Origin of the sequence: Streptomyces botrytidirepellens (assembly GCF_003721215.1) — a bacterium.
Taxonomy (GTDB): domain Bacteria; phylum Actinomycetota; class Actinomycetes; order Streptomycetales; family Streptomycetaceae; genus Streptomyces; species Streptomyces himastatinicus.
In genome coordinates this window covers 1-43114 of record NZ_RIBZ01000227.1, presented here as the reverse complement: position 1 = coordinate 43114, position 43114 = coordinate 1, and the positions used below count along the sequence as shown (strand labels likewise).

At 71.3% G+C, this 43114-nt stretch carries 38 protein-coding genes and 4 pseudogenes; 25 read left to right on the top strand and 17 right to left on the bottom strand.

Annotated elements, in window-relative coordinates; all coding sequences use genetic code 11:
* Window positions 1-150 precede the first annotated feature (150 nt).
* Window positions 151-702, top strand: a complete 552-nt coding sequence (locus EEJ42_RS17210) for a DUF6328 family protein (RefSeq protein WP_123100796.1) — start codon at window positions 151-153, stop codon at window positions 700-702.
* Between the two features lie 20 nt (window positions 703-722).
* On the opposite strand, the pseudogene EEJ42_RS17205 reads toward EEJ42_RS17210, so the two are convergent.
* A pseudogene (locus EEJ42_RS17205) lies at window positions 723-1068 on the bottom strand (virulence activator alpha C-terminal domain-containing protein); the annotation flags it as partial.
* Between EEJ42_RS17205 and EEJ42_RS17200 the strand changes: the two are divergent.
* Window positions 1067-1406: pseudogene (locus EEJ42_RS17200) on the top strand (nuclear transport factor 2 family protein); the annotation flags it as partial. The pseudogenes EEJ42_RS17205 and EEJ42_RS17200 sit on opposite strands and share 2 nt — an antisense overlap.
* A gap of 39 nt (window positions 1407-1445) precedes the next feature.
* Here EEJ42_RS17200 and EEJ42_RS17195 read toward each other — a convergent pair.
* Window positions 1446-2081, bottom strand: a complete 636-nt coding sequence (locus EEJ42_RS17195; protein ID WP_123100795.1) for an RraA family protein — start codon at window positions 2079-2081, stop codon at window positions 1446-1448.
* 569 nt (window positions 2082-2650) lie between these two features.
* Between EEJ42_RS17195 and EEJ42_RS17190 the strand changes: the two genes are divergently transcribed.
* The 7 genes from EEJ42_RS17190 to EEJ42_RS17160 are packed head-to-tail and all read left to right on the top strand — an operon-like array spanning window position 2651 to window position 9285.
* Window positions 2651-4027 (top strand): MFS transporter, encoded by a 1377-nt coding sequence (locus tag EEJ42_RS17190; protein WP_123100794.1) that lies wholly within the window; start codon window positions 2651-2653, stop codon window positions 4025-4027.
* Window positions 4028-4045: 18 nt separating this feature from the next.
* A complete protein-coding gene (locus EEJ42_RS17185; protein WP_009720598.1) occupies window positions 4046-4852 on the top strand; it encodes a 5-oxoprolinase subunit PxpA in 807 nt (268 codons plus the stop codon).
* A 20-nt stretch (window positions 4853-4872) separates the two neighbouring features.
* Window positions 4873-5610 (top strand): 5-oxoprolinase subunit B family protein, encoded by a 738-nt coding sequence (locus EEJ42_RS17180; protein ID WP_123100793.1) that lies wholly within the window; start codon window positions 4873-4875, stop codon window positions 5608-5610.
* The gene (locus EEJ42_RS17175; RefSeq protein ID WP_123100792.1) at window positions 5607-6620 is read left to right on the top strand and encodes a 5-oxoprolinase subunit C family protein; all 1014 of its coding nucleotides are present in this window, start codon (window positions 5607-5609) and stop codon (window positions 6618-6620) included. Before EEJ42_RS17180 ends, EEJ42_RS17175 begins: the two co-directional genes overlap by 4 nt.
* A gap of 53 nt (window positions 6621-6673) precedes the next feature.
* On the top strand, window positions 6674-7471 hold the full coding sequence (locus EEJ42_RS17170) for an SDR family oxidoreductase (RefSeq protein ID WP_123100791.1): 798 nt from the start codon (window positions 6674-6676) through the stop codon (window positions 7469-7471).
* A gap of 24 nt (window positions 7472-7495) precedes the next feature.
* On the top strand, window positions 7496-8665 hold the full coding sequence (locus tag EEJ42_RS17165; RefSeq protein ID WP_123100790.1) for a pyridoxal phosphate-dependent aminotransferase: 1170 nt from the start codon (window positions 7496-7498) through the stop codon (window positions 8663-8665).
* A gap of 32 nt (window positions 8666-8697) precedes the next feature.
* Window positions 8698-9285, top strand: a complete 588-nt coding sequence (locus EEJ42_RS17160) for a TetR/AcrR family transcriptional regulator (RefSeq protein ID WP_123100789.1) — start codon at window positions 8698-8700, stop codon at window positions 9283-9285.
* 38 nt (window positions 9286-9323) lie between these two features.
* Here EEJ42_RS17160 and EEJ42_RS17155 read toward each other — a convergent pair whose 3' ends face one another.
* Window positions 9324-10334 carry a LacI family DNA-binding transcriptional regulator gene (locus tag EEJ42_RS17155; protein WP_123100788.1) on the bottom strand — a complete coding sequence of 337 codons (1011 nt, stop codon included), beginning with the start codon at window positions 10332-10334 and terminating at the stop codon, window positions 9324-9326.
* Between the two features lie 110 nt (window positions 10335-10444).
* On the opposite strand from EEJ42_RS17155, the gene EEJ42_RS17150 reads away from it, so the two are divergent.
* From EEJ42_RS17150 to EEJ42_RS17130, 5 genes are all read left to right on the top strand, one after another.
* Complete coding sequence (locus tag EEJ42_RS17150; protein WP_123100787.1) at window positions 10445-11599, top strand: Gfo/Idh/MocA family protein; 1155 nt, start codon at window positions 10445-10447, stop codon at window positions 11597-11599.
* Complete coding sequence (locus EEJ42_RS17145; protein WP_123100786.1) at window positions 11596-12594, top strand: Gfo/Idh/MocA family oxidoreductase; 999 nt, start codon at window positions 11596-11598, stop codon at window positions 12592-12594. Before EEJ42_RS17150 ends, EEJ42_RS17145 begins: the two co-directional genes overlap by 4 nt.
* Before the next feature lie 3 nt (window positions 12595-12597).
* A complete protein-coding gene (locus EEJ42_RS17140; protein WP_123100785.1) occupies window positions 12598-13641 on the top strand; it encodes a Gfo/Idh/MocA family protein in 1044 nt (347 codons plus the stop codon).
* A 104-nt stretch (window positions 13642-13745) separates the two neighbouring features.
* Entirely contained in the window at window positions 13746-14114 is a 369-nt protein-coding gene (locus EEJ42_RS17135; protein WP_123100784.1) for a CU044_2847 family protein, read from the top strand.
* The gene (locus EEJ42_RS17130) at window positions 14104-18456 is read left to right on the top strand and encodes a serine protease (protein WP_123100783.1); all 4353 of its coding nucleotides are present in this window, start codon (window positions 14104-14106) and stop codon (window positions 18454-18456) included. The genes EEJ42_RS17135 and EEJ42_RS17130 overlap by 11 nt, the downstream gene beginning before the upstream one ends.
* Window positions 18457-18495: 39 nt before the next feature.
* Here EEJ42_RS17130 and EEJ42_RS17125 read toward each other — a convergent pair whose 3' ends face one another.
* Entirely contained in the window at window positions 18496-19053 is a 558-nt protein-coding gene (locus tag EEJ42_RS17125) for an NAD(P)H-dependent oxidoreductase (RefSeq protein ID WP_123100782.1), read from the bottom strand.
* A 99-nt stretch (window positions 19054-19152) separates the two neighbouring features.
* Here EEJ42_RS17125 and EEJ42_RS17120 point away from each other — a divergent pair, with 99 nt between their 5' ends.
* A complete protein-coding gene (locus EEJ42_RS17120) occupies window positions 19153-19830 on the top strand; it encodes a TetR/AcrR family transcriptional regulator (RefSeq protein ID WP_184503134.1) in 678 nt (225 codons plus the stop codon).
* Window positions 19831-19858: 28 nt separating this feature from the next.
* On the opposite strand, the gene EEJ42_RS17115 is transcribed toward EEJ42_RS17120, so the two are convergent.
* Window positions 19859-21112, bottom strand: a complete 1254-nt coding sequence (locus EEJ42_RS17115) for an MFS transporter (protein WP_123100801.1) — start codon at window positions 21110-21112, stop codon at window positions 19859-19861.
* A 135-nt stretch (window positions 21113-21247) separates the two neighbouring features.
* Here EEJ42_RS17115 and EEJ42_RS17110 point away from each other — a divergent pair, with 135 nt between their 5' ends.
* The 3 genes from EEJ42_RS17110 to EEJ42_RS17100 all read left to right on the top strand — a co-directional run bounded on the left by EEJ42_RS17110 (window position 21248) and on the right by EEJ42_RS17100 (window position 25696).
* Window positions 21248-22177, top strand: a complete 930-nt coding sequence (locus EEJ42_RS17110) for a LysR family transcriptional regulator (protein ID WP_184503133.1) — start codon at window positions 21248-21250, stop codon at window positions 22175-22177.
* Window positions 22178-22269: 92 nt separating this feature from the next.
* Window positions 22270-23256 (top strand): formylglycine-generating enzyme family protein, encoded by a 987-nt coding sequence (locus EEJ42_RS17105; RefSeq protein ID WP_123100780.1) that lies wholly within the window; start codon window positions 22270-22272, stop codon window positions 23254-23256.
* Window positions 23257-23428: 172 nt separating this feature from the next.
* Window positions 23429-25696 carry an arylsulfatase gene (locus EEJ42_RS17100; RefSeq protein WP_123100779.1) on the top strand — a complete coding sequence of 756 codons (2268 nt, stop codon included), beginning with the start codon at window positions 23429-23431 and terminating at the stop codon, window positions 25694-25696.
* An 88-nt stretch (window positions 25697-25784) separates the two neighbouring features.
* Here EEJ42_RS17100 and EEJ42_RS17095 read toward each other — a convergent pair whose 3' ends face one another.
* From EEJ42_RS17095 to EEJ42_RS17060, 8 genes are read right to left on the bottom strand one after another with little or no spacing between them, the layout of a single operon-like run.
* On the bottom strand, window positions 25785-26582 hold the full coding sequence (locus EEJ42_RS17095) for an SDR family NAD(P)-dependent oxidoreductase (protein WP_123100778.1): 798 nt from the start codon (window positions 26580-26582) through the stop codon (window positions 25785-25787).
* Window positions 26583-26587: 5 nt separating this feature from the next.
* Complete coding sequence (locus EEJ42_RS17090; RefSeq protein ID WP_221179382.1) at window positions 26588-28081, bottom strand: aldehyde dehydrogenase family protein; 1494 nt, start codon at window positions 28079-28081, stop codon at window positions 26588-26590.
* The gene (locus EEJ42_RS17085; RefSeq protein WP_123100777.1) at window positions 28078-28959 is read right to left on the bottom strand and encodes an ATP-binding cassette domain-containing protein; all 882 of its coding nucleotides are present in this window, start codon (window positions 28957-28959) and stop codon (window positions 28078-28080) included. The genes EEJ42_RS17090 and EEJ42_RS17085 overlap by 4 nt, the downstream gene beginning before the upstream one ends.
* Window positions 28952-30022, bottom strand: coding sequence for an ABC transporter ATP-binding protein (locus tag EEJ42_RS17080; RefSeq protein ID WP_123100776.1), 1071 nt, complete (start codon window positions 30020-30022; stop codon window positions 28952-28954). Before EEJ42_RS17080 ends, EEJ42_RS17085 begins: the two co-directional genes overlap by 8 nt.
* Complete coding sequence (locus EEJ42_RS17075) at window positions 30019-30900, bottom strand: ABC transporter permease (RefSeq protein ID WP_184503132.1); 882 nt, start codon at window positions 30898-30900, stop codon at window positions 30019-30021. The genes EEJ42_RS17080 and EEJ42_RS17075 overlap by 4 nt, the downstream gene beginning before the upstream one ends.
* On the bottom strand, window positions 30897-31847 hold the full coding sequence (locus EEJ42_RS17070) for an ABC transporter permease (RefSeq protein ID WP_123100775.1): 951 nt from the start codon (window positions 31845-31847) through the stop codon (window positions 30897-30899). The genes EEJ42_RS17075 and EEJ42_RS17070 overlap by 4 nt, the downstream gene beginning before the upstream one ends.
* Window positions 31848-31863: 16 nt before the next feature.
* Window positions 31864-33378: an ABC transporter substrate-binding protein gene (locus tag EEJ42_RS17065; RefSeq protein WP_123100774.1), complete on the bottom strand. Its 1515-nt coding sequence runs from the start codon at window positions 33376-33378 to the stop codon at window positions 31864-31866.
* 5 nt (window positions 33379-33383) lie between these two features.
* The gene (locus EEJ42_RS17060) at window positions 33384-34457 is read right to left on the bottom strand and encodes an isocitrate/isopropylmalate dehydrogenase family protein (RefSeq protein ID WP_123100773.1); all 1074 of its coding nucleotides are present in this window, start codon (window positions 34455-34457) and stop codon (window positions 33384-33386) included.
* 148 nt (window positions 34458-34605) lie between these two features.
* Between EEJ42_RS17060 and EEJ42_RS17055 the strand changes: the two genes are divergently transcribed.
* A complete protein-coding gene (locus EEJ42_RS17055; protein ID WP_123100772.1) occupies window positions 34606-36069 on the top strand; it encodes an amidase in 1464 nt (487 codons plus the stop codon).
* Window positions 36066-36833 carry a FadR/GntR family transcriptional regulator gene (locus EEJ42_RS17050; RefSeq protein WP_123100771.1) on the top strand — a complete coding sequence of 256 codons (768 nt, stop codon included), beginning with the start codon at window positions 36066-36068 and terminating at the stop codon, window positions 36831-36833. The genes EEJ42_RS17055 and EEJ42_RS17050 overlap by 4 nt, the downstream gene beginning before the upstream one ends.
* Before the next feature lie 42 nt (window positions 36834-36875).
* Here EEJ42_RS17050 and EEJ42_RS17045 read toward each other — a convergent pair whose 3' ends face one another.
* On the bottom strand, window positions 36876-37337 hold the full coding sequence (locus EEJ42_RS17045; protein ID WP_123100770.1) for an Lrp/AsnC family transcriptional regulator: 462 nt from the start codon (window positions 37335-37337) through the stop codon (window positions 36876-36878).
* A 129-nt stretch (window positions 37338-37466) separates the two neighbouring features.
* On the opposite strand from EEJ42_RS17045, the gene EEJ42_RS50295 reads away from it, so the two are divergent.
* The 5 genes and pseudogenes from EEJ42_RS50295 to EEJ42_RS54665 all read left to right on the top strand — a co-directional run bounded on the left by EEJ42_RS50295 (window position 37467) and on the right by EEJ42_RS54665 (window position 41337).
* Window positions 37467-37772, top strand: a complete 306-nt coding sequence (locus EEJ42_RS50295; protein WP_148081983.1) for an ACT domain-containing protein — start codon at window positions 37467-37469, stop codon at window positions 37770-37772.
* Window positions 37769-38866: a thiamine pyrophosphate-dependent enzyme gene (locus EEJ42_RS17040; protein WP_123100769.1), complete on the top strand. Its 1098-nt coding sequence runs from the start codon at window positions 37769-37771 to the stop codon at window positions 38864-38866. The genes EEJ42_RS50295 and EEJ42_RS17040 overlap by 4 nt, the downstream gene beginning before the upstream one ends.
* On the top strand, window positions 38863-39903 hold the full coding sequence (locus EEJ42_RS17035; protein ID WP_123100768.1) for an alpha-ketoacid dehydrogenase subunit beta: 1041 nt from the start codon (window positions 38863-38865) through the stop codon (window positions 39901-39903). The genes EEJ42_RS17040 and EEJ42_RS17035 overlap by 4 nt, the downstream gene beginning before the upstream one ends.
* 31 nt (window positions 39904-39934) lie before the next feature.
* Window positions 39935-41215: pseudogene (locus EEJ42_RS17030) on the top strand (dihydrolipoamide acetyltransferase family protein); the annotation flags it as partial.
* A gap of 17 nt (window positions 41216-41232) precedes the next feature.
* Window positions 41233-41337: a 2-oxo acid dehydrogenase subunit E2 gene (locus tag EEJ42_RS54665; RefSeq protein WP_123100767.1), complete on the top strand. Its 105-nt coding sequence runs from the start codon at window positions 41233-41235 to the stop codon at window positions 41335-41337.
* Between the two features lie 84 nt (window positions 41338-41421).
* On the opposite strand, the gene EEJ42_RS17020 is transcribed toward EEJ42_RS54665, so the two are convergent.
* The 3 genes and pseudogenes from EEJ42_RS17020 to EEJ42_RS50920 form a co-directional block, all read right to left on the bottom strand.
* Window positions 41422-41973: a hypothetical protein gene (locus EEJ42_RS17020; RefSeq protein ID WP_123100766.1), complete on the bottom strand. Its 552-nt coding sequence runs from the start codon at window positions 41971-41973 to the stop codon at window positions 41422-41424.
* 118 nt (window positions 41974-42091) lie between these two features.
* Window positions 42092-42649, bottom strand: coding sequence for a DoxX family protein (locus EEJ42_RS17015; protein ID WP_246096812.1), 558 nt, complete (start codon window positions 42647-42649; stop codon window positions 42092-42094).
* 110 nt (window positions 42650-42759) lie between these two features.
* Window positions 42760-43114 (bottom strand): annotated as a pseudogene (locus tag EEJ42_RS50920) (MFS transporter); the annotation flags it as partial.

The following is a 43114-nucleotide window of genomic DNA, read 5'->3' as shown; positions in this document are numbered from 1 at the left end:
CCAGATGCACGTGTCCCGCCTGATCAACCGCACCTGCGCCCGGCTGCACGACCAGATCGAGGCCCCGGCGGCATGACGCCCGCCGCTCCGCATACCCCAGCACTCGGAAACGCAGCGGAGCGCCGGTCCCCTCGCACCGCAGGAGGAGACATGACGATTGCAGGCCCGCATCTTGCGGCAGTGCGTGACTCATCGTGCCCGTCGTGCACGAGCGCGCCGTCATCCGAAGAACACGAACGGCCGGAGACCGCGCGCGAGCGCGTCAACCGGAAATGGAACGAGATTCTCCAAGAGACGCGGGTCGCGCAGACCGGTGTGCAGATCCTCTTCGGATTCCTGCTCTCCCTCGCCTTCACACCGGCGTTCGGGGACCTGGAAGTCTTCGACCGCACGCTATATGTGGTGACGGTGGCGTTGGGAGCCTCCTCGGTGGCCGCTTTGATCGCTCCGGTGTCGATCCACCGCTTCCTCTCCGGGCTGCGCATGAAGGATGAGATTGTGGAAGCCGCCGGCCGGCTCATGGTGTGCGGAATGGTGCTGCTGGCGCTCACCATCGCTTGCACCCTGCTGCTCATCCTCAACGTCGTCACCGACAGCGTTGTCGCCGAGGTGATCGTCGGCCTGGTCATGCTCTGGTTCGCCATCTGCTGGTACGTCATCCCCTTGCGCCTCCGGCGCAAGTCCCGGCGGCGCGTCGGCTGACGTGGCGCGGGTAGCGCGGGTCATCGGCGTGGGGCATCAGCACCTTCTCTTTCCCTGAGGACGGTGGCCGTGCGCTCGCACCAGTCGAGGTTGCCTTGTTCGAAGGCCAAGCCCGCGCAAGCAGGTGAGGTAGGGGCCGATGCGCTCGCCGTGGCGCAGGAACTCCTCTTCGGTGCGGTCGCCCCGCATGCCGCGCAGGAGGTTGCCGAACAGGTCGATCTCGGCCTGGGCGAGCGCCGCGCGCTCGGTCAGCCGCGCGATCAGCGTCCGGGTGTCGACGTGATCGGCGGCCTGGACCTTGACGACCAAGTCGTCCCGCACGAAGGACGGTTTGGCGGCGGTGGCCGTGAAGTGGTCCAGTTCGGCCCCCGTGAAGTTCACCCCCTTCGAAGGCAAGCCCATGGCGCTGGGCCTCTTCGGAGTCCTGCTGCAACTTCGAGAATTTCCGCTACGTCGGCGACCACGACGGCACCGCGGAGACGAGTGCCGACGGCAGTGTCTCCTCCTCGGCGGTCCTGCTCTTCCGGGCCGTCGCGGGCGGTAAGGAGATCCACGGCATCGATCTGCTCCACTTCGACGACGACGGCCGGATCAAGGAGTTCACGGTCATGGTCCGGCCCCAGTCCGCCGTCCATGCCTTGGGCGAGGCCGTCCTCGCCGGGCTGGTCGCCGACGGACTCCTTCCGGCCTCCGCCCATCGGTAAGGGGGTGGGCGTTACGCGTCTCGGCCTCGCAGGCCGGGATCAGGCGGTCTTGCTCCGCAGGGCTTCGACCTCGGCGTCCAGCGCCGCTTCGCGGGCGACGATCTCGCGGACCGACGTGAGCGCTTCGTCGGCGCGGCGCGGCGGAATGACGATGACACCGTCCCCGTCGGCAGCGACGATGTCGCCGGGGTTCACCACGACGCCGCCGATGGCGACCGGTTCGCCGATCGTGCCCGGTCCGTTCTTGAACGGACCGGCGGGGGTGAGCCCGCGAGCGAAGATCGGGATGCCGAGTTCTTCGATGATCGCGGCGTCGCGGACGTAGCCGTCGATGATCGCGCCTGCGGCGCCGTACGCGGCGAACCGCTGGGCGAGGTTGTCGCCGATGATGGCGCGGCCGTCGTAGCCGAAGGCGTTGATGACAAGGATGTCACCGGGGCGGATGTGCTCGAGCGCCGCGATCACTGCCTTGTTGTCGCCCGCCACGGTGAGGACCGGGAGCGCTGTGCCGACGGCCCTGGCCCCGTTCCAGATGGGGGCGATGCCCCCGTCGACGATGTTCAGCCGGTCGAGGGCGTCGCCGAGGTTGGCCACGGAGTGCGTGCGGAACTGATCGAGCACATGCCCGTCGACGCGTTCCCACGCGGTGTTCACGCGCACATTGTCCTGAGTCATCGCGGGCTCCTTCGGGTGGTGGAGGCCATGGGGTCCATCCCGCCCACCTAGAAAATGCGAAAGCTTTCGCGTTTTGCGAGTGACAGTGTGCATCCATCCGTGTCGCAGGACAAGGGGTGATGCGGCCGGACGGCGCCCGTGAGGGGCCCCTCCGGCGTCAAGGCCGGCCGGGGGGTGGCGGGGGAACCCTGGCGATCCGGTAGGGAAGCGCGATCGAAGCGCAAGGTGAACGCCGGGGCAACGCGAACCCTTGACCGCTCTCAGAATGCGAATCTATTCTCATTCGCGATTCAAGTCGCAACTTTGATGTCGGCGCTGCTCTGCGGCCCCGTACCCGTGACGTCTCCTCCCGGCACCCACTCGGGCGCACAACGACGGCAGCACGGCGGTGTGCCCGGCATCGAGCCCCCGCAGGTCCTGTACGGGCGGATTCCTGAACAGCACCGAAGCCACACGACCACCCCGAGATGCCGTCACCGCGTTCCCTGCGAGACCGGAACGGTGACCACGTTCAGCGCATGATTCTCAGGACGCCGTTCCGGAGTCCGCGACACCGAAAGTGAACGCGAATGACAACGTCAGACCGGCTTGACAGAACATCGGATCGTCACGGGGCAGCGCCGGAACAGTCCGGCGCGACCGCGGTCGACGTCGCCGCCGCCAACGACAAGGTCGTCCGCAAGGCCACCGTCGCCGGCGCGATCGGCTCCTTCGTCGAGTGGTACGACTACGGCATCTACGGCCTGCTCGTCACCTATCTCGCGATCAACATCATGGGGGAGGCCGACGCCGGAAATCTCTTCCTCACCAACGTCGGCTTCCTGGTCAGCTTCATCGCCCGCCCGTTCGGCAGCGTCATCTGCGGATACCTCGGGGACAAGATCGGGCGGAAGAGCCTCCTGGCCACCCTCCTGGTGCTGATCTCCGCCGCGACCGCGGCCATCGGGCTCATCCCGTCCTCCACCGTCATCGGTGTCGCCGCACCTGTCCTTCTGGTCCTCCTCCGGGTGCTCCAGGGCTTCTCGGCGGGCGGGGAGGTGGCCGGCGCCATGTCCTTCGTAGGCGAGTACGCCCCGGACGCACGCCGCAACTACATGATGAGCTTCATCGCCGTCGGCTCGTTCATCGCCCTGATGTTCGGCAGCGCCTTCTCCGCCGTCCTCATCACGGCGCTCGGCGAGGACACCATGACCTCCTGGGCCTGGCGGGTGCCGTTCCTCCTCGCCGTCCCGCTCGGCTACGTCGGCTTCTACATCCGCAGCCGACTGGAGGAGACCCCGCACTTCAAAGTGCTGCGCGAGCAGAACACCGTCGTGCGCAACCCGCTGAGGGCCGCACTGACCTCCCCGCGCCACCTGAAGGCGATCGCGCTCACGATCTTCCTCCCCGCGCTCAACGGCCCCGGCTACTACCTGCTGTTCGTCTACATGCCCACCTACATGAAGACCTCGCTCGGCGAACACAACTTCTCGATGCTGCGGGCGCTCATGGTCACGGCGTTCAGCCTCGTCGCCATCGCGATCTGTATCCCGCTCATGGCGCGCCTCTCGGACCGGATCGGCCGCAAACCCGTCCTCGCCTACTCCGCCATCGCGATGGCCCTCGTCTCGTACCCGATGTTCCGGCTCATCACCACCGGAGAGTTCGGCCTGGCCTGCATCGGCACCATCGTTCTCGCGATCGCCTTCTCGGGCCACGCCGCCGTGGTCCACACCGTCCTCGCCGAGATGTTCCCGACCACCGTGCGCTACTCCGCCTACAGCATCGGATTCAGCATCTCCACGATCATCTTCGGAGGCAGTGCCCCGCTCCTGATGACCGAGCTGATCGAGTCGACCGGCTCCAACCTGATCCCGGCTTTCGCCTCCATCATCACCGCCCTGATCACCCTGGTCACCGTCGCCTTCCTGCGAGAGACCAAGGGCCAGCCCCTCGCATCCAGCTGAAACCCCCGGGAGAGACCAATGGGAATCAACTCCGTAGCCGTTGTCGCCGACCTCGGTGAGAGCTTCGGCAACTACACGATCGGCGACGACGGCGCTCTGCTCGGCCTCGTCACGTCGTCGAACATCGCCTGCGGCTTCCACGCCGGCGACCCGCGCATCATGGACCGGACCGTCGCCGACTGCGTCGAGCGCGGCATCGAGCTCGGCGCCCACCCCGGATACCCCGACCTCGTCGGCTTCGGCCGCCGGCTCATCGAGGCGACCGAGGAAGAGATCCGCACCGACGTCCTCTACCAGCTCGGCGCACTCGACGCCTTCGCGAGGGTGCACGGTGGCACGATCAGCCATGTGGCCCCGCACGGCCGGATGGGCTCGATCGCGCAGACCGACGCCAAGCACGCGCGGGCCATCACCGACGCCATCGCCGCGTACAACACCGACTACGTCGTCATATGCCAGCGCGGTCTGCTCGCCGAGGAGTCGCGCAAGCGCGGACTCGAGGTCGGCTACGTGTTCCTCGCCGACCGGGGATACGGCGACGACGGCATGCCCGTCTCCCGCTCCCACGAAGGCGGCTTGATCTACGACCCCGAGCTCATCGGCCGGCGCTCGGTCCAGGTCGTGCAGGAGGGCACCGTACGCTCGGTCAACGGCAACGTGGTTCCGCTCGGACACGACGCCGACGTCCTGCTCCTGCACGGTGACCACCCTTCCGTCCTCGAGAACGGCACCGCGCTGCGGAAGGCGCTCGGCGCGGCGGACATCCGCGTCGCCGGTCTGCGGGACGTCCTGGCGGAGAAGGCGGAGGTCGCGCTCGCCCGTTGAGGGCCGAGCCCACCAGCGCGATGACCACAGCACAGTACGGTGCCATCACCGTCGAGCCCTTCGGGGACTCGGCGGTGATGGTGACCATCCCCCACGCCGACCAGGCCATCCGCAAGTCCGGGATCGTCGCCTTCCGCGACCGGTTCCTGGCCCACCGCCCCCACGGCGTGCTGGACGTCGTCTCCGGTCTCGAGTCCCTGCTCATCGAGTTCGACCCGTTGCGGACCGCGCTCGAGCACGTGGAGTACGCGGCCCGACTGCTGGCGGCGTGGGCCCCGGGGCCGTCGGACGGTCCGGGCCGTCTGCGGGAGGTCCGGCAGTTCGCCGTTCCCGTCGTCTTCGACGACGAGACCGGACCCGATCTGGCGTCCGTCGCCGACGACATGGGCCTGGCCCCCGCCGAGGTCGTCGAGGCGATCGCGGAGTCCAGCTTCACGATCTCCCTCCTCGGCGCGGCGATGGCCCCGATGATGGACGGACTCAAGGTGCCCAGGCCGGTGCGCCGGCTGGCCGAGCCCCGGACCGACGTCGCCCCCGGAGCGATCATGATCGCCGGTACCCACGCGATCATCCAGCCGTTCCCCGGCCCGACCGGCTGGCGCGTGGTCGGGCGCACCCCGCGCACCATCGTCGACATCTCCCGACCGGACCCCGTCTCGTTCGGCACCGGCGACATCGTGCGCTTCGTCCCCGTCACCCGGGACGAGGCCGCGGCCCTCGGGCCCGGCTTCCTGCTGCCGGTGGGGGAGTCCGCATGAAGACCGTGGCGGTCGAGATCACCAGCACGGGATGGATCACGACGTTCCAGGACCTCGGCCGTCGCGACACGGAGCGGCGCGGTGTCCCCACCGGCGGCGCGGCCGACCAGCACTCGGCGGCCGTCGCCAACCTCCTCGTGGGCAACCCCCGAGGGGCGACCCTGATCGAGAACCTCGGCGGCGAACTGGCGATCGTGCCCGACGCCGACGTCCTGCTCGCCGTGACCGGAGCCCCCGCCCTGGTCACCGTGGGCGGCGGGCCCGTCGAGAGCTGGTCCCCGCTGGTGGTACCGGCGGGCCACGAGGTACGGGTGCACGGGGACGTGAGCCGGGGGACCCGTACCTATCTGGCCGTGAACGGCGCGCTGACCGCGGAGACCCTGCTGGGCAGCGCCGCCCCGGACGCCCGCATGGGGTTCGGGCAGGTCGTCGTCCGGGGCTCGTCCGTCCTCCTGGACACGGAATTCCGGGGCTTCAGCCGTCGGCTGTTCCAAGCGCCGTTGTTCCGGCTGCCCGTTCCGGTCCCGCGCTTCGACGCCGGGCCCTGGGACATCGATGTCGTCCCGACTCAGGGGATCCACACGATCGCCGGTATCCGTGAGGTGATCGAGGAGGCGACCTACGTCGTCACCAACCGCTCCAACCACGTCGGGCTGCGGCTCGACGGGCCGGTGCTCCACCCGGACACCGACACCGAGATCGTGTCGCACGGGGTGCCCGTCGGCGCACTGCAAATCCCGCACGCGGACGAGCTGATCGTGCTCGGCCGCTACCGGAGCCTGACCGCGGGCTACCCGATCGTCGGTGTCGCCTCGCGGGCGTCCCTGTCCCTGCTCGGGCAGGCCGGGCCGGGGCGGGAACTGCGGTTCCACTGGACCGACCGCGAGAGCGCGCTGCGCCGGTTCGCGCGGCGCGAAGCGGAGGTGCGCGCACTGGAACACGCGGCCACGGAGGCGTTCGGTGCTCTCGGCTTCACGGCGCCCTCGGCACCCTTGTCCGGAACTATATGAGAATGTATTCTCACTTGAAAAGTTCATCTCAGATCAGTCATGGAGGACGAACGGTGACGACGTCGGCCGGCAGGACCGCGCTCATCACGGGAGCGGGCAGCGGGATGGGGCTCGAGACCGCACGGCTGCTGGCCCGGGACGGCACCGCCGTGGTGCTTCTCGGCCGCAGGCAGGAGGCACTCGACGACGTCGCGGCCACGATCCGCGCCGAGGGCGGGACCGCCCTCGCCATCGCCGCGGACGTCACCCGCGAGGACGACGTCACCCGAGTCCTCGACCGTGTCCGCTCCGAACTCGGGCCGGTCGACGTCCTCGTCAACAACGCGGGCAGCGCCTCGTCGGTGCTCAACCCGCAATGGCTCCCGCACGACGAGTGGCGCCAGGTCCTCGACGTGAACCTCACGGCGGTCTTCCAGCTCACCCAGGCCGTGCTGCCCGACATGCTCGGCCGCGGCACCGGGACCATCGTCACCGTGTCCTCGCTCGCCGCCGTCAACCCCAACCTGCTCGGCGGCGCCGCCTACGGCGCGGCCAAGGCCGGGGTGCGCAACTTCATGACGTTCCTGCACAACACCTTCCGCAACCAGGGGCTGCGGGCGATCACCGTGCTGCCCGGCGAGGCGGACACCCCCATCCTCGACAACCGCGCCCGGCCCCCGGCGCCGGAGGAACGCGCCGGCATGGTGCAGCCCGAGGACGTGGCCGAGGCCATCCGCCTCGCCGTCACCCTTCCCCAGCGCGTCGTCCTCCAGGAGATCGTCGTCGCCCCCACGCGCCAGCGCGACACCTCCGCCGACCTCGAGATCAGCCGTTGGGCGGGCGCACCCGCCGACGCCGCACCGCAGGCCTGACCAACCCGCCACCAGGAGGAGCGCATGCCGCCCACCATCACCACGCAGCCGCCCCTGTTCGCCACCGCGGAGGCCGCCGCCCGGATCGCCGCCGCCTCCCGCCGGACGCAGCAACCGCAGTCGCGGGGCGACCTCGTCTCCCTCGCCATGGGCGAACCCGACTTCGACACCCCCCACGTGGTGACCGAGGCGGCCCACGCCTCGCTGCGCACCGGACGCACCCACTACTCACCGCTGCTCGGCGAACCCGCCTTGCGCGAAGCGCTCGCCGAAAAGCTCACCGGCATCGCCGGGGCACCGGCCTCCGCCTCCGACATCCTGATCACCCAGGGCGGAACGGCCGGGCTCGCCGCCTCGATCCTCGGCATCGTCGACCCCGGTGACAAGGTGGTCATCCCCGACCCCACCTACTCCCTCTACGCGGACCTGGTCAGCATGGCCGGTGGCACGGTCGTACCCGTCCCCCTCGCGCCGGACCTGCACTGGGACCTCGACCGGCTTGCCGACGCCCTCACGGACGCCAAGCTCTTCGTCTTCTGCAACCCCAGCAACCCGACCGGGATCGTGCACAGCCGCGACGAACTCGACGCGCTCGCCGAGTTGCTCGACGGCACCTCCACGATCGTCATCTCCGACGAGGCGTACTCCGACCTCGACTACACCGGCAGGCCCTTCAGCTCGACGATCTCGATCGACGGCCTGCGCGACCGCACCGTCTACTGCCAGACCTTCTCCAAGAGCTACGCGATGACCGGCTGGCGCGTCGGCTACCTCTGGGGACCGGCGCCGCTCATCCAGGCGTCCGCCCGCATCCACAACACCTTCAACGGCTCCGTGAACACCTTCGTCCAGGACGCCGCCCTCGCCGCGGTACAGAGCTGCGACGAGGACGTCGCCCGCATGCGCGCCGCGTACGAGCGGCGCGGCGAGATCATGCGCACGGAACTGGCCGCGATCCCCGGCCTCACCCTCAGCGCGCCGGAAGGAGCCTTCTACCAGTTCCCGCGCTACGACCTCGACATGCCCTCCGTGGAGGTCGTCGCGGCGCTGCGCACGCACGGCGTCGCCGTGCGGCCCGGAAGCGAGTTCGGAGCCCGGGGCGAGGGGCACCTCCGGCTGTCGTACGCGGCCGGCCCGGAAGCCATCACCGAGGGCGTCCGCCGGCTGGCCCGTGGCCTCTCGGCTCTTCGGTGACCGCCGTCTCGCAGCCAACGGGGGCTCGACCCATGCGCAGTGACACCGAACGCAACCGCAGGTACCTCATCAAGGCCGCCGCGCGGCTGTTCGAGAACTCGCCGACGCCGGTCAGCCTGGCCGAGATCGCCAAGCACGCCGAGGTGTCCACCGCGACGGCCTACCGGCACTTCTCCTCCGTCGAGGAGATCCTGCACACCTTCCGCGCCGAAGTGGGCTCCGAACTGTGTGACTTCAGCGCACAGCAGACCACGCGGGGTATGGCGAGACTCGAGGCGGTATCGCGCTGCTGGGTTTCCCTCGTCCTCGAACACGGCGGCGCGATGGCGCAGATGCGTTCGCACCGCGGCTACCTGGAGCGGCTCCGCGAAGGGACCGGCTACCTCGCCCCGCAGGCCGAGGCGCTCGCCGAACCACTGCGGCAGACCACCGAGGAACTCGGCCTCGGAGACCTCGGGGACGAAGCCCTGTACCTGTGGAACGCGTTGTTCGACCCACGCGACATCCTCGACCTCATCAAGAGCGGACGTACCGAGGAGGAGGCCGCCACACGCCTGGTGGCCGCGCTGCGCGGCGCCCTGACCGGCTGGTCCACGACGGAGCCGCGATCGGGAGAGTGAGAGACGCCCGCATGCCATCCCGCCCGCGGCCGAAGACCTCAGCCCGCGTCGGTCGCGGGTGGCGCCGTGGTGCCCCGTACTTCGAGGGTCGGCGGCGAGAGGACGGTCTCTGCCGGACGTGCCGGGTCCGCGATCCGGTCCAGGAGGTGCTGCGCGGCGCGGCGGCCGACGTCGTGGCTGGCGTTGTCCACCGTGGTCAGCCACAGGTGCCGCAGGCGTGAGAGGTAGGTGTTGTCGTACCCGACGAGGGAGAGGTCCCGCGGGACCTGGAGGCCCGACTCCTCGGCTGCCGACAGGGCGCCGACGCAGGCGATGTCGTTGAAGGCGAAAACCGCACTCGGCCGCGGCGTGGAACTGAGCAGCCGGACCATGGCCCGGTAGCCGCCCTCTTCGGTCAGGTCGCCCTGCTCGACGAGCGCGGTGTCGGCCAGGCCGTGCTCGCGCATGACCGTCTCGAAGCTGCGCCGTCGCAGCTCGCCGACGACGCCCTGGCCCGCGATGTGGGCGATGCGGCGGTGGCCGAGTCCGATGAGGTGCTCGGTGGCCAGGCGCGCACCGTGCTCGTCGTCGTTGGCGACGACGTCGACGCGGGGGAGCACCGGTTCGCGGGCGCCCGCCACCACGGTGGGGATGTGGGTGGCCGCGGCGCGCAGCACGTTCGAGGGGGGCAGGGTGCCCACGGCTATCAGCCCGTCGACGCGCAGTTCGGTGAAGGTGCGGGTGAGGTCCTCGCCGAGCCGTCGGTTGAGGTGGCCGTCGGCGAGCAGCATGTGCAGGCCGCTGTCGTGGAGACGGGAGTTCATGCCGTCCAGCAGCTCCACGAACCAGGGGTTGCGCATGTCGTTCAGCAGCACGCCGACCGACCGGGTGCGGCGCTCGCTCAGACTGCGCGCGGCGGCGTTGGGCCGGTAGCCGAGATCCTCGACGGCGGCCAGCACGGCCTGCCGCTTCTCGGGGCTCACCTGCTCGGAGCCGCGCAGCACCAGGGAGACCAGCGATTTCGACACGCCGACCCGTTCGGCCACGTCACGGATCGTCGGGGGTCTCATGGATGGACCGTTCCACAGGCCGGTGGCGGGTGTCAAAGGCATTGACACGAGGGAGGACGGGATTCAGGGTGTGATGGAGCAAGAATGGAACGGTCCAATGAAGGGCAGTCATGGCAAGCACGCTCGGCGTCGCCGTCGTGGGATTCGGGTGGATGGGCCGGGTGCACACCCAGGCGTACGCCCGTGTCCCGCACCACTTCCCGCACGTGGGCGCACGCCCGCAGCTGATCTCGGTGGCGGAGGCGGTGCCCGGCCGGGCCGAGGAGGCCGCGGCGCAGTTCGGGTTCGCCTCGGCCACCCGTGACTGGCGAGAGGTGGCGCAGGACCCGCGGGTGCAGGCCGTCAGCATCACCGCGCCGAACTTCCTGCACCGCGAGATCGGCGTCGCGATGGCCGAGGCCGGGAAGCACATCTGGATCGAGAAGCCGGTCGGTCTGACCACCGACGACGCCCGCGCGGTGGCCGATGCCGTCGCCGCGGCAGGTGTGCAGGGAGCGGTCGGCTTCAACTACCGCAACGCGCCCGCCGTCGAGGCGGCCCGCGAGCTCATCGCGTCCGGTGAGCTGGGTACGGTCACCCACGCCCGCGTGCGTCTCTTCAGCGACTACGCGGCCCACCCGGACGGCGCGCTGACCTGGCGGTACGAGCGGGCGCGCGGGGGCAGCGGAGTGCTGGGCGACCTGGCCTCGCACGGCGCGGACCTGGCCCGCTTCCTGCTGGGCGACATCGCGGCCCTGACCGCCGACACCGCGGTCTTCGTTCCCGAGCGGGCCCGTCCGACCGGTGCCACCGCCGGTCACACCCTGGCCACCGGCGGCGAACTCGGCCCGGTCGAGAACGAGGACTACGTCAACTGCCTGCTGCGCTTCGCCTCCGGCGCGCGCGGTGTGCTGGAGGCCAGCCGGGTCTCGGTCGGCGAGCAGAACAACTACGGCTTCGAGGTGCACGGCACCAAGGGCGCGGTGTTCTGGGACTTCCGCCGGATGAACGAGCTGGGCGTGAGCCGCGGCACGACCTACCAGGACCAGCCGGTCAGCACGGTGCACGTCGGCCCGGGCGCCGGTGAGTACGGCGCCTTCCAGCCGGGCGCGGCGACCAGCATGGGCTACGACGACCTCAAGGTGATCGAGGCGTACCGCTTCCTGCGCTCGATCGCCGAGGGCACACCGTACGGAGCCACCCTGGACGACGCCGTGCACAGCGCGGCCGTACTGGACGCCATGACGCAGTCCGTCGACAGCGGAGCGTGGGTGACCCTGGCATGAGCGGCATACGCATCGGCGTGATCGGCGCGGGAAACATGGGCGCCGACCACGTCGCCACGCTCCACCGCCACGTCTCCGGCGCCGAGGTCACGCTGGTCGCGGATATCGACAAGGAGCGTGCGGCCTCGGTCGCCGGTACCGTGCCCGGCGCCCGGGCCACGGACGATGCCTACGCGGTGATCGACGACCCGGAGGTCGACGCCGTCGTCATCGCCTCGCACGACACCACCCACGCCGACCTGTCCGTCGCCGCGGTGCGGGCCGGGAAGCCGGTGCTGTGCGAGAAGCCACTCGCCCCCACGCTCGAGGAGTGCGTGCGGGTCGTCCGGGAGGAGCGGCGGGCCGGAGGGGGACTGATCTCGCTCGGGTTCATGCGCCGCTTCGACCCCGCCCACACGCAGCTCAAGTCCGCCGTTTCGGCGGGGGAGTGCGGCAGCCCGCTGCTCGTACGCTGCGTCAGCCGGGGCGTGTCCTCCGCGCCCGGCTGCACCGACGAGCTGAGCATCACCGGGTCCGCCATCCACGAATTCGACACCGTGCCGTGGCTGCTCGACTCGCCCGTCACCGAGGTCAGCTGGCATGCGCCGCGTTCCACGGCGGCGGTGTCCGGCTTCCGGGACCCTCAGCTGATCCTGCTGCGCACCGCCGACGGCGCCCTTACCACCGTCGAGGTCTTCCTCAACGCCCGCTACGGCTACGACATCCGCTGCGAGGTGGTGGGCGAACACGGCACCGTGGCCCTCACCCATCCGGCCCGGATCGTGGCGGACTCGGCCCGGGCCCGGTCCAGCGGCTATCCCGCCGACTGGCGCCCCCGGTTCGCCGACGCCTACCGGCTCGAACTCCAGGCCTGGACCGATGCCGTGCGTTCGGGAGCCGCGTCGCCGATGGCCACGGCCCGTGACGGGCTGGTGGCGTCCGCGGTGGCCGGGGCCGTCATCGCGTCCATGGAGGACGGTGGCAAAACCATCCCCGTGCAGGTCCCGGAGGTCTGACCCATGCCCGGCACTCCCACCGCCCTGCCCACCGCCCTGCCCGCCGCCCGCACCCCGGACCCGATGGACGCCCCCGCCCTGCGCTGGGGCGTCATGGGCACCGGCTGGATCGCGGAGCGTTTCGTCCGCTCCGTCCACAGGCACACCCGCCAGCGGTTCACGGCCGTGGCCTCCCGCGACGCCGCCCGCGCCGAGGACTTCGCGGGCCGCCACGGCGTTCCCGGGTCCTACGGCTCGTACGAGGACCTCGCCGCCGCGCCCGACGTCGACGTCGTGTACATCGCCACCGAGCACACCGCCCATCTCGCCTGCGCCCGGATCGCGTTGGAGGGCGGCAAGCACATCCTCGTGGAGAAGCCGATCGGCCTGGACGCCGCCCAGGCAGCCGAGATCGCCGAACTCGCCACCGGGCAAGGGCTGTTCTGCGCCGAGGCACTGTGGACGTTCTTCCTGCCCAAGTTCGACGTCATCCGCCAGCTCCTCGACTCCGGTGCCCTCGGTGAGATTCACACCGTGCTGGCGGACCTCGGCGAGTACTTCACTGCCGAACACCGCATCCTGCGCCCCGAGCTGGCGGGCGGCCCGTTGCTGGACCTCGGCACCTACCCCGTCTCCCTGGCCACCTGGGTCCTGGGCGCACCGGCGGAGACGCTGGCCTCGGGCCAGCCGCACCCCGCGGGCGTGAACGGCCAGACGTCGGCGATCCTCCGCGGCCCGCAGGGCAGCCAGGCCGTCCTGCACACCACGTTGTTCAGCGACACCCCCACCACCGCCACCCTCGCCGGCAGCCGGGCCACCCTCAGCCTGCCGGGCCCGTTCTACCAGCCCGGCGACCTCGTCCTCACTCCGTCGGGCGGTGGCACGCAGCTGACGTACACCGAACCGCGAACCGCCCACGACGCCCTGTACTACGAGGCCGCCGAGGTGGCCCGGTGCATCGCGGCGGGCCTGCGGGAGACGCCGTTGCGGCCCCTGGAGGATTCGGTCGTCACGCTGCGGGCGATGGATGAGATCCGCAGGCTGTGCGGCATCACCTTTGACCAGTAACTCTGAGCCCCGTTTGGCTCGTTCATTTCGGTGACGTCCGGCCCGTCGGCGGATACGGTCTGGTAGGACCGCTTTTTCAGCACCACAGGACGGGTCCCAGTGCCATGACAGCCATCACCACGATCGAACTCGACGACGGCTCACTCCTGCGGGTGGAGACGACCACGCCCACCCCCTCCCGCCCGTCATCCGGCGACCCGTACGAACCCATCGGCAGGCAACGGATGGCAGACGCCGTCGGGGACGCCGCCGACACCCTGCGCAACGCGGTGGACCGGGTGCGCCCGGCCGTCCAGGACGTCGTCGACTCGCTGCGCACGATGTCGTCCCGCCCGGACCGGATCACGCTGGAGTTCGGCATGAAGGTGACCGCCGAGGCCGGTGTGGTCCTCGCCAAGACCGCCGGTGAGGCGCACTTCACCGTGGGAGTTGAATGGGGGCCCGGCGAGCGTGACCGAAGCGATGCACCCTAGTCCTCTGCCGCGCGGGGCCCGGTACGAGCGGGGCGCCGCCCGGGTGTTCGGCTCCGACGGGGTGGTCGCGGGCGCGGGCTTCCTCGTGGCCGACCGGCTCGTGTGCACCTGCGCCCACGTGGTGCGGGAGTCGGGAGGGGGCCGTCCCGAGGGACCGGTCTCCGTGGACTTTCCACTGCTCACCGGCGCCGACGCGGGAGCCCCGGTCCTCGCCGAGGTGGAATCCTGGCGGCCGGAGGACGACATCGCGGTCCTGCGCCTGGCCGACGCGGTGGACGGTACGGAGCCGTTGCCGTTCGTGGACGGTACAGGCGATGAGTGGGGCGGGGAGATCCGCGCCTTCGGCTTCCCCGAGGACGCGCCACGCGGGGTGAACGCCACCGGCGTGCTGCGCGGCCGGCAGCGTGCCGACCGGCTCCAGCTCGACTTGGCGGCGCACGGAGTGCCCATCGGGCGGGGGTTCAGCGGGGCCGCGGTCTGGGACGTGGCGGGCAGCGCCGTGGTCGGGATGCTGGTCACCCGCGGGCGGTACGGCATCAGCGGCACCGCGTATCTGATCCCGGTGGACCGGCTCCTCGGATCGGACGTGTCCCTGCCCTGCCCGTTCCGCGGTCTGGACCGGTTCGAGGAGGACGACGCCCGGTACTTCCACGGCCGGGAGAACGAGGTGCGCGAGCTGGTGGCGGCGCTGGACTCCCGGCCCCTCACCGTCCTGGTCGGCCCCTCGGGCAGCGGTAAGTCGTCCCTGCTCAGAGCCGGGCTGTTGGCGGACCTGCGGCGCCGTCGCACGCCGTCGGCCCTGCGCGTGCCCCGGCCCGCCGACGAAACCGGCGCCACGCCCGAGCACGCCGACGCCTGGGTCGCCGAGGCCGTCACCGCGGTCTGGCACGGTGCCGTGCCCGACACGAGCGCCCGCCAGGAGCGCCTCGACGCGGTGCGCGAGGCGTGTGCCGGGTCCGAGGGGGAGCGGATCGCCCTGCGGGGCCGCCTGTGCGACGAACTCGGGCCGAGGGGCGCCGTGCTCCTTCTCGACCAGTTCGAGGAGTACGCCGCCGACGCGCCGCACGGAGCGCTGCGGGCCTTCCACCTGCTGTCGGCGCTGACGCAGGCCCCCGACCCGGCACAGGGTGGCGGACTGCGTGTCGTACTGACCGCGCGGCCCGCCACCCTGGAGGCGCTCACCGCGGCCGGCACCTCGGCATCGCTGGGCCGCGCGGTGACGTTCCTCGCCCCGATGACCGAGGAGGCGCTCACCCGCGCCGTCGAGGAACCGGTCAGGACCGTGCCCGGGCTCCGCCTCGAGGACGGCCTGATCCGGCGTCTGGTGAACGACGCCGTCGGCGAGCCGGGCTGCCTGCCGCTGCTCCAGTTCACGCTCACCCAGCTGTGGCACCGCCGCGAGGCCAACGCCCTGACGCACGCCGCATACGAGGAGATCGGCGGCGTCGGGGGCGCCCTGGCCGCGTACGCCGACACCACCCTCGACCAGTGCCTCGCGCACAGCGGCACGGCCGAGGACGCCGCCCGTCGCCTCTTCCAGCAGCTCGCCCGGCCCGACGGCCGGGGAGGGTTCACCCGCCGCGCCCTGCCGACCGGCCAACTGCCCTCGGAGCAAGCGGAGTTGGCGCGCACGCTGGCCGGGCGCCGCCTCCTCGTATGGGACGTCGCGCAACGCGCCGCCGACGAGGGCTCCGGCGGCACCGTGCACGTGGTCCACGAGGCACTGCTCCGGGAATGGCCGCGCGTGGCGGGCTGGCTGCGCGACGGCGCCGACTTCCGCGAGTGGCAGGACCGCACCGCGGGGGACGCCGCCGAATGGGAGGAGCGCGGTCGGCCCGCGGGACTGCTGCCGCACGGGGTGCGCCTGGCCCAGGGCCTGGAGTGGCTGAGTGTCCGTCCCGAAGACCTCACCGACCTCGAACGGGCCTACCTGGAGGCGGGGCGACGGCGGCAGCGGCGAGGGCTGCGACGACTGTGGGGCCTCACCGGACTCGTCACCGCACTGGCGCTGGTGGCAACGGCACTCGCGGTGGACACCTACCGGGCCCGTCAACGGGACCTGCGCGAGCTGCGCACGGCCGCCGCCGCGGAGCTGAGCGAACTGTCCGGCGACACGGCGGAGCGCTCACCGGACAGCGCGTTCCGCTACGCCGCGGGCGCCTGGCAGGCGCGGCACACGCCGGAGGCGCAGCAGGCCCTGTTCGGTCAGTACGTCCGTGCGCACGACGTGGTGTCCTCGCACAGCGGGCTGTGGCGGGGCTCGGCGCAGACGATGAAGGTGACACCGGACGGCCGGACTCTCGTGGTGATCTCCCAGCCGGACGGCAAGGCCGCCTTGGATGTCACGGCCGTCACCGGTGCCCGCGAGGGCAGACCACGCGCGACACGGCTGCGCGGCGTACCCACCGACCTCGGATTGGGCGGCCTTCAGGACGCGGTCAGCGACGACGGCCGGCGCTACTCGATGGCGACGGCGGACGGGAGTGTCCTGCTCTGGGACCTGACCGATACCGTCCCCCGGCCGCACACCGTGTCCGGCCCGTTGGCCGACCGCGGGGACGTCTACGAATCATCGGTGGACTTCTCCGAGGACGGCAAGCGCCTGCTGCACTTCTTCCGCTTCGAGGAGCCGCGCCCCGAGGACGCCGGACGACGGGCGCTGGTGCGTCTGTGGGACGCGGCAACCGGCCGGAAACTGCCCATGTCCCAACGGTCCGTGGACCGGCGGGAGCCCCGGAATCCCAGCTCCGCCTGGCTGCTCGGGAACGGGGACCGGATCGCCGTGACCGCTGACCGGCAGGTGAGCGGCGGGCGGCAGCCACGCTTCGAGCGCTCTCTCGACATCCATGCCACCGATTCCGGCGAGCGCGTCCGCCGGGTCTACCGGCAGATGGACATCCTGGGAGAGCAGCAGGCCGACCGGGGGCGCGGTGTCTGGGTGACGCCGGAGGACGGCGCCGCCCGCTGGTACTCCATGGTGCCCGGAGCGAACCAGCCGAGCGGCACGCTCCCGGGGAGCATCAGGCGCGTGGACGGGACGGGAACCCACCTCGTCGACGAGAACGGCACGACGTCGGCCCAGCGGGGCGATTTCCGGCGCGTCACGATCCTCGACGCACGCGGCGGCCACCGCTATTGGACCGCCACGGTGCCGGGCAAGGCGCATTCCATGGGTGTCGCGGTCGCCGGAAGCGGTCCGGGCCCGCGCACACTGCTCACCGCCGAGGGCAATTCCCTGCTTCGGGTGCGGGCCGTACCGGCGCCCCCGCCGCTTCAGGCCCGTGACGACGACACATCGGCGACCGATGCCGCCCTCGCCGGAGAAGCCGACGGCCCGCGCACCGCACGCCTGTACCGGGGGCGGCTCGAGGTGCTGGGCCCCGGCGTCCAGCGGCGCGACACGCTTCTTCCCGAGCGCGTCCGCAAGCAGAAGGACCTCGGCCTCCGGCTGCTCTGGGTCGATCGTAAGGGTGCGGACGCGCTGCTGGTCTGGTCCGAGAAGTCCACCACCGCGCTCCTGTACGACGCCGACACCCTGCGCCCGCGCGGGAGGGTCACCTGGGACTGCGGCCGGGCGGGCAGCCCGGTCTGGAACGCGCCGCAGGACATCGTGCAGACGGCCGGCGGTGAACTGGTGGTCCTCTGCCGGGGCGGCAGCCTGGTCCGGCTCGACCCGCGCAGCGGAGTCCAGAGCGGCGGCCCCGTCCACCTGGAGCGGACCCCGCCGGAATCGGGCGCCATCCCCGAAACGGGTCAGCTCACCCCGAGGCCGGGCCGTCGGGACCAAGTGGCGGTGGTCATGGACCCATGGCGGGAGCGCGGCCGGGCCGAGGTGTGGGACGCGCGGCGCGGCACCCGCGTCGCACGGCTCGAAGGCGCTCCGCTCCGCTACAACGGGACGGACTGGCTGGCCTTCACCCCCGACGGCGACCGGCTTGCCGCGCTCGAAGAGGACCGCAGGGTGGCGTGGTGGCGGGTGGACGGCGAGCGCAGGGACGGCGACCGGACCCGTCGCCTGGAGGATGCCGAGGGGCTTCTGGGCGTGGCGGGCGACGGAACCCTCGTCGTCAGCTTCCTCGGGCACATCGGTCTGGTCTCTCCCGGGGGTGAGCTGCTCGGCCGCCTCGAAGGGCCTGCGGCGGAAAGCCCGGCCGCCTGGCGCCTCACCGGCGATACGCTGCGCCTCCTCAGCCCCCGCGACGACCTGACCCTCCGCCTTTCCCCCGGCCAATGGCACCGGACCCTGTGCTCGGCCCTGCACGGCTCCTACACCCCCGCCCAGCGCGCCGCCCCGCGCCTGGGCATGTCGCGGGACACAGAGCCGTGCCCGGGTGACGAGTGATCCATGCCCGCACGGGCACTGCCGTCGCGTCCGTATCGGTCAGGCGGCGGCCCCCGCGTGGCCGTGCAGGCGCGCGACCACCGCGGTCAGCTGCGCGGCGACCTCCGCGTCATCGGCCGGGTGGGTCTCCGCGAAGCGGGTCAGCGAACCGGGGATGGAGAGCTTGACGTCCTCCAGCACCTTGCCACCGGCGATGCCCGCGGCCTTGCGGGTCTCGTCCTGCGCCCACACACCGCCGTACTGGCCGAAGGCGGTGCCGACGACGGCGACCGGCTTTCCGCCGAACGCTCCGGCGCCGAACGGGCGGGACAGCCAGTCGATGGCGTTCTTCAGGACGGCCGGGATGGTGCCGTTGTACTCGGGCGAGACGAGCAGGAAGGCATCGGCGGACGCCGCGGCCTCGCGCAGCTTGGCGGCGGCGGTCGGGACGTCGTCCTTGACGTCGATGTCCTCGTTGTAGAACGGGATCTCGGCCAGGCCCTCGAAGATCTCCACGTCCGCGCCCTCGGGAGCGAACGTGACGGCCGCCTCGGCGAGCTGGCGGTTGTGCGAACCGGCGCGAAGGCTGCCGACGAGCGCGAGAATACGAACAGACATGCGAACTCCACGGTGCTTAAACGTTGCCACTGTCATCCGGACCGAGGTCCGTTTAATGTTGTAGCAGCTAACCGGACCACGGTCCAGTTTTCTTTTCTCATGCTTTACGCTGTTTTCATGTCCAGCGCCCTGCCCTCTTTGCCGACGCCACAACAGCCGCTCGGCGAGCCCGAGTTGCTCCAGCTCGGCCCCGCCGGGGACGAGCCGTGCCTGCGGGCCGACGCGGCGCGCAACCGCGCCCGGCTGCTGGAGGCCGCCGCCCGGCTGATCGCCGAGCACGGCGTTGCCGGGGTGACGATGGAGGCGGTGGCCGCCGCCGCCCAGGTGGGCAAGGGGACCGTCTTCCGCCGCTTCGGCGACCGCACCGGACTCCTGATGGCGCTGCTGGATCATTCCGCGAAGACGCTTCAGGCGGACTTCCTCGGCGGGCCGCCGCCGCTGGGCCCCGGAGCGCCGCCCGAGGAGCGTCTGCGGGCGTTCGGCGTGGCGCTGCTGCACCGCTCGGCGGAGCAGCTGGACCTGCAACTGGCGGCCCAGCCGGAGCCCGCTCGCCGGTTCGCCCACCCGTCGGCTCAGGCCCTCACCACGCACGTCACCGTCCTGCTGCGGCAGATCACACCGAACGCCGACTGTGATCTCCTGGCCCAGGTGCTGATGGGATATCTCGACCCTGCCCTGATCCACCACCTGACCCGGCAGCGCGGGATGCCCCTGGAGCGGCTGGAGGTGGGCTGGGCGGACCTGGTCGCCCGGGTGACGGGTACGGAGCCGCGTTGAGCCCGCGAACCCGCTGAGGCTTCCGGCCTCAGACGCGATCGACGGCTTCCTCGGCACTCGTGAGCCGGGGCCGGGGCGCGTTCTCCCGGCGCGGGAGCATCAGCGGGGTGGCCAGGAGGACGATTCCGGCGGCCGCGACCGCGATACGGGGGCTGGTGGCGGCGGCCAGCAGACCCCACAGGGCGGTCATCGCCGCGATGGCGGCGCTGCTGCTGACCGACCACGCGGTCAGGGTACGGGCGACCCGGTCGGGGCCGGTGTGGTCGAGCCGGTAGGTGGCCAGCAGGGGAGCGAACAGGCCGCAGCACGTCACCAGGCCGAGCTGGACGCCGATGACCAGGACGATCCCGGGGACACCGGGACCGACGAACGCCAGCCCCACGGGCCAGCACGCACGCAGCGCCCCGGCGGTGAGGAGCATCCTGTGCTGCCCGAACCGCGCGGCGAGCGGGCGCGCCAGGCGGGCGCCGATGAGGCCACCGAGGCAAGGGGCCGCGAACGCCAGGCCGTACTGCCAGGGGGCGAATCCGAGGTCGCCCAGCAGGAGTACGGCCAGCAGCGGCTCGGAGGCCATGATCAGACCGTTGACCACGATCGCGTTGAAGAACAGCGGCCGCAGCCCGGGGTGGGTGAGGATGTGGCGCCACCCTTCGAGCAGGTCGCCCGCGCGCAGCCGCCGGGTGCCGGTGCGCGCGGGGCGCGGTTCCGTCCCGCCGATGGCGCGGATGCCCAAGCCCGAGAGCAGATAGCTGACCGCGTCGGCCACGATGGTGGTCACCGGGCCGAACATCCCGATCGCGGCCCCGCCGAGGGGCGGTCCGACCACCGTCGCGGTCCATGTCGTGGACTCGAACCGGCTGTTCGCGACGAGCAGGTCCTCCGGCGGCAGGAGCCCTTTCAGGTACGCGCCACTGGCGGCGTTGAAGGCGATGTTGGCCGCGGCGACGGCGACGGACACGACCAGGAGTTGTGCGAAGGTGAGCCGGCCGAGCGCGAACGCGGCGGGGACGCTCATCATCGCCGCGAACCGGATCAGGTCCATCGCCACCATGACCGGCCGCTTGCGGCGGAACTCCACCCACGGCCCGAGCGGCACCGCGACCAGGGCCCCCACGGCGCGCCCCGCGGCGGCCAGCGCCGCCACCTCGGCCGGTCCGGAGTGCAGGACGAGGACCGCGACCAGGGGAAACGCGCCGAAGCCGAACCCCGTTCCGTACGCGCTGACCGCGTACGCCGCCCACAGCCACCCGAAACGACGCCCCAGCGTTCGTCTGCCCGCCATGCCGTATGCCCTCTCGCCGCCGACCCGCACCCACCACACGCTGACCGTCGGTATCCAAGCGAGGAGAGGGGCCCGGAGCAAACAACCGATCCGTCGCACGACACAACCAGCGGTTGTGCGGATATCCTGCCCGGCGTGGATCTCGACGCCGTGCGCACCTTCGTGGCCGCCGCGGAGGCGGGGCGGTTCCAGGACGCCGCCACCGACCTGGCGGTCACCCAGCAGGCCGTCTCCAAGCGCATCGCCACGCTGGAGAAGACCCTCGCGGTGCGGCTGTTCACCCGCACCGCGCGGGGAGCGAAGCTCACCATCGACGGACAGGCGTTCCTGCCCCACGCCCGCGAACTCCTCCAGGCCGAAGCGCGGGCGGTCGCCTCCGTGTCCCCCGGCCGCCGCGCGCTGCGCGTCGACGTGATCGGCCGACGGCTCGCCCCGGCCGCCGCGCTGCGCGACTTCCACCGCGCGCACCCCGAGGCCGCGCTGGACGTCGTGACCCTCGTGGACGTCGACACGGCCATCGACGCCCTCCGTTCCGGCACCATCGACGCGTCCTTCCGCGCCGTCACCATGCCCGGCCGGAAGCTCCCCGACGACATCGGCGCCACCCGGGCCTTCGACGAGCCCGTGCAATTCCTCACCGGACCGGCCCACGAACTCGCCACCGCCCGCGCGGTCATGCCCGCCGAACTCGCCGGACACCGGATCTGGATGCCCGGCCTCGTCCCCGGCACCGAGTCGACGGCCTACTACGACGACCTCGCCACCGCGTTCGGGCTGACCATCGAGATCACCGGCCCCGACTTCGGGACCGAGCCCCTGCTCGACACCGTCGCCGACTCCCGGTCCCTGGCCACCTTCGTCGGCGAACAGACCCGCCTCGTCTGGCCCGCCGAGCACGACCTGCGCCGCATCCCCCTGCGCGACCCGATTCCGGTCTACCCGCACTCCCTGCTGTGGCACCGCGACAACCCCCACCCGGCGCTCGACGCCCTCCGCCGCCACTTCGCCTCCGGCCGGTTCGACCACTCCGCCGCCGGGACCTGGACACCCGCCTGGGCACACTGAACCGCCGGGCGATCGCCGCAGGCCCCCGGCGTCTCCGGTCGTGGCGGGACGTACTCTCGAGCCCACGAACAGCAGCCGCGGTCGGAGGAACGATGTCAGGCGCATGTTGCGCCCCCAGCTCAGGGGGCGGCGACCAGGAGAACCCCGAACCGTCCACCGCGCCGACGGTCCAGGCCCCGGAGCGGGACCGGGCGCAGGGGCTGCGCGCCATGCTGCGCATCCCCGGGGGGACGTATCTGATGGGAGGCGACGACGCAGATGCGTTCCCCGAGGACGGTGAGGGCCCGGTCCGGGAGGTGCGGATGTCGCCATTCCGCATCGACGCCACCGCCGTCACCAATCGGCAGTTCGCGGCGTTCGTGCGCGGCAGCGGCTACCGGACCGACGCCGAGCGCTACGGCTGGTCCTTCGTGTTCTACGCGCTCGTCCACCCCGGCGCCCGGAACATGGTGCGCGACGGCACGGTGGCGCAGGCGCCCTGGTGGCTGGCGGTCGAAGGGGCGTGCTGGCGGGCGCCCTACGGGCCGGGGTCGTCATGGACCGAGCTGTCGAACCACCCCGTCGTCCACGTCTCCTGGCGCGACGCCTCCGCCTACGCGGCCTGGGCGGGCAAGCGCCTGCCCACGGAGGCGGAGTGGGAGATGGCGGCGCGTGGCGGTCTGGAACGCTCCCGCTTCCCCTGGGGGAATGAGCTGCTGCCCCGCGGGCACCACCGCTGCAACATCTGGCAGGGGAAGTTCCCGCAGGTCAACACGGGCGAGGACGGATATCTGGGGACCGCGCCGGTCAAGTCCTACCGCGCCAACAACTACGGCCTGTACAACACATCGGGCAACGTGTGGGAATGGTGTTCCGACTGGTGGAGCACCACATGGCACGCGGCCGACCGCCCGGAGACCCGCCACGATCCGGCCGGACCTCCCACCGGGGAGGCGAAGGTGATCCGCGGCGGCTCCTATCTGTGCCACGCGTCGTACTGCAACCGCTATCGCGTCGCCGCGCGCACGTCCAACACCCCCGACAGCAGCACCGGCCACATGGGATTCCGCTGCGCCGCGGACCTGCCCGGCACCCCCTGACGCACCGGACCCGCCGACCGCCCGCCCGGGCCCCGGACAAGGGGTGGGGGTGGTTGACACAGGCAACGGGAGCGGGTGAAACTGACGCCCAGATTACTGGTAAGGCCAGTTAACTGGAGCCCCTCTCCCGGAACCTCCAGGGGTCTGCCGGCCGCGCAAAGGAGCGTTCTGGATGACCAACGCCTCCCCGCATACGCCGTCCGCGAGCGGGACCTTCCAAGGCAAGATCGGCACCACCTACGAGGAGTCGACCCCGTGGTGGCCCGAGGAGCAGAAGCTGCCCGAGGACACGCCCAATGTCGTTGTCATCGTGCTCGACGACGTCGGTTTCTCCGACCTCGGCTGCTTCGGCTCGGACATCGACACCCCGGCCATGGACGCCCTCGCCACCGGCGGCCTGCGCTACGCGAACTTCCACACCACCACGCTGTGTTCGCCGACCCGTGCCTCGCTGCTGACCGGCCGGAACCATCACTCCGTCGGCATGCGGATGCTGTCCAACTTCGACACCGGCTTCCCCAGCGGCCGCGGCCGGATCACCACGGCCGCCGCGACCCTGCCCGAGGTGCTGCGGGACAACGGCTTCAACACCATGGCCGTGGGCAAGTGGCATCTGGCGCCGATGGAGCAGACCACCCCGTCCGGGCCGTACACGCAGTGGCCGCTGTCGCGCGGGTTCGAGCGCTACTACGGGTTCCTGGAAGCCGAGACGGACAGCTTCTATCCGGAGCTGTTCTACGACAACCACGCCGTGGATCCGCCGAAGACCCCGGAAGAGGGCTACCACCTCAGTGAGGACCTGGTCGACCGGTCGATCGAATTCGTCCGCGACCAGACGTCGGTCACTCCGGACAAGCCCTTCTTCCTGTATCTGGCGTTCGGCGCGGCCCACGCCCCGCACCAGGCCCCCCAGGAATACCTGGACAAGTACCGGGGCCGGTTCGACCACGGCTGGGACGCCGAGCGCGCCACCCGGCACGCCCGCCAGATCGAACGCGGCATCCTGCCACCCGGCACCGAACTGGCGCCGCGCAACCCCGGGGTCGTGCCCTTCGACGAGCTGTCGGACGACGAGCGGAAGCTGGCCGTACGCCTCCAGGAGGCCTATGCGGCGATGCTCGACCACACCGACCACCACATCGGGCGGCTGATGGAGTTCCTGGAGCAGATAGGCCAGATGGAGAACACCATCACCATCCTGCTCTCGGACAACGGGGCCAGCCAGGAGGGCGGGCAGAAGGGTTCCCTCAACCCCACCGCGTTCCAGAACGGCATCGCCGAGGACCTGGGGGAGATGGTCGCGCGGATCGATGACATCGGCACCACGCGCGCCCACGCCAACTACCCGTGGGGCTGGGCACAGGCGGGGAACACGCCGTTCAAGCGCTACAAGCAGAACACCCACGAGGGCGGCGTCCGCTGCCCGCTCATCGTGCAGTGGCCCCGCGGGCTGCCGCACACCGGCGAGGTCAGGCAGCAGTTCCACCACGTCAACGACATCGTCCCGACCCTCTTCGAAACGCTCGGTGTGCAGGCCCCCGAGGTCTACAACGGCATCCCGCAACTGCCGATCCACGGCGTCAGCATGGCCTACACCTTCGGCTCGCCGACCGCGCCCACGCGCAAGGAAGCCCAGTACTTCGAGATGTTCGGGCACCGCGCGATCTGGCACGACGGCTGGAAGGCGGTCGCCTTCCACCAGCGCGGCACGTCCTTCGACGAGGACCAGTGGGAGCTGTACCACCACGACACCGACTTCTCGGAGTGCAACGACCTGGCGCGGGAGCGGCCCGAGCAACTCCAGAAGATGATCGCCCGCTTCTGGGTGGAGGCGGGGAAGTACGACGTGCTGCCGCTGGACGACCAGGGGTTCGCCTACCGGGCGAAGATTCCGCGCCCCGGCTCGCCGCGCCTGCGCACCACCTTCACCTACTACCCCGGCATGGCCCATCTGCCCATCGCAGCGGTGCCACCGGTGATGAACCGCGCGCACCGCATCACCGCGCACGTCGACCGCGCCACCGCGTCGGACGAGGGCGTCCTGGTGTCCCTGGGGAACATCAGCAGCGGATACGTGCTGTACGTCAAGGACAACCGGCTGGTCTACGAGTACAACTTCCTCGGCACCCGGTACACGGTGACCTCGGAGGAAGAACTCCCCACCGGCCCGGCGGAGTTGACGTTCGAGTTCGTGAAGACCGGCGACATGCGGGGTGTCGGACACCTCTCCGTGTCGGGGAGGCCGGCCGGAAGCGCGGACATTCCGCGGGTCCTCCCGCACTTCCTGGGATGGCAGGGCCTCGACGTCGGCCGGGACACCCTGTCGCCCTCCTCGTCCAGCTACGAGGGCGAGTTCGCGTTCACGGGGACGTTCGAGAAGGTCGTCTTCACGGTCGCGCCGGACGAAGAGGGCGCGGAGCCCTTCGAGCGCATCGACTGATACGCGCACCGAGTGATACGACAGCTTGAAGGCCCCTCTTCCGGGTGAACCACCCTGGAAGAGGGGCCTTGAGCGTGCCCGGCGCCCGTCAGCTGGGCGGCGTGAAGCGACCGTCGATCGCCGTCCAGCCACCGTCCACGAAGAGCTGGCTGCCCGTGACGAACGACGACGCGTCCGACGCGAGGTAGACGACGGCACCGGCCAGCTCGTCCGGCCGGGACCAGCGGCCCAGGGCGCTCTTGGACGCGTAGGCCTCCGACCACTCCGGCACGGCCCTGATCTGCGCGGTCAGCGGTGTGTCCACGACGCCCGGGGCGACGGTGTTCACGCGCACGCCGGACGGGCCCAGCTCGGCCGCCGCCGTCCGCATCATCTGGACGAGTCCGGCCTTCGTGGCCGCGTACACCCCCTGCCCAGGCTCGACGGCCACCGCGCGGATCGAGCTGAAGCCGATGATGCTTCCCCCGCCGCGCTCGGCCATGCCCCGGCCGAACGCCCGCACCAGGTCGAACGACGCCCGCAGATTGAGCGCCACGACCCGCTCGAACTCCTCCGCCGTGTAGTCGAGCAGCGGCTTGCGCACATTGGTCGCGGCGGTGAAGACGAGCACGTCGACGGGGCCGATTTCCTCGGCGGCGCGTGCGACCGCCTCGCCGTCGAGCACGTCGAGGGCGTACGGGACGAGGCCCGGCCCCATCGACGCCGACTCCGTGGCCGCCGTCAGATCGCGGTCGGCGCACACGACGGTGGCGCCGTGCGCGGCGAGGGCCAGGGCGCACTCGCGGCCGATTCCGCTGCCCGCGCCCACCACGACGGCCTTGCGGCCATCGAGCCTGAACAGACGGGAGTACGCCTCCACCGCGTGGGTGTGGTCCTTCGTTTCCATGGTCCTCACGGCTTCGTTGTCGTCGGACGGATCACTGCCATACGGGTCACGGTGAGCTCTTCGATGGCGAACCTCGGGCCTTCCCTTCCGGCCCCGGAGTCCTTCACGCCGCCGTACGGCATGACGTCGGAACGGAATCCGGGAACCTCGTTGACGACCACTCCGCCCACCTCCAGGCGGTCGAGAGCGGTGAACGCCGTGTCCAGGGCGCTGGTGTAGACGCTCGCGTGCAACCCGTAGCGCGAGTCGTTGACCAGGTCGAACGCCGTGTCCAGATCGGGGACGGAGCGCACCGCCACCACCGGGCCGAAGACCTCCTCGTCCCAGACGGGCAGGGCGCCGTCCACGTCGAGCAGCACGGTGGGCTCGATCACCCCGTCGGTGACGCCGCCTCCGGCTACCAGGGACGCCCCCGCCGCCACCGCCTCGTCCCGCCACGCGCACACCCGCTCGGTCGACCGCTGGTCGATGAGCGCCGAGACGCGCGTCTGCGGATCGCGGGGATCGCCCACGGTCACCTGGGCCACCCGCTCCGTCAGGCGGTCCACGAACTCCTTGCGCACCGCGTCCACGACGATGACCCGCTGCACACTGATGCACGCCTGGCCCGACGCGTAGTACCCGCCGCGCACCACCGCGTCGGCGGCGGCGTCGAGGTCGGCGTCGGCGGCCACCACCAGGGCGGCGTTGGAGCCGAGTTCGAGCAGCACCTTGGTGGGTGCCGCGTCCCGGGCGATCCGGTGGCCCACGGCGGCGGAACCGGTGAAGGACACCGCCCCGATCCGGCGGTCCGTGGTCAGCGCGACGCCCACCTCCGGCCCTCCGGTCACCAGCTGCACCGCGGCCTGCGGCGCGCCGCCGGAGCGCAGGGCCTCGCGGAGGAGGTGCACCAGCCACAGGGTGGCCAGCGGCGTCTGCGGGGCGGGCTTGGCGATGACCGGGCAGCCGGCGGCCAGCGAGGGCGCGATCTTGTGCGCGGCGAGCAGCAGCGGGTAGTTGAAGCCCGAGATGCCCACCACCACGCCGATCGGCTTGCGGGTCCAGAAGCCGAGCAGCCCCTCACCCGACGGCAGCAGGTCCAACGGCACCGTCTCCCCGTGCAGCCGGGCCACCTCCTCGGCCGCCGTCAGCAGGGTCAGCAGGGTGCGGTCCACCTCGACACGGCAGTCGACCAGCGGCTTGCCGGTCTCCAGGACCAGGAGCCGCTCGAAGTCCGCGCGCCGGGAGGCGATGGCCTCGTGGGTCGCGAGCAGCGCGGCCCTGCGGGTGTGCGAGGGGAGCCGTCCGACCTGCTCGCGGAGGGCGACGGCCGCGTCGACCGCGGCGCGCGCGAGGTCGGTGTCCCCGACGGGGGCCCGGGCGACGAGCGTCCCGTCGTAGGGGAAGCGGACGTCCTCGGTGGCGGGTGCCTCGACCCAGCGGTCGCCGATGGGAAGACCCTCGGGAAACTCCAGTACCACGGGGGGTTCGCCGTCGGCGGGTTGGACGTGGGTGGTCACGGTCGGTACTCCCGGTTGAGGTCGGCCGCCGTCACCCCGGACAGTGCCTTGCCCAGGGTCGGAACGGCGGCGATCAGCCTGCGTGTGTAGGAATGTTGCGGGTCCTCGTACACCTGCTCCGTGTCCCCGGTCTCCACGATCTGTCCGGCGTGCATGACCGCGACCCGGTCGCACACATGGCGGACCACGGACAGGTCGTGGGAGACGAAGACCAGCGTCAGGGACAACTCGTCGACGAGGTCGGCGATCAGGTTGAGCACCTGGGCCCGTACGGACACGTCCAGGGCGCTCACCGGCTCATCGGCCACGATGATCTTCGGACGGGGGGCGAGGGCGCGCGCGATCGAGATGCGCTGCCGCTGGCCGCCGGAGAACTGGTGCGGATAACGGTCCGCCGCGTCGGCGCGCAGGCCGACGGCCTCCAGCAGCTCGGCCACCCGCTCCCGGCGGTTCCCGTGCCCCTGGGCGACGAGCGGCTCGGCCACGATGTCGCCCACCCGCATGCGCGGGTCCAGCGAACTCATCGGGTCCTGGAACACCAGTTGGAGCCGCTCGCGGACGAACCTCAGCCGTCGCTCCCGGAGCCCGGTGATGTCCCGGCCGTCGATCGCGACACTGCCGCTGGTGGGGCGGTCGAGCCCGGCCAGAATCCGCAGCAGGGTCGACTTGCCGCACCCCGACTCGCCCACGATGCCGAACCGCTGTCCCTGGGGGACGGCGAAGCTGACGCCGCGCAGGGCGTGCACGGGCGGGCTGGGGTGGCGCAGCGAGGTGCGCGGCCGCCGGTAGTCGCGGGTGACGTCGCGGACGTCGATGGCGTTCGCGGGGCCGGTCCGCTGCCCGGGCGCGAGAGGGACGCTGGTCGGCTGCTCAGCCACGGCCGGCCTCCTGGTTCGCGGGTGTGCCGGTCCCGGGGGCGCCGCTCTCGGGTACCGGGTGGAAGCAGGCGTAGCCGGAGTCCGGGCCGGTGGAGACCCAATCCGGCCTGGTGGCGCACTCCTCGGTCGCCTCGGTGCATCTGTTGCGGAAGACGCATCCGGCGGGGAACTGCCCGGCGGGCGGGACCGATCCGCCGATCGTGACCAGCCGCCCGCGGTCGTCGACCGCGGTCAGGTCGGACGCGCCGATCAGGCCCTGGGTGTAGCGGTGCCGGGGGCGCGTGAACACCTCCCGGACCGGGCCGGACTCGACCAGCCGCCCGCCGTACATCACCAAGACCCGCTCGCAGGCCGTGGCCACCACGGCGAGGTCGTGGGTGATGAAGAGCATGGCCGACCTGCGGTCCTGGACGCCCCGCACGATCAGGTCGAGCACCCGCGCCTGCACCGTGACGTCGAGCGCGGTGGTGGGTTCGTCGCAGACCAGGAGTGCCGGGTCGTTCGCGAGGGCGATGGCCAGTACCACCCGCTGCCGTTGGCCGCCGGAGAACTGGTGCGGGTAGGCGTCCGCGGCGGACGCGGGATCGGGAAGCCCCACCTGGGCGAGCAGTTCCACGGCGGCGGCGCGGGCGGACGCCCGGTCGGGCCGGGTCCGGTGGATCAGCAGCACCTCGGCGATCTGCCGCCCAACCTTCATGGTGGGGTTCAGGGCGGTCATGGGCTCCTGGAAGACCATGGCGATCTCCTTGCCCCGCACCCGGGACATCCGCGCCTCGTCGGCACCCACCAGGTCGTGGCCGACTCCGGCGAGCCGCACCGACCCCGTGGCCCGGAGGCCCTCGGGGAGCAGGCCCATGACGCTCAGCGCGGTCAGCGACTTGCCCGACCCCGACTCACCGATCAGCCCGACCCGCTCACCGGCGCGGATGGTGAAGTCGACGTCCTCGACGAGCGTGCGGCCGCCGACGGTGACGTCGAGGTTCCGCACGGACAGGACATCATCGGGGGAGCCCTGCCCGGAGGCCGGTCCCGTGGCGGGTGCCGTGTCAGGTACCGGGGTCATCGGTGGTCCTCCAGCTTGGGGTCGAAACGGTCGCGCAGGCCATCGCCGAGCAGGTTGAACCCGAGCACCGCCACCGCGATGGCGGCGCCGGGGAACACCGCGAGCCGGGGAGCGATCGACAGCAGCTCCTGGCTCTCCTGCAACATCCGGCCCCAGGACGGTGTGGGGGGCGGGGTGCCGAAGCCCAGGAAGGACAGCGCGGCTTCGGCGAGTACGGCGATGGCGAAACCGACCGACGCCTGCACGATGACGAGACTGCTGACGTTGGGCAGGACGTGCCGCACGGCGATCGCGAACGGCCCGCGGCCCGCCGCCCGCGCGGCGATGACGTACTCGGTCTGCATGACCTGGAGCGTGCCGCCGCGGATCAGCCGGGCGAAGTGGGGGATGGACGCGATGCCGATGGCGATCATCGCGACCAGCGTGCCGGCCCCGTACACGGCGGCGAACATGATCGCCAGCAGGAGCGCCGGGAAGGCGAGGAGCAGGTCGTTGCCGCGCATCAGCAGCTCGCCGAACCAGCGGGGCGCCATTCCGGCGACGATGCCGAGGGGGACTCCGACCAGAGCGGCGACGCCGACCGCCACGAAGCCGACGAACAACGTGGTGCGCGAGCCCAACAGGATCTGGCTGAACACGTCGCGGCCGAACTTGTCCGTGCCGAACCAGTAGTCCCACGACGGCTCCTGAAGCCGCACCGCGGGATCGACGAGGGTCGGATCGTGCGGGGTCCACACGAAGGACAGCAGCGCCATGCCGATCACGAGCGAGACGACGAGCCCGCCCACCAGGAGGCTGCCCGTGACCGGGCGGCGCCGACGGCGGGCGGCGGCGGGCGCCGCGGACGTGACGGTGGCTTCGATGTCCGGAGCACTCATGACGTGCCTCCCCTGAGTCGCGGGTCGATCAGCAGATAGACCATGTCCACCAGGAAGTTCACGAGCAGCACCGCCATTGCGATGATCATGACCACGTCCTGCACCACGATGAGGTCCCGGTTGGCGACGCTGTCCAGCAGCAGGCTGCCGAGCCCGGGGATGACGAAGACCCGTTCGATGACGACGGAGCCCACCAGCAGCGTGGCGAGCTGCAACGCCAGCACGGTGACCACGGGCACCGACGCGTTCCGCAGGCCGTGCCGCAGCAGTGCCTGCGTCGGGCGGAGTCCCTTGGCGCGAGCCGTGCGCAGATAATCCTCCCGGAGGACGTCGAGCACGGCGCTGCGGACATAGCGGGTGAGCACCGCCGCCTGCACCAGTCCGAGGGCCAGCGCGGGCATCACCAGCTGTTTGAGGAACAGGACCGGATCCTGCACCGGGGGTGTCCAGCCGTTCGCCGGCAGCCACCCGAGCCCCACCGCGAACACGGTGATCAGGAGGATGCCCGCGAGGAAGGCCGGGACGGCCACGCCGACTTGGGACAGGGCCGAGAGCACGAGCCCGGACGGCTTGCGGTGCCGCACGGCCATGAGGGTGCCCATGGGGATGGCCAGGAGACAGGCGATCACCATCCCGGTGCCGACGAGCCACAGGGTGACCTGGAGGCGGTCGGCGAGCTGCGGGCCGATCGGCGCGTGGGAGATGTAGGAGTCCCCCGGGTCGAAGGTCAGCAGCCCGTGGACCCAGTGGAGGTACTGGGACACGAGCGGCCGGTCGAGCCCGAACTGCTCGCGCAGGTGCGCCACCGCCGAGTCCGACGCGCTGGTTCCGAGGGCGACGCGGGCCGGATCCCCTGGCAGCACCGCCATGAACGCGAACACCAATACGGAGCTCACGACCAGGCTGGCCAGGAGGATCCCGATCCGCTGCACCAGACGGACTATCATCGTTTCAGACCGCCTTTCAGGACCGGCCCAGGCCGGTGAGATCCAGTGACTCGGACACGGAGTTCACGGGCAGGCCGGTGATGTCCTTGTCCGCCACCATCAGGTTCGGCAGCAGGAACAGCCAGTCGGCCGCCGCGTCCTTGGACAGCAGCCGGGCAGCCGCCCGCATATCGGTGATCTGCTGCTCCCGGCTGCCCTGGTCCGCCTTCGCCAGCAACGCCCGGAACCTGGGGTTGTCGTAGCGGATGTAGGACTTCTTGTTCCCGAACACCGTCTGCATGTCGCGGGGCTCCACATGGCCGATGATGGACATGTCGTAGTCGGCGTTCTTGAACACGGTGGTCAGCCAGGCGGCGGGGAACTCCAGCTGGTCCAGCTTGACCTTGAACCCGACCTGTTCGAGCTGGCTCTTGACCACGGTGCCGCACGCGGTGGCATACGGCAGCGTCGGAATGCGCAACCGCAGCGTACGCCCGGCTTCGCCGGACTCCTTGACGAGCCGCTTGGCCTTGTCGCGGTCGTACGGATACTGGTCGGTGAGGTTCTGGTACCACGGGTCGGTCGGCGGGACCATGCTGCCGATGAGCTTGCCGCGGCCCGCCCAGCAGGTGTCCATCAGGGCCTTGTGGTCGATGGCGTAACGAACGGCCTGGCGGGCCTTCGGATTCTTCATCGGGCCCGAGCCGTTGTTGAGCGAGAGGACCACCTCGCCGTTGGTCGTACCCTCGATGACCTTGTACTTGGAGTTGTTCTGGAACCGGTACAAGGACTCCGGGGACTGCATCTGGCCGATCACGTTGATGGTGCCCGTGAGCAGCGCGTTGTTCATGGCCGTCGGGTCCTTGAAGTACTTGAGGGTGACCGACGCGAAGTGCGGTTCGCGCCCCCAGTAGTCACCACGGCGGGCCAGGGTGATCGAGTCGCCGCGGTTCCACTTCTTCACCACGTACGGGCCGGTGCCCACCGGCTCGGTGGCCAGCTTGCGCACGCCGGTCCGGCTGAACATCGCCCCGACACGGGTGGTCATCCGGTACAGCCAGTCGTTGCTCGGCTTCTTCAAGATGACCTTGAGTTCGGTGGGCGACACCGCCCGCACCGTGTCGACGACATCCATCTGAGTCTTCTGCACCAGCGTCCAGTCGGATGTGACGCGTTCGATGGAGAACTTGGCGTCCTCGGCCGTGAACCGTGCGCCATTGCTGAACGTGGCGTTCTTCACCAGATGGAACGTGTACGTCCTGCGGTCCTTGGACAGGCGCCAGGATGTGGCCAGTTGGGGCCGGATCTTCCCGGACTGGTCCAGCTTCACCAGGTTCTCGTAGACGTTGTAGAGCAGTGCCTGCGGAATGGCGGCACCTTCGGTCTTGGTGAAGTCGAAGTTGGCCGGCTCGGCGGTGAGGCCGACGTTCAGGGAGTTCTTCCCCGCGCTGCCGGTTGCCGTGGACCCGGCCGAGCAGGATGCCAGCAGCAGGCATGCGAGCGTGGCCGCGACCGCCCGGGGGTGCCGCGCCAGCCGCTTGTGATGTTTCATGCGTCCTACCCCTGGTTTTCTATCGCGTGCAGAACGGCTGATGCGACGTCCGCCGTAGTGGCGTTGCCGCCGAGGTCGGCCGTGTGGTGCCTGGTATCTCGCACGGTGTCCGCCACCGCGTCGCGGACGCGGCGGGCCGCGCCGGTGTGTCCGAGGTCGTCGAGCAGCATCGCGCCGGAGAGCAGACAGGCCACCGGATTCGCCACGCCCTTCCCGGCGATGTCCGGCGCCGAGCCATGGACGGGTTCGTAGATGCCCGGCACCTCCGCGTCCGGCAGGACGTTGGCGCTGGGCGCCATGCCCATACCGCCCGCGAGCACCGCGGCGAGATCGGACAGGATGTCGCCGAACAGGTTGCTCGTGAGCAGCACATCGAGGGAGCGGGGAGCCTGGATCATACGGGCGGCCATCGCGTCGACCAGCACCGTTTCCAGCTGGACCTGCGGGTACTGCTCGCCGACCTCGCGCACCACCCGGTCCCACAGCGGATAGCCGTAGCGCATCGCGTTGGACTTGGTCACCAGGCACAGCCGCCCCGACCGGCGGCCCGCCAGGGCGAAGGCCTGGTGCGCCGCCCGCTCGATGACGCGGCGGGAGTGCACGGCGACCTCGATCCCGAGATCGTGTCCGCTCCCGGCGTGCGCCACCCCGCCCGCGCCGACGTACTCGCCCTCGGTGTTCTCGCGCACGATCACCAGGTCCACGCCGTCGGTGTCGCGCACCTTGGTGGGAACGCCGGGGAACGCGCGCACCGGGCGGAGGTTCACGGCGAGGTCGAGCTGCTGCCGCAGGCCGATGATCAGGCCCCAGACCAGCTCGTGCTCCGGTACGTCGGGACGCCCGACGGCGCCGAACAGCACGGCGTCCGTCTTCTTGACGAGGTCGGCCGCATCGGGCGGCATCGCCGCGCCCTGCCGGAGGAACCGCTCGCCGCCCCAGTCGAACGAGGTCACGTCGAGCCGGAGGCCGTCGGCCTCCAGCGCGGCCCGGAGCGCGGGCACGGTCGCCGCGACGACCTCCGGACCGATTCCGTCGCCCGGAATGACCGCAAGCCGTACGACTTCGGTGTCCCGCGTCATGGACGCCACCTTCCGTTATGACTGGCCTGACCAGTAAGCTCGCTTGCCAGGTACCGTGTCGACTGAAGCTGTTCCTGTCAAGGGTTCGAACGCCCCGGGAATCGCCGGGGCACCACCCAGCGGTAGCTGGGGGAGAAGGAGAGTGCGGGTGCTCACCGAACAGGCCCTGGCCGCCCTGCCGGCCGTGGAGATGGTTGCCGGATTCGCCGACCGCACGCTGTCGCCGGTCCAGGTCCACGACGCCGTCCAGTCGGTGATCGAGGCGCGGGAAGGTGTGCTCAACGCGTTCTGGGTGCGAGATCCGGACGAGTCCCGCAAGGCGGCCCAGGCCAGCGAGGCCCGATGGGCGGCGGGGGAGCCGCTCGGGCTCATCGACGGCGTGCCCGTGACCCTGAAGGAGAACGTCGCCCGCCGGGGTGTCCCCATGCCCTCCGGCAACGCGGGCACCGAGCCGGTCGTCCCGGAGTCGGACGCGCCCATCACCGCGCGGGTCCTCGAATCCGGCGGGGTGATACTCGGGTCGACGGTGATGCCGGACTGGGGCATGCTCTCCTCGGGCGTCTCCAGCAGGCACGGCATTTCGCGCAGCCCCTGGAACCCCGACTGGACCACGGGCGGCTCCAGCTCCGGTGCCGGGGCCGCGGCCGCCGGGGGGTACGGCCCGCTCCACGTGGGCACCGACATCGGGGGATCGATCCGGCTGCCGGGCACCTGGCTGGGCCTCGCCACCCTCAAGCCCAGCTACGGGAGGATCCCGCTGGACGCCCCGTACCTGGGGCGTGCCGCCGGTCCCCTGACGCGCACGGTGGCGGACGCGGCCCTGTTCATGCGCGTCCTGAGCCAACCGGATCCCCGGGACTGGACGAGCCTGCCACCGCAGGACATCGACTGGTCGGCGCTGGAGAGCGAGGTCCGCGGACTGCGGGTGGGCGTGCACCTCGACGCGGGCTGCGGGGAGGCGAGCGACGCCGAGATCCTCGCCGCGGTGAGCCGCGCCGCCGAGGTCTTCGAGGCGGCCGGGGCCGTCGTGGAGCCGGTCGAGCCGTTCATGACCCAAGAGCTCCTGGACGACCTGGACCTGTTCTGGCGGGTGCGGTCCTGGAACGACTTCCGCGCCCTGTCGCCCGAGGCCCGGCTGCGCGTCCACCCCCACATCATCCGGTGGTGCCAGGGCGGCGCGGACATACCCGGCACCAGGGTGCTCCAGTGCTACCAGCAGATCATGCGCATCCAGGCGCAGACCGTGGCGGCGACCGTCCCGTACGACCTGGTGCTCTCGCCGGTGGCCCCGGTGGCGGCGTTCTCCGCCGAGCAGCCGATGCCGTTCACGGGGGACGCGAAGACCATGGCGCACATCGGCTTCACCGCGCCGTACAACATGTCGGGCCAGCCCGCCGCGACCGTCAACTGCGGCCTGACGGCGGACGGCCGGCCCATCGGGGTGCAGATCGCGGGCCGCCGTTTCGACGATCTCGGCGTCCTGAGGGCGGCGGCATGGTACGAACGGAACCGGCCTGCCGAGGCGGTCCCGGCCTGGCCGGACCACGCCCACGGTGCGCCCACGGGGGAGAGGAAGACGACATCGACCACGCCCGAAGGGGAGAAGCCTTGAGCGACGGGGCACAGTTCCGGCAGGTTTCGCCGGTACGGCTCTACCAGCGCATCGTCGAACAGATCGAGCAGGCGATCGCGCGCGGTGACCTGAAGCCGGGGCAGCGGCTGCCGAGTGAGCGGGAGTTGGTGACACAGTTCGGGGCGAGCCGGCCCACCGTGCGGGAAGCCCTGCGCGTGCTGGAGAGCAACGGTCTCGTCCGCTCGCGCCCGGGAGACCCGAACGGCCCGGAGATCCTGCCGTTCTCGTCGGCCCGCCTGACCAAGGAGATGGCCCGGCTCGTCCAGTTCGACAACGTGTCGATCGCCGAGTTGATCTCGTTCCGCATGATCCTCGACGGGTCGGCGAGCCTGCTGGCGGCCCGGCTGCGGTCCGAGGAGGAACTGTCCGCCATGGAACGGACGCTCGCCGTCATGGCGGACGCGATCGAGACCGGGTACGAGGAGTTCAGCAAGGCGGACGTCGCGTTCCACGAGGCGGTGGCGGTGGCCAGCCGCAACTCCCTCATCGAGGTGTGCAACCAGGTGGTCCGGGGCGCCGTCCTCTCGCTGATCTCGGACAAGGTCGCCCACGCGCACAACAGCACGGCGCTGATGCGGGAGTCGCTCCAACACCACCAGGAGGTGCTGGAGGCCATCCGGCTGGGGGACGGCCCGGCGGCGGCCCGCATCTCGCGGCGCAAGCTCTACGAGTACTACGCGGGCTACGTCCCCGAGGACGAGCGGGAGCCGCTGCTGGCCCTCATGGACGACGAGGAGGACTGAGAAGCCCCCTGCCGCGCCCTGAACGCCCGTGCCCTGACCAGCTCAGGGCACGGGCGTTCCGCGCTGCCAGGAGTCGATGACGATCAGCGTCTTCGTCTGGAGCACACCGACACCCTTGCGACGCAGCCGATTGACCACCTTCTGGAGCTCGTCGACGCTGTCGACGTGCAACCGGACGAGCGCGTCCACATCGCCGGTGAGCGTCAGCACCTCGTCGACCTCCGGCAGCGTCGACGCGAACTCCACGATGTCGTGGATATCCGTGTCACCCGTGAAACGCAGCTCGGTGACCGCTTGAAGCCCCTGACCGAGCTTGGCCTGATCCGTCGTGATCGTGTAGCCGGTGATGACCCCCGACTCCTCCAGGCGTGCGATGCGCCGCCGGACCGGCGCCGGGGAAAGCTGCACCAGGCGCGCGATGTCACGAACGGTGCGCCGCCCGTCGGCTCGCAGCAACTCCAGGATCTGTAGATCGACCGAGTCGAGGTGTACGGGTGCCGACATGCCGCAAGTGTAAGCAGGGCTTCCCTCAACGATCACTCTCGACGCGACGGACTTCCCGAGAAGAGCGTACTGCGCACCGCTGCGCACACGTGTGTTGTGCACGGATCGGGCCCTTGACAACGTGTCCGCATGTCAGCCGCGACACAGTCAGCGACACGCGCTGCCCCCTCAGAAGCCCTGAAGCCCCGCACACGCCCTCGTGGTGCCGTACTGCGGATCGATGTCGTCGCCACGCCCCTGGCGGTCGCCCGGGTCGCCCTGATCTTGGCGCATCGCCAGTTCGACGTGCTCACCATGGACGTCGCCGCGCCCGTCGACGGGCTGCGGCGCATCACCATCGAGGTGGACACGACGGACGAGACCAGGGTGCGGCAGCTCGTCAAGTTCCTGAACCGGTCACTCGAAGTCGTCAAGGTCGGCTGGAGGAACGGATGAGCACACACTCCGGTGCGTCCTCCGCGGTGGCCTCCGCCGATGACGTCCTGCGGCTGGTCGATCCGGCCGGGACGCTGGACGAACAGGCGGCCGCGGACATGCTCGAGGTGACCGGCGACCTGGTCCGCGGGCTGTACCGCGACATGGTGCTCGGGCGCCGCCTCGACCAGGAGGCGTACTCCCTGCAACGCCAGGGTGAGCTGGGACTCTGGCTGATGTCCCTCGGGCAGGAAGCGGCACAGGCCGGATCGATCCGCGCCCTCCGGGCGGACGACCGGGTCTTCCCGTCCTACCGCGAACACGTGGCGGCCCTGTGCCGTGGCATCTCACCGACGGAATTGCTGTCGCAGTGGCGTGGCGCGAGCCACGGCTCATGGGACCCCGAGCGGTACCACTTCCACATCTACAGCCTGGTGCTGGCCACGCAGACACTGCACGCCGTCGGCTATGCGATGGGCGTCCGGTACGACGCCGCCGACAGCGTGGTGTTCACCTACCTCGGTGACGGCGCCTCCAGCCAGGGGGACGCCAGCGAGGCGCTCAACTGGGCGGCGGTGACATCGGCACCCGTCGTGTTCTTCTGCCAGAACAACGGATGGGCGATCTCGACACCCGCGAGCAAGCAGTACGCGAGCCCGCTGAGGGAGCGTGCGAAGGGATTCGGACTCGACGCGGTGTCCGTGGACGGCAACGACGTACTGGCCGTCCACGCCGCCACACGGAGCATGGTCGAGCGGGTCCGGGCCGGTGGCGCACCGGGGTTCATCGAGGCGCACACCTACCGCATGTCCGGACACAGCACATCGGACGACCCCAAGCGCTACCGCGACGCCGCCGAGGCGGCCCGGTGGCAGGCCCACGACCCCGTGGAGCGCGTGCGCCTGCTGCTCACGGCGCGCGGCTGGGCCGACGAGGACTACTTCGCCACGGTCGCCTCCGACGCCGAGGAGCTGGCCACGCGGACGCGCCGGGAGTGCCGTGCCCTTCCGGAGCCGTCTCTGAGCGACACCTTCCGCGCCACCTTGTGCGAGGAGCCCGAGTCCCTGCGGCGCGAACGCGAAGCCTTCGAGACGTATATGGAGTCCTTCCTGTGACCATCACCGCCGCGGCCGCCCCGGCCGGGAAGGACACCCGGGACGAGGCCGCCACGACCACGACCGCGCTCACGCTCGGGCGCTCGCTGAACGAGGGCCTGCGGCAGGCGATGCGCGACGACGAGCGGGTGGTCCTGCTCGGCGAGGACATCGCCTCCCTGGGCGGGGTGTTCCGGGTGACCGATGGCCTGGCCGCCGAGTTCGGCGACCGCGTCGTGGACACCCCGCTGGCCGAATCGGGGATCGTCGGGACGGCCATCGGCCTGGCCCTGCGCGGGTACCGACCGGTCTGCGAGATCCAGTTCGACGGTTTCGTCTACCCCGCCTTCGACCAGATCGTCAGCCAGCTGGCGAAGATGCGGGCACGCTCCCGCGGGCTGCTGCGGCTCCCCGTCACCATCCGGATCCCGGTCGGGGGCGGGATCGGCGCGGTCGAGCACCACAGCGAGTCGAACGAGGCGTACTTCTGCCACACGGCCGGGCTGCGCGTCGTGGCGTGCGGCCACCCCCAGGACGCGTACGACCTGCTCCGCGCCGCGATCGCGTGCGACGACCCCGTCATCTTCTACGAGCCCAAGCGCCGTTACTGGGACCGGGCCGAGGTCGGCCTCGGCCGCCCCGTGGACGGCGACACGCTGGGGCGCGCCCGGGTGCTGCGCGAGGGCTCCGACGCCACCGTGGTCGCGTACGGGCCCATGGTCGCGGTGGCGCTCAACGCGGCCGAGGTCGCCGCCTCCGAAGGCCGTTCGCTGGAGGTCCTCGACCTCCGCTCGCTGTCGCCGCTGGACACCGGCGCACTGTGCCGCTCGGCGTCGAAGACGGGACGCGTCGTGGTCGTCCACGAGGCGCCCGTCAACGTCGGCCTGGGCGCCGAAATCGCCGCGACGGTCATGCAGCACTGCTTCTACGACCTCGAGGCCCCCGTGGAACGGGTCGGTGGCTACAACGTCCCCTATCCGCCGGCGCGGGCGGAGGGCGATTACCTGCCGGATCTCGATCGCGTCCTCGACGCCGTCGACCGGGTGTGTGCCGGGTGAACCGTCCGGCACACCTCTTCTGGAGGACACGATGCTCGTGACCAGGCATTTCCCGCTCCCCGACGTCGGCGAGGGGCTCACCGAGGCCGAGATTCTCGAATGGCGGGTGGGCCCCGGCGACCCGGTCGGCGTGAACGACATCATCGCCGAGATCGAAACGGCGAAGGCGGTGGTGGAGCTGCCCAGCCCGTACGCCGGGACCGTCGCCGAGATCCTCCGCGCCGCGGGCGAGGCGGTGGCCGTCGGTACGCCGATCATCTCGTTCGAGGTCGAGGACGACAGCGCCCCGCAGGCGGGGCCCGAACGCGACGCCACGGACCTCGTGGATCCTCCCGCCCAGGACGGCGCCCCGAGAGAGCAGTCGCCCGCCCCCGCCCGCGAGCCCGTCCTGGTCGGCTACGGCCCGGCGCACGCGCGGACGGCGCGGCGCCCGCGAAAGCGGAAGCCCGGGCCACCGGCCGTCACACCGTCCGCCCGGAGAGCCCTCGCCACCCCGCCGGTGCGCAAGCTCGCCCGCGACCTCGGGGTCGACCTGAGCCTGGTGTCCGCCACGGGCCCGTCGGGACGCATCACCCGCGAGGACGTGCACCGCCTCGCCGAGCGGCGGGCCACCACGCCGAACGACCCGGGCCCCGCCCGTGACGACGTGGTGCGCACCCCGATTCGCGGAGTGCGCAAGCACACCGCGCAGGCCATGGTCGAGAGCGCCTTCACCGCCCCGCACGTCACGGAGTGGGTCACCGTCGACGTGACGCGGTCCCTCGAACTGCTGGAGAGGGCGCGCGCCGACAAGGCGTTCGGGGATGTGCGCCTGACACCACTGTGTCTGGTCATCAAGGCAGTGCTGACCGCCATCGCACGGCATCCCGGGATCAACGCGAAGTGGGACGCCGCTGCCGGTGAGATCGTCCAGTACTCCGACGTCAATCTCGGCATCGCCGCGGCGACACCGAGAGGGCTCATCGTCCCCAACATCGCCGCGGCCCAGCGGCTCTCCCTGCGGGAGATCGCCCTGGCGCTCACCGACCTCGTCGAGCAGGCCCGCGCGGGCAAGACGCCACCCGAGCGGATGAGGAACGGGACCTTCACGATCACCAACATCGGTGTGTTCGGCATCGACGGCGGAACGCCGATCCTCAACCCCGGCGAAGCGGCGATCCTCTGCTTCGGCCAGGTGCGGCGCATGCCGTGGGAACACGAGGGACGGATACGGCTGCGCGACATCACGACCCTCACCATGTCGTTCGACCACCGTCTGGTCGACGGCGAGCTGGGTTCGCTCGTCCTGCGCGACATCGCCCGGTTCCTCGAACGNTCACGACCCTCACCATGTCGTTCGACCACCGTCTGGTCGACGGCGAGCTGGGTTCGCTCGTCCTGCGCGACATCGCCCGGTTCCTCGAACGGCCGGACTTGATGGTTCTCCACCGCTGACCTTGCCGGGCGGTTGCCGTACGGGTGAGGGTGCCGTCCGGCGCGGACGGCACCCTCACCCGTACGGCGACTACATCGTCGTGCTCATCTCGGCATCTCGGTGGCCGTGCCGTTCAGCGACCCCGGGCCGTGCGCGCTCCCGTTCACCGGGCCGGTGGCCCGGGCGGGGCGTTCCAGGATTCCGCGGTCGGAGGGCGGCGTGTCCGCGGCGGTGGCGCCGGGCGGCGGGCCGGAGGCGTCGGCGGCGCTGTGGGAGGCGCCCTGGCCGGTGCCGCTGGGTGCGGTCCCGTTGTGGCTGCCGTTGGCGGAAGCGGCGGAACCGTTGATCTTGTCGATCGCCTGCCGCGCCTGTTCACCGGGGGAGCGGGTCGTGGACTGCGCCGTGGGGGACGGCGTGGGCGCGGGCTGGTTCCGCTCCAGCTGGGGCGGCTTGGCGTGGGCGGCGCTCATGGCCTGGGTGCGCAGCCGGTGGCTGACCGCCTCGTCCAGGCTCACCGGCCGGTGCATCTGGGCGGCCAGCCGCCCGGCCTCCTGACCCAGCGCGGAGACCACGTCCCACGGCAGATGGAGCACCAGACGGACTTCGGCATCCCCGTCCGGGAGGGCTTGGATGGGAGGAGTGAACCGTTCACTCATGAGCTGGTCCTCCGTTGGGTTCTTCGGTCCGCGCCCCGAGTGCCAGGGCGCATACAGAGCCATACGGAGAACCGCCGCGCCCCGTTCACCGTGAGCCGGTACGGATCGGGGCGCCGCGTCATGAGCGCAGCAGGATCGTGACCGTCGCCAGGATCGCCGCGAGGACGAGCGCTGCCACACCGTAGCCGATCCGCTGAGACCGCAGCCCCGGAATCAGCGCGTCGATCGCGATACGGCCCGACCCGCTCAGCGCGAGCCCGGCCGCGCATACGCCGATGAGCAGCGGAAACTCAAAGCCGCCGAGCAGGCCGAGCTTCCAGGCGGAGGCGACCGCGTTGGCCATGGTGCCCGCCACGGCGGCCCCGGCCAGCGGCGTGAGCAGCCCCACGGCGAGCCCCAGCCCGCCCAGGGTCTCGGTGAGCCCCGCGCAGACGGCCATCAACCGGGGCGCCGGATAGCCGAGGCGGGCGAAGTCCACGGCGGTCCGGGAGATCCCGGGCCCGCCCCACCAGCCGAACAGATGCTGTGCCCCGTGCGCGGCGATGATCAGCCCGACGCCGAGCCGCACCACCAGCAGGCCGGCGTCATGGGCGCGCAGCACGCCCGACGCGCTCCTGGGGGAGGCATGGGCGGGCGTGCCCATCGGGGGAGTGGTCTCATCGCCGTAGTACGCCATGGCGCCCTCGTCGGGTCGGGGTTCGGTGTGCGGCCACCTCGGTTCGCGGCCACCGAGCCGGATAAGGGATATGTGCCTTATGTTCACTTTGTCGCAACCAGGCCGCGGGTTCAATCCGTGCGCTCGGCGGAGGGGCGCAGACCCCGCCACGCCCCGGCGGCCAGCGGCAGCGCGGCGGCCAGGCAGGCCACACCGGCCGTGGTCAGGGACGCCCCGGGGGCGGGGGCACTCAGGGCCACGCCGAGGCCGCCCGCGGTCGTGATGACCGTCTTGGTCACGCCGGACGCCTCCCCCGCCCGCTCGGGGCCCGCGGCCGCCTGGGTGGCGATGAGGGCCAGGGCTCCTGCGACCCCGAGCGCCGCCCCGCAGCCCGTGGCCGCCAGCACGTAGCCCGGCAGCGACGTCGCCATCGGCGCCGCGCACAGCCCCGCCCCGCCCAGGCCCAGGCACCCCGCCATCGCCCCG

Excerpts from the sequence above, each read along its gene's own strand:
- EEJ42_RS17210 (WP_123100796.1), top strand. The coding sequence starts at position 151 with ATGACGATTGCAGGCCCGCATCTTGCGGCAGTGCGTGACTCATCGTGC.
- EEJ42_RS17195 (WP_123100795.1), bottom strand. The coding sequence starts at position 2,081 with ATGACTCAGGACAATGTGCGCGTGAACACCGCGTGGGAACGCGTCGAC.
- EEJ42_RS17190 (WP_123100794.1), top strand. The coding sequence starts at position 2,651 with ATGACAACGTCAGACCGGCTTGACAGAACATCGGATCGTCACGGGGCA.
- EEJ42_RS17185 (WP_009720598.1), top strand. The coding sequence starts at position 4,046 with ATGGGAATCAACTCCGTAGCCGTTGTCGCCGACCTCGGTGAGAGCTTC.
- EEJ42_RS17180 (WP_123100793.1), top strand. The coding sequence starts at position 4,873 with ATGACCACAGCACAGTACGGTGCCATCACCGTCGAGCCCTTCGGGGAC.
- EEJ42_RS17175 (WP_123100792.1), top strand. The coding sequence starts at position 5,607 with ATGAAGACCGTGGCGGTCGAGATCACCAGCACGGGATGGATCACGACG.
- EEJ42_RS17165 (WP_123100790.1), top strand. The coding sequence starts at position 7,496 with ATGCCGCCCACCATCACCACGCAGCCGCCCCTGTTCGCCACCGCGGAG.
- EEJ42_RS17160 (WP_123100789.1), top strand. The coding sequence starts at position 8,698 with ATGCGCAGTGACACCGAACGCAACCGCAGGTACCTCATCAAGGCCGCC.
- EEJ42_RS17155 (WP_123100788.1), bottom strand. The coding sequence starts at position 10,334 with ATGAGACCCCCGACGATCCGTGACGTGGCCGAACGGGTCGGCGTGTCG.
- EEJ42_RS17150 (WP_123100787.1), top strand. The coding sequence starts at position 10,445 with ATGGCAAGCACGCTCGGCGTCGCCGTCGTGGGATTCGGGTGGATGGGC.
- EEJ42_RS17145 (WP_123100786.1), top strand. The coding sequence starts at position 11,596 with ATGAGCGGCATACGCATCGGCGTGATCGGCGCGGGAAACATGGGCGCC.
- EEJ42_RS17140 (WP_123100785.1), top strand. The coding sequence starts at position 12,598 with ATGCCCGGCACTCCCACCGCCCTGCCCACCGCCCTGCCCGCCGCCCGC.
- EEJ42_RS17135 (WP_123100784.1), top strand. The coding sequence starts at position 13,746 with ATGACAGCCATCACCACGATCGAACTCGACGACGGCTCACTCCTGCGG.
- EEJ42_RS17130 (WP_123100783.1), top strand. The coding sequence starts at position 14,104 with ATGCACCCTAGTCCTCTGCCGCGCGGGGCCCGGTACGAGCGGGGCGCC.
- EEJ42_RS17125 (WP_123100782.1), bottom strand. The coding sequence starts at position 19,053 with ATGTCTGTTCGTATTCTCGCGCTCGTCGGCAGCCTTCGCGCCGGTTCG.
- EEJ42_RS17120 (WP_184503134.1), top strand. The coding sequence starts at position 19,153 with ATGCTTTACGCTGTTTTCATGTCCAGCGCCCTGCCCTCTTTGCCGACG.
- EEJ42_RS17115 (WP_123100801.1), bottom strand. The coding sequence starts at position 21,112 with ATGGCGGGCAGACGAACGCTGGGGCGTCGTTTCGGGTGGCTGTGGGCG.
- EEJ42_RS17105 (WP_123100780.1), top strand. The coding sequence starts at position 22,270 with ATGTCAGGCGCATGTTGCGCCCCCAGCTCAGGGGGCGGCGACCAGGAG.
- EEJ42_RS17100 (WP_123100779.1), top strand. The coding sequence starts at position 23,429 with ATGACCAACGCCTCCCCGCATACGCCGTCCGCGAGCGGGACCTTCCAA.
- EEJ42_RS17095 (WP_123100778.1), bottom strand. The coding sequence starts at position 26,582 with ATGGAAACGAAGGACCACACCCACGCGGTGGAGGCGTACTCCCGTCTG.
- EEJ42_RS17080 (WP_123100776.1), bottom strand. The coding sequence starts at position 30,022 with ATGACCCCGGTACCTGACACGGCACCCGCCACGGGACCGGCCTCCGGG.
- EEJ42_RS17075 (WP_184503132.1), bottom strand. The coding sequence starts at position 30,900 with ATGAGTGCTCCGGACATCGAAGCCACCGTCACGTCCGCGGCGCCCGCC.
- EEJ42_RS17070 (WP_123100775.1), bottom strand. The coding sequence starts at position 31,847 with ATGATAGTCCGTCTGGTGCAGCGGATCGGGATCCTCCTGGCCAGCCTG.
- EEJ42_RS17065 (WP_123100774.1), bottom strand. The coding sequence starts at position 33,378 with ATGAAACATCACAAGCGGCTGGCGCGGCACCCCCGGGCGGTCGCGGCC.
- EEJ42_RS17060 (WP_123100773.1), bottom strand. The coding sequence starts at position 34,457 with ATGACGCGGGACACCGAAGTCGTACGGCTTGCGGTCATTCCGGGCGAC.
- EEJ42_RS17045 (WP_123100770.1), bottom strand. The coding sequence starts at position 37,337 with ATGTCGGCACCCGTACACCTCGACTCGGTCGATCTACAGATCCTGGAG.
- EEJ42_RS50295 (WP_148081983.1), top strand. The coding sequence starts at position 37,467 with ATGTCAGCCGCGACACAGTCAGCGACACGCGCTGCCCCCTCAGAAGCC.
- EEJ42_RS17040 (WP_123100769.1), top strand. The coding sequence starts at position 37,769 with ATGAGCACACACTCCGGTGCGTCCTCCGCGGTGGCCTCCGCCGATGAC.
- EEJ42_RS54665 (WP_123100767.1), top strand. The coding sequence starts at position 41,233 with ATGTCGTTCGACCACCGTCTGGTCGACGGCGAGCTGGGTTCGCTCGTC.
- EEJ42_RS17020 (WP_123100766.1), bottom strand. The coding sequence starts at position 41,973 with ATGAGTGAACGGTTCACTCCTCCCATCCAAGCCCTCCCGGACGGGGAT.
- EEJ42_RS17015 (WP_246096812.1), bottom strand. The coding sequence starts at position 42,649 with ATGGCGTACTACGGCGATGAGACCACTCCCCCGATGGGCACGCCCGCC.